This window comes from Pseudomonas sp. BT-42-2 (assembly GCF_025847435.2).
Classification (GTDB): domain Bacteria; phylum Pseudomonadota; class Gammaproteobacteria; order Pseudomonadales; family Pseudomonadaceae; genus Aquipseudomonas; species Aquipseudomonas urmiensis.
Genome location: NZ_JAOYTM010000011.1, coordinates 226315 through 283400 on the forward strand (window position 1 = coordinate 226315; position 57086 = coordinate 283400).

The 57086-nt window shown below is 63.2% G+C and carries 47 protein-coding genes and 4 pseudogenes (2 of these 51 only partly in view); 22 read left to right on the forward strand and 29 right to left on the reverse strand.

The genetic code is table 11. The features are described from left to right. The 6 genes from purH to OIU19_RS14410 all read right to left on the reverse strand — a co-directional run. On the reverse strand, window positions 1-1115 hold the 5' portion of the coding sequence (gene purH, locus OIU19_RS14385; protein WP_264235556.1) for a bifunctional phosphoribosylaminoimidazolecarboxamide formyltransferase/IMP cyclohydrolase. 493 nt of this gene lie to the left of the window's left edge; the window shows 1115 of its 1608 coding nt (coding positions 1-1115); its start codon is at window positions 1113-1115; its stop codon lies off the left edge, out of view. Window positions 1116-1194: 79 nt separating this feature from the next. Continuing rightward, complete coding sequence (fis, locus tag OIU19_RS14390; RefSeq protein ID WP_101316071.1) at window positions 1195-1515, reverse strand: DNA-binding transcriptional regulator Fis; 321 nt, start codon at window positions 1513-1515, stop codon at window positions 1195-1197. After that, window positions 1512-2525 (reverse strand): tRNA dihydrouridine synthase DusB, encoded by a 1014-nt coding sequence (gene dusB / locus OIU19_RS14395; protein WP_264235557.1) that lies wholly within the window; start codon window positions 2523-2525, stop codon window positions 1512-1514. The genes fis and dusB overlap by 4 nt, the downstream gene beginning before the upstream one ends. Window positions 2526-2700: 175 nt before the next feature. Next, window positions 2701-4050 (reverse strand): DUF3426 domain-containing protein, encoded by a 1350-nt coding sequence (locus OIU19_RS14400; RefSeq protein ID WP_264235558.1) that lies wholly within the window; start codon window positions 4048-4050, stop codon window positions 2701-2703. Between the two features lie 27 nt (window positions 4051-4077). Then, the gene (prmA, locus tag OIU19_RS14405; RefSeq protein WP_264235559.1) at window positions 4078-4971 is read right to left on the reverse strand and encodes a 50S ribosomal protein L11 methyltransferase; all 894 of its coding nucleotides are present in this window, start codon (window positions 4969-4971) and stop codon (window positions 4078-4080) included. A 191-nt stretch (window positions 4972-5162) separates the two neighbouring features. Further along, window positions 5163-5561, reverse strand: coding sequence for a ketosteroid isomerase-related protein (locus tag OIU19_RS14410; RefSeq protein ID WP_264235560.1), 399 nt, complete (start codon window positions 5559-5561; stop codon window positions 5163-5165). A gap of 115 nt (window positions 5562-5676) precedes the next feature. On the opposite strand from OIU19_RS14410, the gene OIU19_RS14415 reads away from it, so the two are divergent. Further along, a complete protein-coding gene (locus OIU19_RS14415) occupies window positions 5677-6267 on the forward strand; it encodes a GNAT family N-acetyltransferase (protein ID WP_264235561.1) in 591 nt (196 codons plus the stop codon). Between the two features lie 284 nt (window positions 6268-6551). On the opposite strand, the gene accC is transcribed toward OIU19_RS14415, so the two are convergent. From accC to OIU19_RS14445, 6 genes and pseudogenes are all read right to left on the reverse strand, one after another. Continuing rightward, window positions 6552-7907, reverse strand: a complete 1356-nt coding sequence (gene accC, locus OIU19_RS14420; protein ID WP_186555534.1) for an acetyl-CoA carboxylase biotin carboxylase subunit — start codon at window positions 7905-7907, stop codon at window positions 6552-6554. 17 nt (window positions 7908-7924) lie between these two features. Next, window positions 7925-8386 (reverse strand): acetyl-CoA carboxylase biotin carboxyl carrier protein, encoded by a 462-nt coding sequence (gene accB, locus OIU19_RS14425; protein WP_186555533.1) that lies wholly within the window; start codon window positions 8384-8386, stop codon window positions 7925-7927. 100 nt (window positions 8387-8486) lie between these two features. Then, window positions 8487-8939, reverse strand: coding sequence for a type II 3-dehydroquinate dehydratase (gene aroQ, locus OIU19_RS14430; protein ID WP_011535870.1), 453 nt, complete (start codon window positions 8937-8939; stop codon window positions 8487-8489). A gap of 178 nt (window positions 8940-9117) precedes the next feature. Further along, the gene (locus tag OIU19_RS14435) at window positions 9118-10893 is read right to left on the reverse strand and encodes a protein-disulfide reductase DsbD (protein WP_264235562.1); all 1776 of its coding nucleotides are present in this window, start codon (window positions 10891-10893) and stop codon (window positions 9118-9120) included. Between the two features lie 214 nt (window positions 10894-11107). Continuing rightward, window positions 11108-11623: pseudogene (locus OIU19_RS14440) on the reverse strand (methyl-accepting chemotaxis protein); the annotation flags it as partial. Between the two features lie 1609 nt (window positions 11624-13232). Then, window positions 13233-14849 carry a PleD family two-component system response regulator gene (locus OIU19_RS14445; RefSeq protein WP_264235564.1) on the reverse strand — a complete coding sequence of 539 codons (1617 nt, stop codon included), beginning with the start codon at window positions 14847-14849 and terminating at the stop codon, window positions 13233-13235. A 249-nt stretch (window positions 14850-15098) separates the two neighbouring features. On the opposite strand from OIU19_RS14445, the gene OIU19_RS14450 reads away from it, so the two are divergent. From OIU19_RS14450 to speA, 4 genes are all read left to right on the forward strand, one after another. Continuing rightward, window positions 15099-16166, forward strand: a complete 1068-nt coding sequence (locus tag OIU19_RS14450) for a DUF2333 family protein (protein ID WP_186555529.1) — start codon at window positions 15099-15101, stop codon at window positions 16164-16166. 2 nt (window positions 16167-16168) lie between these two features. After that, window positions 16169-16705: an NUDIX hydrolase gene (locus OIU19_RS14455; protein ID WP_264235565.1), complete on the forward strand. Its 537-nt coding sequence runs from the start codon at window positions 16169-16171 to the stop codon at window positions 16703-16705. Window positions 16706-16895: 190 nt separating this feature from the next. Beyond that, window positions 16896-17267: a translation initiation factor Sui1 gene (locus tag OIU19_RS14460; protein WP_186555527.1), complete on the forward strand. Its 372-nt coding sequence runs from the start codon at window positions 16896-16898 to the stop codon at window positions 17265-17267. 152 nt (window positions 17268-17419) lie between these two features. Beyond that, window positions 17420-19333: an arginine decarboxylase gene (speA, locus tag OIU19_RS14465; protein WP_264235567.1), complete on the forward strand. Its 1914-nt coding sequence runs from the start codon at window positions 17420-17422 to the stop codon at window positions 19331-19333. A 21-nt stretch (window positions 19334-19354) separates the two neighbouring features. On the opposite strand, the gene OIU19_RS14470 is transcribed toward speA, so the two are convergent. Beyond that, window positions 19355-20692, reverse strand: coding sequence for an MATE family efflux transporter (locus tag OIU19_RS14470; protein WP_264235569.1), 1338 nt, complete (start codon window positions 20690-20692; stop codon window positions 19355-19357). Between the two features lie 194 nt (window positions 20693-20886). Between OIU19_RS14470 and OIU19_RS14475 the strand changes: the two genes are divergently transcribed. After that, on the forward strand, window positions 20887-25788 hold the full coding sequence (locus OIU19_RS14475) for an alpha-2-macroglobulin (RefSeq protein ID WP_264235571.1): 4902 nt from the start codon (window positions 20887-20889) through the stop codon (window positions 25786-25788). Window positions 25789-25907: 119 nt separating this feature from the next. Here OIU19_RS14475 and OIU19_RS14480 read toward each other — a convergent pair whose 3' ends face one another. Next, window positions 25908-26201: a hypothetical protein gene (locus OIU19_RS14480; protein ID WP_186555523.1), complete on the reverse strand. Its 294-nt coding sequence runs from the start codon at window positions 26199-26201 to the stop codon at window positions 25908-25910. A gap of 59 nt (window positions 26202-26260) precedes the next feature. Between OIU19_RS14480 and pbpC the strand changes: the two genes are divergently transcribed. From pbpC to OIU19_RS14500, 4 genes and pseudogenes are all read left to right on the forward strand, one after another. After that, window positions 26261-28615 (forward strand): peptidoglycan glycosyltransferase PbpC, encoded by a 2355-nt coding sequence (gene pbpC / locus OIU19_RS14485; RefSeq protein ID WP_264235572.1) that lies wholly within the window; start codon window positions 26261-26263, stop codon window positions 28613-28615. A 112-nt stretch (window positions 28616-28727) separates the two neighbouring features. After that, window positions 28728-30398, forward strand: coding sequence for a ShlB/FhaC/HecB family hemolysin secretion/activation protein (locus tag OIU19_RS14490; protein WP_264235573.1), 1671 nt, complete (start codon window positions 28728-28730; stop codon window positions 30396-30398). A gap of 42 nt (window positions 30399-30440) precedes the next feature. Continuing rightward, window positions 30441-30662: pseudogene (locus tag OIU19_RS14495) on the forward strand (helix-turn-helix domain-containing protein); the annotation flags it as partial. Continuing rightward, window positions 30662-31236, forward strand: a pseudogene (locus OIU19_RS14500) (PIN domain-containing protein). The pseudogenes OIU19_RS14495 and OIU19_RS14500, both read left to right, overlap by 1 nt. Before the next feature lie 10 nt (window positions 31237-31246). Here OIU19_RS14500 and OIU19_RS14505 read toward each other — a convergent pair. Both OIU19_RS14505 and OIU19_RS14510 read right to left on the reverse strand, forming a co-directional pair. Beyond that, window positions 31247-31657, reverse strand: coding sequence for a response regulator (locus OIU19_RS14505; protein WP_186555520.1), 411 nt, complete (start codon window positions 31655-31657; stop codon window positions 31247-31249). A 51-nt stretch (window positions 31658-31708) separates the two neighbouring features. After that, a complete protein-coding gene (locus OIU19_RS14510; RefSeq protein ID WP_264235575.1) occupies window positions 31709-31891 on the reverse strand; it encodes a Flp family type IVb pilin in 183 nt (60 codons plus the stop codon). A 285-nt stretch (window positions 31892-32176) separates the two neighbouring features. Between OIU19_RS14510 and cpaB the strand changes: the two genes are divergently transcribed. The 8 genes from cpaB to OIU19_RS14550 all read left to right on the forward strand — a co-directional run bounded on the left by cpaB (window position 32177) and on the right by OIU19_RS14550 (window position 39611). Continuing rightward, complete coding sequence (cpaB, locus tag OIU19_RS14515; protein ID WP_264235576.1) at window positions 32177-33109, forward strand: Flp pilus assembly protein CpaB; 933 nt, start codon at window positions 32177-32179, stop codon at window positions 33107-33109. Window positions 33110-33127: 18 nt separating this feature from the next. Next, window positions 33128-34372: a type II and III secretion system protein family protein gene (locus OIU19_RS14520; protein ID WP_264235577.1), complete on the forward strand. Its 1245-nt coding sequence runs from the start codon at window positions 33128-33130 to the stop codon at window positions 34370-34372. Next, window positions 34369-35559 (forward strand): pilus assembly protein, encoded by a 1191-nt coding sequence (locus tag OIU19_RS14525; RefSeq protein ID WP_264235578.1) that lies wholly within the window; start codon window positions 34369-34371, stop codon window positions 35557-35559. Before OIU19_RS14520 ends, OIU19_RS14525 begins: the two co-directional genes overlap by 4 nt. Beyond that, window positions 35556-36812, forward strand: coding sequence for a CpaF family protein (locus OIU19_RS14530; protein ID WP_264235579.1), 1257 nt, complete (start codon window positions 35556-35558; stop codon window positions 36810-36812). Before OIU19_RS14525 ends, OIU19_RS14530 begins: the two co-directional genes overlap by 4 nt. Then, window positions 36809-37690, forward strand: coding sequence for a type II secretion system F family protein (locus OIU19_RS14535; RefSeq protein WP_264235580.1), 882 nt, complete (start codon window positions 36809-36811; stop codon window positions 37688-37690). The genes OIU19_RS14530 and OIU19_RS14535 overlap by 4 nt, the downstream gene beginning before the upstream one ends. Window positions 37691-37692: 2 nt before the next feature. Continuing rightward, the gene (locus tag OIU19_RS14540) at window positions 37693-38577 is read left to right on the forward strand and encodes a type II secretion system F family protein (RefSeq protein ID WP_264235581.1); all 885 of its coding nucleotides are present in this window, start codon (window positions 37693-37695) and stop codon (window positions 38575-38577) included. Between the two features lie 13 nt (window positions 38578-38590). Then, the gene (locus tag OIU19_RS14545) at window positions 38591-39268 is read left to right on the forward strand and encodes a tetratricopeptide repeat protein (RefSeq protein ID WP_264235582.1); all 678 of its coding nucleotides are present in this window, start codon (window positions 38591-38593) and stop codon (window positions 39266-39268) included. Between the two features lie 88 nt (window positions 39269-39356). Next, window positions 39357-39611, forward strand: coding sequence for a DUF3613 domain-containing protein (locus tag OIU19_RS14550; RefSeq protein ID WP_186555511.1), 255 nt, complete (start codon window positions 39357-39359; stop codon window positions 39609-39611). 51 nt (window positions 39612-39662) lie between these two features. Here the strand turns inward: OIU19_RS14550 and OIU19_RS14555 are convergent, their stop codons facing one another. Together OIU19_RS14555 and OIU19_RS14560 are read right to left on the reverse strand one after the other, a co-directional pair. Further along, window positions 39663-40445, reverse strand: coding sequence for a response regulator transcription factor (locus OIU19_RS14555; RefSeq protein WP_189661855.1), 783 nt, complete (start codon window positions 40443-40445; stop codon window positions 39663-39665). A gap of 112 nt (window positions 40446-40557) precedes the next feature. Beyond that, window positions 40558-41028, reverse strand: a complete 471-nt coding sequence (locus tag OIU19_RS14560) for a prepilin peptidase (protein WP_186555509.1) — start codon at window positions 41026-41028, stop codon at window positions 40558-40560. Window positions 41029-41103: 75 nt separating this feature from the next. On the opposite strand from OIU19_RS14560, the gene OIU19_RS14565 reads away from it, so the two are divergent. Then, entirely contained in the window at window positions 41104-41541 is a 438-nt protein-coding gene (locus OIU19_RS14565) for a TadE/TadG family type IV pilus assembly protein (protein ID WP_186555508.1), read from the forward strand. Beyond that, a complete protein-coding gene (locus OIU19_RS14570) occupies window positions 41538-44162 on the forward strand; it encodes a PAS domain-containing sensor histidine kinase (RefSeq protein ID WP_264235583.1) in 2625 nt (874 codons plus the stop codon). The genes OIU19_RS14565 and OIU19_RS14570 overlap by 4 nt, the downstream gene beginning before the upstream one ends. Here OIU19_RS14570 and OIU19_RS14575 read toward each other — a convergent pair. The 7 genes from OIU19_RS14575 to OIU19_RS14605 all read right to left on the reverse strand — a co-directional run bounded on the left by OIU19_RS14575 (window position 44159) and on the right by OIU19_RS14605 (window position 50545). Beyond that, window positions 44159-45889 (reverse strand): pilus assembly protein TadG-related protein, encoded by a 1731-nt coding sequence (locus OIU19_RS14575; protein ID WP_264235584.1) that lies wholly within the window; start codon window positions 45887-45889, stop codon window positions 44159-44161. The two genes, OIU19_RS14570 and OIU19_RS14575, sit on opposite strands and share 4 nt — an antisense overlap. Before the next feature lie 88 nt (window positions 45890-45977). Further along, the gene (locus tag OIU19_RS14580; RefSeq protein WP_264235585.1) at window positions 45978-46538 is read right to left on the reverse strand and encodes a DUF4136 domain-containing protein; all 561 of its coding nucleotides are present in this window, start codon (window positions 46536-46538) and stop codon (window positions 45978-45980) included. 19 nt (window positions 46539-46557) lie between these two features. After that, window positions 46558-47190 carry a DUF4136 domain-containing protein gene (locus tag OIU19_RS14585; protein WP_264235586.1) on the reverse strand — a complete coding sequence of 211 codons (633 nt, stop codon included), beginning with the start codon at window positions 47188-47190 and terminating at the stop codon, window positions 46558-46560. Between the two features lie 22 nt (window positions 47191-47212). Continuing rightward, complete coding sequence (locus tag OIU19_RS14590) at window positions 47213-47962, reverse strand: methyltransferase (protein ID WP_264235587.1); 750 nt, start codon at window positions 47960-47962, stop codon at window positions 47213-47215. After that, window positions 47959-48264 (reverse strand): MazG-like family protein, encoded by a 306-nt coding sequence (locus OIU19_RS14595; RefSeq protein WP_186555503.1) that lies wholly within the window; start codon window positions 48262-48264, stop codon window positions 47959-47961. Before OIU19_RS14595 ends, OIU19_RS14590 begins: the two co-directional genes overlap by 4 nt. A gap of 74 nt (window positions 48265-48338) precedes the next feature. Continuing rightward, window positions 48339-49190: a MaoC/PaaZ C-terminal domain-containing protein gene (locus OIU19_RS14600; protein ID WP_264235589.1), complete on the reverse strand. Its 852-nt coding sequence runs from the start codon at window positions 49188-49190 to the stop codon at window positions 48339-48341. Window positions 49191-49192: 2 nt separating this feature from the next. Beyond that, complete coding sequence (locus OIU19_RS14605; protein WP_264235590.1) at window positions 49193-50545, reverse strand: 3-oxoacyl-ACP reductase; 1353 nt, start codon at window positions 50543-50545, stop codon at window positions 49193-49195. 118 nt (window positions 50546-50663) lie between these two features. On the opposite strand from OIU19_RS14605, the gene OIU19_RS14610 reads away from it, so the two are divergent. Together OIU19_RS14610 and OIU19_RS14615 are read left to right on the forward strand one after the other, a co-directional pair. After that, window positions 50664-51941, forward strand: coding sequence for an acetyl-CoA C-acetyltransferase (locus OIU19_RS14610; protein ID WP_264235591.1), 1278 nt, complete (start codon window positions 50664-50666; stop codon window positions 51939-51941). An 88-nt stretch (window positions 51942-52029) separates the two neighbouring features. Continuing rightward, the gene (locus tag OIU19_RS14615; RefSeq protein ID WP_264235592.1) at window positions 52030-52818 is read left to right on the forward strand and encodes a helix-turn-helix transcriptional regulator; all 789 of its coding nucleotides are present in this window, start codon (window positions 52030-52032) and stop codon (window positions 52816-52818) included. Window positions 52819-52821: 3 nt separating this feature from the next. On the opposite strand, the gene OIU19_RS14620 is transcribed toward OIU19_RS14615, so the two are convergent. From OIU19_RS14620 to OIU19_RS14635, 4 genes and pseudogenes are all read right to left on the reverse strand, one after another. Further along, window positions 52822-53589 carry a methyl-accepting chemotaxis protein gene (locus OIU19_RS14620; protein WP_372353319.1) on the reverse strand — a complete coding sequence of 256 codons (768 nt, stop codon included), beginning with the start codon at window positions 53587-53589 and terminating at the stop codon, window positions 52822-52824. Window positions 53590-53679: 90 nt separating this feature from the next. After that, window positions 53680-54768 (reverse strand): annotated as a pseudogene (locus tag OIU19_RS14625) (sensor histidine kinase); the annotation flags it as partial. 200 nt (window positions 54769-54968) lie between these two features. Beyond that, window positions 54969-55373 carry a Cu(I)-responsive transcriptional regulator gene (gene cueR / locus OIU19_RS14630; protein WP_186555497.1) on the reverse strand — a complete coding sequence of 135 codons (405 nt, stop codon included), beginning with the start codon at window positions 55371-55373 and terminating at the stop codon, window positions 54969-54971. Next, window positions 55370-57086, reverse strand: the 3' portion of a protein-coding gene (locus tag OIU19_RS14635) for a heavy metal translocating P-type ATPase (RefSeq protein WP_264235597.1). 683 nt of this gene lie beyond the right edge of the window; 1717 of the gene's 2400 nt are visible here — the last part of the coding sequence; its start codon lies beyond the right edge, outside the window; the stop codon is at window positions 55370-55372. Before OIU19_RS14635 ends, cueR begins: the two co-directional genes overlap by 4 nt.

Below are 57086 nucleotides of genomic sequence, written 5' to 3' on the forward strand. Positions count from 1 at the left end.
CACTCGAGCAGACGCACGTTCTGCTTGGCCGCGACCACGTCACGGGCAGCTTGGGAGATTTTCGGCGCGATGATCACTTCGACGAACTGGCGCTCGACGATGGCTTTGGCGGTCTCGCCATCCAGCTCGCGGTTGAAGGCGATGATGCCGCCGAAAGCCGACTCGGTGTCGGTGGCGTAGGCCAGCTCGTAGGCCTGGCGGATGCCGCCTTCGTTTTCCGGGACCACGGCAACGCCGCACGGGTTGGCGTGCTTGACGATCACACAGGCCGGCTTGACGAAGCTCTTCACGCATTCCAGCGCGGCATCGGTGTCGGCGACGTTGTTGAACGACAGCTCTTTGCCCTGCAACTGAACGGCAGTCGAGATGCTCGCCTCGCCCTTGTTCGCTTCAACGTAGAACGCCGCGCTCTGGTGCGGGTTCTCGCCATAGCGCATTTCCTGGGCTTTGACGAACTGGCTGTTGAAGGTGCGCGGGAAGGCGCTGCGCTCTTGCGTCGACAGGGTGTCTTTGGCCTGGTCGATGGTGCCCATGTAGTTGGCGATCATGCCGTCGTAGGCGGCAGTGTGCTCGAACGCCTTGAGCATCAGGTCGAAGCGCTGGGCGTAGGTCAGGCCACCGGCCTTGAGGCTTTCGAGTACTTGGCTGTAGTCGCTGGCGTTGACCACGATGGCCACGTCTTTGTGGTTCTTGGCCGCCGAGCGGACCATGGTCGGGCCGCCGATGTCGATGTTCTCGATCGCGGTCGGCAGGTCGCAGCCTGGCTTGGCGATGGTGGCTTCGAACGGGTACAGGTTGACCGCAACCAGGTCGATCGGCTTGATGCCGTGCTCGCTCATGATGGCGTCGTCCGTGCCGCGACGGCCGAGGATGCCGCCGTGGATTTTCGGGTGCAGGGTCTTGACCCGGCCGTCCATCATTTCGGCGAAGCCGGTGTAGTCGGCCACTTCCACCGCGTCGACGCCGTTGTCCTTGAGCAGCTTGTAGGTGCCACCGGTGGACAGGATCTCGACACCGAGCTGTTGCAGCTCACGAGCGAATTCGAGGATACCGGTCTTGTCGGAGACGCTGATCAGGGCGCGGCGGATCGGCAGGCGGGTAGTCTGGTCGGTCATTTCGGATTCCATAACGCGGTGGAGTCAGCAAAAAAGGCGCCTCCTTCGGGAGCCGCCTTTTCTGATTGGGATTCTGGCTTTACAACAAGTCGTACTGCTTGAGCTTCTTGCGCAGGGTGCCTCGGTTGAGTCCGAGCATCTCGCTGGCCTTGGTCTGGTTACCCTTGACGTAGTTCATCACACTTTCGAGCAGCGGCGCCTCGACCTCCGAGAGCACCAGGTTGTACACGTCCGTGACGGAAGCGCCTTCGAGGTGGGCGAAGTAGTTATGCAGCGCCTTCTCGACGCTGTCGCGAAGGGTCTGGCCCTCTTCGCTTGGCGTATTGAGGTGCTGTTTGAGGTTGGCGTTGTCGCTCACGGGCGTTGTTCCACTCACTAAAGTCTCGGTCATCATCGTCATGCGGCCACCCCTTGTTCGTCCTTTGTTTCAAGGCTCTGTCGACATTCACGAAAGAACTCGCGAACGTTGGCGCACTGCGCTTGTGTCTCTTCCAAAGCGTTGAACCGGGAGCGAAACTCCTTGCCGCCGGGTCGTGTTGCCAGGTACCAGCCAACGTGCTTGCGGGCGATACGTACGCCCATCACATCGCCATAGAAGGCATGCAACGCGGCCAGGTGCTCCAGCAGAATGCGTTCCACCTCGTCCAGCTCGGGAGCTGGCAGGTGTTGGCCGGTCCGCAGGTAATGCTCGATCTCGCGGAAGATCCACGGCCGCCCTTGGGCGGCACGGCCGATCAGCAGGCCGTCGGCACCGGTGGCGTCGAGCACCATTCGGGCCTTTTCTGGCGAGGTTACATCGCCGTTGGCAAACACCGGGATCGACACCGCCTGCTTGATCGCAGCGATGGTGTCGTACTCGGCTTCGCCGGTGTACAGGTCGGCGCGTGTGCGGCCATGCACCGCAAGCGCCTGGATGCCAGCCTGCTCGGCGATCTTCGCCACGTTCAGGCCGTTCTTGTTCGCCCGGTCCCAGCCGGTACGAATCTTCAGCGTCACCGGGACCTCCACTGCGCCGACCACGGCATGGAGGATCTCGCTGACCAAGGCTTCATCTCTCAATAAAGCAGAGCCTGCGGCCTTGTTGCAGACTTTTTTTGCCGGGCAGCCCATGTTGATATCGATGATCTGGGCGCCCGCCTCGACATTGGCCAGGGCCGCCGCTGCCATCATCTGCGCATCACCGCCGGCGATCTGTACCGAGCGTGGCTCGGGATCGCCTTCATGGATGCGGCGCAGACGCGACTTGCGGCTGTCCCACAGGCTCATGTCGCTGCTGACCATTTCCGAGACCACCATGCCTGCGCCGAGGCGTTGGCAAAGCGTGCGGAAAGGTTGGTCCGTAACCCCGGCCATGGGCGCAAGGATCAGGTTGTTTCGCAGTGTATAAGGGCCGATGCGTACCGCCGACATAGGTGTTCCCTGTTGTGGGGCCGAATCATTGGAGTTCGAAAAAGGGTTGGCATAATACCCGCTCTCGATGACCGGATAAAGATGAATCTGGATAAAATCTGAACAGCTGCGGCCTTATGCCCCTGGGTTTGGGACAGCCCTCCGGCGCCGGTAAACCGGCGACCGGGTGGGGTGGTTATTCCGGAGAGCGGAAGCTGAGGCTGTAGTTCACCGCCTTCGGGCCTGGGTCGAGGATATCCAGGGCGATGTGGATGGGCGTCTGGCTGGGCATTTCGCCGCGACCGGCCAATTCGCCGGAAAGGTATTCGCTGGGTTTGAAGCGACGGCTGGCAATCAATTGACCGTTGAGGTCGGCGAAGCGCAGCTCCAGCAGCGGGAAGGGCTGGGAGAATGGCGCGCGGTTGTAAATGATTGCATCGACGATCAGGGCACCTTTGAAGTCCGGGTGGCTGCGTACTACCAGGTTACTGCTCTTGATCCGGGCGATATCGACCCGGGTGGGTACTTGGCAGCCGACCAGCGGACACAGCTGCTGGAACCACGGGCGGTACTGATCCTGACGGGCCATCTCGTCGAAATGAAACCACACATACTGGAACGCCAGCAGCCCGGCAGCGAGCAAGGTCAGGGTGCCCCACAGCAGGCGCTTGGCCCAATTGGCCTGGGGTTTTTGCCAGTCCAGTTGCAAGGGGTCGTCGACCACATCGATCAATGGCTCTTTGCGCCGCGTGGCGCGGGCACTGAGGCCGGGTTCGATGCGTTCGTTGCGGGCGGGGTCGAGGTCGTCGTCGGCATGGGCCGAGAGGTGCTCGCTGCGCATTTCGTCGTCGAGCGCGGATATGCCTTTTTCCGTCAGCTCGTCGTCATCGCGCGCGGCCAGCCGGTCGTGCTGATGCAGTTCAGGCTCGGGCTGGTCCAGGGCAATGGTCGGTTGCTGGCGAACCGGTTCGTCGTCGGCTTGCAGGTCCAGGCTTAGCGTTGGCTCGGTGCGCTCGCCGGGGGCCGGTTCCAGGTCCAGTGGTTGTGCCTCGATCAACGGCGGCTGTGGCTCGAGCAGCGCCGGGAGCTCTTGCGCGGGCTCGTCGGTGGCATTGCCGAACGGCTGGTCGTGGTGGTCGTCCAGGCTGTGATCGTCACGCCGGGCTTGCAACGCATCGTTGCGGCCTTCGGCCTGGCTTTCTACCGGCTGGTCACGGCGCTCCAGATGAGCCAGCGCCTGGTCCAGGTCGAGATCATCCAGGGCTTGCGAGGTGGCCGCCCAGTTGTCGGGGGGTGGCGCTTGGACCGGCGCTGGTGCTGGCGCTGGTGCTGGCGCTGCGACAGCTTCAGGGATCGGCGCGACGGCCGTCGCCGGAGCGGGCTGGGCAGTGCCGGCGCGGTTCTGCTCAAGCAACTGCTTGGCGGCGTTGAACACCTGTAGGCACTGGCCGCAACGAACCACCCCACGGGCCACGCTCAACTGATGATGAGTGACGCGAAAGCTGGTCTGGCAATGCGGGCACTGGGTGACGAAACTGTCGGTCATGCGGCAATCCGGGGGTTGTGCAAGGAATTATTCTAGGCCGGCCGAGCGACGGCGACCACTGATGCGTACCCAACCGTCGCGTTCAGCGATCGGATCCAGGTCGAAGTCCTTGGCGTAGGCTGCGGCGACTTCCTCACCTTGTTCGGCGAGGATCCCCGACAGCGCCAGCAGGCCACCGGGGCGAACCAGTCCGGACAATTGCGGGGCCAGCGAAACCAATGGGCCTGCGAGAATATTGGCGACCAGCACGTCGGCCTGCATGGCCGGCATGTGTTCCGGCAGGTACAGCGGGAAGCGCTCTGCGCCTATGCCGTTGCGCCCGGCGTTGTCGCGCGAGGCTTCCAGCGCCTGTACGTCGATGTCGGTGCCGACCGCTTCGCGGGCGCCGAGCAGCAGCGCGGCGATGGCCAGAATGCCCGAGCCGCAACCGAAGTCCAGCACTTGGCTGTCCTGGAGCTGTTGGCCATCGAGCCATTCCAGGCACAGCGCGGTGGTCGGGTGGGTGCCGGTACCGAAGGCCAGGCCCGGATCGAGCAGCAGGTTCACCGCATCTTTTTCCGGCGCTTCATGCCAGCTCGGCACGATCCACAGACGACGGCCAAAGCGCATCGGCTGGAAATTGTCCATCCAGCTGCGTTCCCAGTCCTGATCCTCGATCACCTCGGCGTGGTGCTCGGGCAGTTCGGCGTTGGTCAGCAGGCGCAGGTGGGCGAATACCTGCTCAGGCTCGGCATCGGCTTCGAACAAGGCCAAAAGGTGGGTGTGCGACCACAGCGGGGTGGTGTTGAGGTCCGGCTCGAAGATCGGCTGGTCCTCGGCGTCCATGAAAGTCACCGAGACAGCACCCACTTCCAGCAGGGCATCTTCGTAGGTTTCGGCTTGTTCTGGGCTGATGGCCAGGCGTACTTGCAGCCAGGGCATGGCGGGTACCTTTGATGAATCGAGTTGGGGGCAGCACTGGGCTGCGCGAAGGGGTGCAGTTTACTTGAGTGCGTGGGGTTTGTGCGATTTGCTGGTAGTGGCAGAGTGGATGATGGCGCACCAGGCAGATGCCGATTTGGCTCTGGCGCGCCTTGAATCAACAGCACGCGGGCTACAGCGCGGGCCAGGCCTCACACCACTTGCTCAAGCCAATCATTGAGGTTGGAGTAATGACTTACCCGGGCAATCTTGCCGCAATGAATATAGAAGAACGCCCCAGCCGATAGCACGTACGTCTGCCCTTTGGCTGAGGGCAACCCAGGGGCATCGGCAAGATAGGTCCCATGCACGGTAAATTCGGCCGCTGCGCGAGTGCCCTCGGCATTTTCCATGACCACCAGATCGGCCAAGCGCTCGTTATAGCAGTGGTTGAAGTTGTCCATGAACGCGGCAAACGCTCGCTTGCCCATCTGCCGCTCGCCTTGGTTGATGTCATGGATCACATCTTCGCTGAGCAGGGCGAGCAAGGCTGGTAGGTCCTTGGCGTTGAGGGCGCGGTAGTAGGCGTTGACCAGTTCAGTAGCGGTCATGGCAATGTTCCTGTCGTGTTCGGGAAAGGAGGGGGCATGCAAGCGATGATAGGGTCTTGACTCAGGCCCGGCTTAGCCGAGTACGTCATCCACATCGACAAAACGACCGCCCCGCATGGAAATCCGCCTGCTGCACGGCGCCGCGATTGCGCCTTACATCGATGACCTCGCTCGCCTGCGCCTGACGGTGTTTCGCGAATTTCCCTACCTCTATGATGGCTCCCTGGAGTCTGAGGCCGACTACCTGGCCAATTACGCGCGCTCTGGGCGTAGTCTGGTGGTCCTGGCACTGGACGATGGCAAGCTGGTCGGTGCCTCGCTTGGTCTACCGCTGGTCGATGGATCGAGCCAGTTGCAGCAGCCGTTCCTGGCTCAGGGGCGAGATCCGGCGGGCGTTTATTACTTTGCTGAGTCGGTGTTGCTGCCCGCCTATCGAGGCCGGGGCCTGGGGGTGCGCTTTTTCATCGAGCGCGAGTCTTATGCGCACAAGCTGGCTGAATTCGACTATTGCACGTTCTGCACGGTGGAGCGCCCGAATGGTCATCCACTAAGGCCGACGGACTACAAGCCACTGCACGGGTTCTGGCGCAACCGGGGGTTTCTCCACGAGCCATCCTTGCGCAGCTCACACGCCTGGCGCGATCTGGATGAGCAGGCGGAATCGGCCAAGATCATGTCGTTCTGGCTCAAGCCGCTGCCGCTATGAGCGTCAGACGTCCTGAAGGCTGTGTAGAGAGGCTACTAATTCGAGGAAATGCGCCGTGCAACCACGGCGAATAATGCTGTTCACTTAAGATTTTGGGGCCGCTTTGCGCCCCTTCGCGGCGGCTCGGCGCCCCGACAAGCCCGCTCCCACAGGTACGGCGCCGACCGTCAGAGCGGCGCCGTACCTGTGGGAGCGGGCTTGCCCGCGAAGGGGCGCCGCGAAGGGGCGCAAAGCGGCCCCAAAGCAGGCGACAAGAGCCTTAAGTGGACAGCATTAGCTCAAGATCAATCCTGGTTAGCCAGTTTGTGCTCGAGGTAATGGATGTTGACGCCACCTTTGCAGAAACCTTCATCACGCACCAGGTCGCGGTGCAGAGGGATGTTGGTCTTGATGCCGTCGACGACGATCTCGTCCAGGGCATTGCGCATGCGCGCCATGGCCTCGTCGCGATCCTTGCCGTAGGTGATCAGCTTGCCGATCAGCGAGTCATAGTTCGGCGGAACCGAATAGCCGCTGTACAGGTGCGAATCGACCCGCACGCCATTGCCACCTGGGGCATGGAAGTGCTTGACGGTACCTGGGCTTGGGATGAACTTCTTCGGGTCTTCGGCGTTGATCCGGCACTCCAGCGAGTGACCGCGGATCACCACGTCTTCCTGGGTGAACGACAGCTTGTTGCCAGCGGCGATGCTGAGCATCTCCTTGACGATGTCGATACCGGTGACCATCTCCGAAACCGGGTGCTCCACCTGAACACGGGTGTTCATCTCGATGAAGTAGAAACGACCGTTCTCGTAGAGGAACTCGAAGGTGCCAGCGCCACGGTAGCCGATCTCGATGCAGGCATCGACGCAACGCTTGAAGACTTCCTGGCGGGCCTGCTCATCGATGCCTGGGGCCGGAGCCTCTTCCAGCACCTTCTGGTGACGGCGCTGCAGGGAGCAGTCGCGATCGCCCAGGTGGATGGCATTGCCTTGGCCGTCGGACAGCACCTGAACTTCCACGTGACGTGGGTTGGTCAGGAACTTCTCCAGGTAGACCATCGGGTTGCCGAAGGCTGCACCGGCTTCGGTACGGGTCAGTTTGGCCGAGGAGATCAGATCCTCTTCCTTGTGCACCACGCGCATACCGCGACCACCGCCGCCGCCGGCGGCCTTGATGATCACCGGATAACCGACTTCGCGGGCGATCGCCAGGGCGGTTTCTTCGTCTTCCGGCAGTGGGCCGTCAGAACCCGGTACGGTTGGCACGCCGGTCTTGATCATCGCGTCCTTGGCCGAAACCTTGTCGCCCATCAGGCGAATGGTGTCGGCTTTCGGGCCAATGAAGGCGAAACCGGATTTCTCCACTTGCTCGGCGAAGTCGGCGTTTTCCGCGAGGAAGCCATAGCCAGGGTGGATTGCGGTAGCGCCTGTCACTTCGGCGGCAGCGATGATCGCCGGGATGTGCAGGTAGGAATCTTTGGACGAAGCAGGACCAATGCAGACCGACTCGTCTGCCAGGCCCAGGTGCATCAGTTCGCGGTCAGCCGTGGAGTGCACGGCGACGGTCTTGATGCCCAGCTCTTTGCAGGCACGCAGGATCCGCAGGGCAATTTCCCCACGGTTGGCGATCAGGACTTTTTCCAGCTTCCCAGACATCGTTGGCTCTCCGCGAATCAAACGATGGTGAACAGCGGCTGGTCGAACTCAACCGGCTGACCGTCTTCTACCAGGATGGCGTCGATGACACCGCCGATTTCGGCTTCGATGTGGTTCATCATCTTCATCGCTTCGACGATGCACAGGGTGTCGCCCTTCTTGATGCTCTGACCGACTTCAGCGAAGTTCGGCGAGGTCGGCGAAGGCTTGCGGTAGAAGGTACCTACCATCGGCGAACGGACCACGGTGCCTTTCAGTGCAGGTGCGGCGGCAGCGGCTTCAGCCACTGGCGCGGCTGCAACTGGAGCGGCGGCGACGGGCGCTGCGTGCATCGGTTGTGGAGCGAAGTACTGCTGGGCAGCTGGGGTCTTGCTGTGACGGCTGATGCGAACGGACTCTTCGCCTTCCTTGATCTCCAGTTCGTCGATGCCGGACTCTTCCAGCAGTTCGATCAGTTTTTTGACTTTACGGATATCCATTAATCAGCAACTCCCAAGGTTCGGTCGGGGACGTAATTTGAAAACGTGTCGAAAACGTTTCTCTATGACCTCGGCCCAAAAGGGCCAAGGCCTTGTGTCATCAGGGCTGTGCGTTGGCAGCCAAGTGTTCCAGCGCAGACTCCAGGGCCAACCGGTAACCGGTGGCGCCCAAGCCGCAGATCACCCCTACAGCAACATCGGAAAAGTAGGAGTGATGACGGAACGGTTCACGCTTGTGCACGTTGGACAGGTGCACTTCGATGAATGGGATGCTCACTGCCAGCAATGCGTCACGTAATGCGACGCTGGTGTGGGTGAAAGCAGCCGGATTGATCAGGATGAAGTCGACGCCTTCGTTACGCGCGGCGTGGATACGGTCGATCAGTTCGTATTCGGCATTGCTCTGCAGGTACTGCAGATGGTGGCCTGCGGCGCGGGCACGCTGCTCCAGGTCCTGGTTGATCTGGGCGAGGGTGGCGGCACCATAGTGACCTGGCTCGCGGGTACCGAGCAGGTTGAGGTTGGGGCCATGCAGCACCAGTAGGGTTGCCATCTGCGGGTTCCTTGGTCTTGTAGGGCAATTCGACATGCGCGGCGACTATGCCGCAAAGCGACCACGAGTGTCCAGTTCCCTGCAATAGCCAGCACGATGTCCGAGATTCGCGCAAAGTATGTGACCAAATAATTAATTTTGGTCACCTATGCAGAGAAAAGTCCCAGTCAGCGGGAAGTTATAGACCGAGTTTGCCGCGCACGCGCGTGAGAATGTCTGCAAATTCGCCGGCGTTTATTTCGCCAATGACCCGATCGCTGGTCATTTCGCTGCCGTTCGCGGCAAAGAACAGCAGTGCTGGCGGGCCGAACAGCTGGTAACGGTCGAGCAGACTGCGCTGCTCGGCGTTGCTTTCGGTGATATCGAAACGCAGCAATTTGAAGGTGCCCAGCTGAGCTTGCACCTGGGGTGCGCTGAGCACTTCGTGCTCGATCACCTTGCAGCTGATGCACCAGTCGGCGTACCAGTCGAGCAGCACCGGCTGGCCTGCGGCCTTGGCCTGAGCCAAGGCCGCATCCAGCGCTGCGGGGGTGGTGATGGTCTGCCAGGCATCGGTCTTGCTCACCGATGTGCCTGCGCTTGTCGCCACCGCGCCTTGCGGCAGTGGCCGCAGCGGATCGCCCTGGCCGCTCATGGCGCCGTACCAGCAGGCCAGCGCATACACCAGCAGGCCCAGGCCCAGCAGTTGCGCCAGACGTTCCCGGGGCGTTTTGATGACAAACTCCAATGCGCCAAGGAACAGCGCCACGCCTGCCGCCAGCAGACCAATCAGCAGCAGCGTCACAGGGCCTGGCAAGACTCGGCTGAGCAGACCGATCGCCAGGCCCAGCAGCAGTACGCCGATCGCGTTCTTGACGGTATTGAGCCAAGCACCGCTCTTGGGCAGCCAGGCTGCACCGCCGGTCGCCACCAGCAACAGTGGCGCACCCATGCCCAGGCCCAGGGCGAACAGCTTCAAGGCACCGCCCAGCGCATCGCCACTGGCGCTGATATACAGCAGGGCGCCGGCCAGCGGCGCCGAGACGCAAGGCGAAACCAGCAGGCTGGAGAGTACCCCGAGCACCGCCGCGCCCACCAGCGAGCCACCTTTGGTGCGGTTGGCGACGCTGTCCAGGCGATTGCTCAAGGCTTGCGGCAGCTTCAGCTCGAATAAGCCGAACATGGCCAGGGCGAAGATCACGAAGAACAGCGCAAACGGCACCAGTACCCAGGCCGATTGCAGGCGCGCCTGCAGGTTCAGGCTGGCACCGAAGACGCCCATCAGTGCACCGAGCACGGCGAAGCAGGCGGCCATCGGCAGCACATAGGCCAGCGACAGGCTCAGGCCACGCCATCCGCCCACCTGACCGCGCAGGACCACCCCAGAGAGGATTGGCAGCATCGGCAATACGCAGGGGGTGAAGGTCAGGCCGACCCCGGCGAGGAAGAACAGCAACAGCGATTTCCAATTCCAGCCTGCTTCAGCTGAGTCAGGTGCTACGCCACCTTCGCCAGTGATTGGCAGTCGCGCGGTTTCCGGCGGATAGCACAAACCCTTGTCGGCGCAGCCCTGGTAGCCCACCAGTAAGGTGAAGGAACGTTGATCGGCGGCTGGGCGTGGGAGGGTGATGTCGAGGACACCGTGATACACCTCGACATCGCCGAAGAACTCGTCGTGCTTGGCCTCGCCAGGCGGGATCTGCGCTGCGCCCAGGGCGATGTCGGCCGGCTCGCTGCGGAACTGGAAGCGGTGGCGATAGAGGTAGTAGCCGTCGCTGGCAACGAAACGCAGCTTGATGGTGTGCGCGTCGCTACTGACCAGGCTGAGCTTGAAGGCCTCGTGCACCGGCAGGAAGTCGGCGCTGTTGCTCAGCGAAGACGCGCCGAGGGTGGCGCTGGGGCGGTTATCGAGCAGGCCGCTGGCGAAGGCGGGGCTGGCCAGCAGCAGGAACAGCAGGAAAAACAGGCGGCGCATGGCGGACTCGCGAGGTGGAACGTGGGGGCATGATAGCGGAGTTGCTCTTGATTGGGGCTGTACCAGGCTGTGGCGCGACACATGGCCGCTGGGGTTGTGCTGCCTGGACCATCGCTATCGCGGGGCAAGCCCGCTCCCACGTGTAACCCCTTGCAAGGCGCTCGGCGTGGGAGCGGGCTTGCCCCGCGATAGCGTCGGTACGGGCGACGCCCCCTCAGAGCCTGAACGCTCGCACCGCGCTATTGAGCTGCCCACCCAGCTTGAGCAGTTGCTCACCCTGCTCGCGGCCTTCGCCAATGCGCTGCAGATTGTCTTCGCCCAGCTCATGGATTCGCTCACTGTGATCCCGGATTTCGCTCACCGCCCCTGTCTGCTGGGCGGTGACATCGGCAATTCGCACGGCGGTATCGGAGATGGTTCGAATCGCACTGACAATCTCATCCAAGGCGCCGTCGGCGGCCTGCGCCTGGCTGGCGGTCGCCTCGGCATGCTCAAGCTGGATGCGCATACCATTGACCGATTCGCGCGCAGCCTGTTGCAGCCGGTCGATCAGCGCCTGGATCTCACCGGTAGCGCCGGTGGTGCGCTGGGCCAGCGAGCGCACCTCGTCGGCCACCACGGCAAAGCCGCGGCCCATCTCACCCGCACGAGCGGCTTCGATGGCGGCGTTGAGGGCGAGCAGATTGGTTTGTTCGGCAATCGAGCGAATCACTGTCAGGACGCCGCCGATGGTCGCCGACTCTTCGGCCAGTTGCTCGATCATCTGCGCATTGCCCTGCACTTCATCGACCAAGGCACGTAACCCGGAAAGGCTTTGGCCAATCACCGCCTGGCCATGCTCGACGGCGCGCCCGGCATCGTGGCTGGCATCGGCGGCGGAGCTGGCGTCCCCCGCCACCTGTTGAATGGTCGCTTCCAGCTCGCCCAGGGCATCGCGGATCTGCGCAGTGTCGCCGGCCTGGCGCTCGGCGCCATCGTGCAGGGCGCTGCTCATGCTGGCCAGGGCATGGCTGCTGCCGGCCACTTGTTCGGCGTTGGCGCGCAGGGTGCCGACCAGCTCGACCAGGTACAGGCGCAGGCGGTTGAGCGACTCCTGGATATCGTGCAGTTCACGGTTGGTCTTACCCAATGCAATGGCTTGGCCGAAGTCGCCCTCGGCCCAGCGTGACAGCGCTGGCGCCAGGTGGGTCAGGGTGCGGGTGAGGCGGCGCTGGAGGGTGTCGATGAGCAGCGCGATCAGCAGGATCAGGCCGATCATCAGGCCTTGGATGATGCGCACCTCGCTGGCGATCTGGCCATGTTGCGCACGTACCTGCGGCTCTAGGGCCGCGATGGCCTGTTGCACAGCATCCAGGCGTTCGCCGGTGCTGGTGGCCAAGGCTGCGCGGCGCTGGATCTGTGCGCGGGTGCGTTGCAGTTCGCCAGGATAACGACTGAGCAGGCTCTGTAGCTCGCGCTTGAGGCCTACGGCAACGTCTTCCTGTTGCTCGCTGGCCCGGGTTTGCAGGCCCATCAGCGCGGCGAAGTCGTCGGCGTTGGACTCGGCAGCGCGGGTCACGCCGAGCAGCGGTAGGGCGTCGATCGCCTCGGCCTGGGTGCGGATCAGCTGCAGTTCACGCTCGACTTCGTCGGCCAGCTCTGCTCGGCCGCTGCTGACCAGTTTGTCGCGTGCCAGTGACAAGCGCCCCAGGTGCACGGCGGCGTCCAGCACGGGAGCAAGATAGCGGGGAGCATCGCTGCTGCCGCTGTCACGGGCGTAGCTCGCCAGTTGTTCGAGGTTGGCCCCCAGCTCACGTTCGGCTTGCAGCAGCAGGGCTTGCGGATCGCCTGCAAGCTTGCCGGCGGCAAGCAGCTCGTTAGTGGTGAAGGCCTGCAAGTTATCCAGGCTCGGCCGCAGTTGTTCTGCCAGTGGTTGCGGCCATTGAGCTAGCGCCTGGTGTAATTGTTGGTTGGCTTCGGTGGCGGCTGCGTGGCGCAGGGCGTCGCCACTGGCCAGATACGCCTGGATGTTGCGTGCGGCTTGGTTCTGGAACTGCTGCGACAGGCCCAGGTAGCGCTCCATCAATTGATAGGGACGCTCGAGAGCGCGTTGCGACCACCACAAGGTTGCGCCCAGGGCAATGCACACGGTTACCAGCAAGAGGGTATTGAAATTGGTCAGCCACTTCAGGCGCATGGCGCGAACTTCCGGCGGGAGTGGAGAGGTAGGTGCCTGAAGTTATTGCGATTTTGTGACGCGGTGATGACGGCGGAGGGGTGGCGCCATAAAAAAGTGGCTATGTGCCTTTATCTGGGCGCTGAACGGTTTGTTGGGGCGCCGGGGCGCTAAGGCGATGGCGCTACGGCTCCACTCGCACCACACAGTTACGGCCCGCATGTTTGGCTCGGTACAGCGCCTCGTCTGCGGCACTGGCCATGGTCAGCGCATCATGCTGTTCATCCAGTTGCACCACCCCAGCGCTGAATGTGCAATGCAGGTCCTGCGGCTGGGCTGGATAGAGAATCTCGGAGAACCGCCGACGAATTTCGTCGAGCACCTTATGCGCTGCCGCCAGGTGGGTATTGGGCATGACAATGGCGAACTCTTCACCGCCATAGCGGCCGATATAGTCGGTCTTGCGCAACCGTTGCTTAAGAAACAACGCCAGGCTCTTGATCACCCGATCGCCCATGGGATGGCCGTGGCGGTCGTTGATCTTCTTGAAGTGGTCGATATCGAGCATGGCAAAGCTCAGCGGTAGTTCTTCGCGGCGGGCGCGAAAACTGCAGTCCTCCAGCAGTTGGAGAATATGAGTGTGGTTGTACAACCCAGTCAGGCTGTCACGAACCATCCGCGCCTTGAGATGGCGCGCACGGGCGGCGCGGTTGCGCACGGTGGTGATCAGGTGGCGCGAGCGGATCGGCTTGGTCAGGAAGTCATCGCCGCCTTCGCTCATGGCATCGAGCTGCTTGTCCAGGTCATCCTCGGCCGACAGGTAGATGATCGGCACACTGACATAGCGGTCGTTGTGGCGTATCACTTTAGCCAGCTCAGTGCCGGTGCAGTCGGGCATGTACATATCGAGGATGATCAGGTCGGGCTGAAAATCGGCAAGCTCGGCCATGGTGCGGATCGGTTCGGTGAGCGTACGGGTGATCATTCCGGCGCCGTTGAGCAGGCGTTCGGTGTGCATGGCCTGGGCGCGCGAATCGTCGATGATCAGCACCCGAAACGGGTCGTACTGGGCGGCGCTGGTCAGCAGTTCGACTTTCTCCAGCAGGCTGGAGGCTTCCAGGGTGCCGGTGAGAAACTCCTGGCCACCGGCGCGCACCGCGGCCAGGCGGGTAGGGGTGTCGGTTTCGTGCAGGCTGAAGAACAGCAGCGGGATGTGCTGCTCCAGGCCCTGCTGGGCCTTGGCCGCTAGCTGCAAGCCGCAACCTGGGCCGCTGAAGTCGACGTCCATCACGATTGCCGCAGGCAGCCGTTCATTCATCGACGAGCAGAACGCCTCGGCGCTGAACAAGGCCTGCACGCCCAGGCCAAAGAATTCCAGCTGCTGGGCCAGGCGCTCGGCGCGATCGTGATCTTGCAGCAGGATATATACCGGCTTGCGCAGGGGGGGCAGCGGCACGTTATCGAGCTGATCACCTTTGCGCAGGCCGGTGCGCGACAGGCGCTGCATCAAGCGGTTGAGCTCAGCGATCGACTCGGAGTTGAGTCGCGCACTGTTGGCTTCGATGGCGCGCAAGGTCTGCCCGATCGCCACCGACAGGCTGCCATGCTCGGGCTGTTCGAAGCGCTCGGCGTACCGTTGCAGGCGCAGGTTGGCCTCACTCAGCTCGCCCAGGTCGCTCGCTGACCACTCGCCACGTTGCAGGCGCTGCCAGATCTCGAGGATCTGTCGGGCCTGGTGGATGACCCGCTGGGCGAAGTGCTGCTTGAGGCGCTCGTGGCTGGGCTCTGCTGGCTGGGTCATGTCCTGACTACTTATAGATTGGGAATATGCAGGTGCGATGATGGCTCTATGCTAGCACCGCTTTTCCGACAAGCGAGTGCTTCGTGTCAACAAAGCGTTCAAGTCTGCTTATTCAGTTGCTGACCGATTGGTCGCTTATGCGTAAGGCGGTGTCTGCTTTATAGTGCTGCGACGCGGGCTTGCCGTGGCACCCTGGGGCAGACCTGAGGTCCAAGCCCTCAACCGTCGTGACAAATTAAGGACAAAGCCATGCTGGACTGGAAAAACCGCGAGGCCAAAGCTGAGCCCCGCGAGCGGGCCGACACCCGTGGCGCCGCTACTCGTAGCTACCTTGGTGGCCTTTGGAGCCGTGCCCTGGGCACCCTGATCGGGCTGTACCTGCTGGTATGCATCGGCCTGGGTTGGTACTGGAGCCAGGAGCCGGAGTTGTTCCCGGTGCAGCAAAATGCCCAGGCTGCCTCCGAGCGCACTGGCCACAAGATGGTCGTCGGCTACACCACCATCGAAACCCTCAAGACTGTCGCCGGCACGCTGCTCGACAAGCCCGGTGGCTACATTTCCAACGATCGCTTCCCACCAGGCTTGTGGATGGACAACATGCCGAGCTGGGAATATGGCGTGCTGGTCCAGGTGCGTGACCTGTCGCGTGCGCTGCGCAAGGACTTCGCCCGTTCGCAGTCGCAGTCCACCGAGGATGCTGACCTGGCCAAGGCCGAGCCGCGCTTCAACTTCGACAACAAGAGCTGGATCCTGCCGTCGAGCGAATCGGAGTTCGAAGAAGGCATCAAGTCGCTGAACCGCTATCAGGCGCGCCTGGCCGCTGGTGACCAGGGCGCGATCTTCTACACCCGTGCCGACAACCTGAACAACTGGCTGGGCGACGTCGCCACGCGTCTGGGCTCGCTGTCCCAGCGCCTGTCGGCCAGTGTTGGCCGGGTCAAGCTCAACAGCACCCTGAAGACTGAAACGGTGGTTGCCGGCCAAGCGCCGCAGCTCGATGAGGAGCTGGTCGAGACGCCGTGGCTGCAAATCGACAACGTGTTCTACGAAGCCCGTGGCCAGGCCTGGGCGCTGTCGCACCTGCTGCGTGCGATCGAGGTCGACTTTGCCGACGTGCTGGCGAAGAAGAACGCCACGGTCAGCGTGCGCCAGATCATTCGTGAGCTGGAAGCCTCGCAGGAAGCGCTGTGGAGCCCGATGGTGCTCAATGGCAGCGGCTTTGGCATGTGGGCCAACCACTCGTTGGTGATGGCCAACTATATTTCCCGCGCCAACGCCGCTGTGATCGACCTGCGCCAGCTGCTGTCGCAAGGCTGAGTATGCCCATCACCCCAGCCGAGGCCGCCCACCGCGCGGCCTCCGACCTTGAGCAGATTGCCTGGGTCGATGCCGCCGACCAACTGCTCGGGGCACTGCCCCGGGCCGAGTTGCGCGAGCGTGGCTTGATCGGTCGTGGCACCTTCATTCTGCTGTTCAACAGTGCCGGCGAGCTGTGCATCAACCGCCGTTCGTTGAGTAAAGCCGTGTACCCGGGGTATTGGGACGTAGCGGCAGGTGGCATGGTCGCGGCCGATGAGAGCTATGCCGAGTCGGCGGCCAGGGAGCTTGAAGAAGAGCTTGGCGTTTGCGGCGTCGAGTTGCGGTTTCACGAGAAGTTCTTCTTTGACCAGCCGGGTAACCGGCTCTGGTGTGCGGTGTTCTCGGCGGTCTGGGATGGCCCGCTGCGGCTGCAACCTGAAGAAGTCATCGAGGCCCGCTTTGCCAGCCTCGAACAGGTCGAGCTCGATCAGCAGCAGCTGGCGTATTGCCCGGATTCTCTGGCCGCGTTGCAGCGCTACCGGCAGCGCTTGGCCTGACGTCGCGAATGCTTCGTAAAATGGCGCATTCCAGTACTTAGCAACCGGCGCATTTATCGTTACACTGCGCGCCCTTTTCGGGCTGTCGCAAGATCTGCGTCAGTAGCGCCGCCCCTGCCAGAGTGGGGCTTCGCGGTCGGTTCCAGGCAATGGCGTCGACCAGTTTTTGTCCTCAGCAAGAGGAACAAAAGTGGCCAAGAAAGCTTCTTCCTTCTCCGCCCTTGGCGGTCTCGTGTATTCCACCGATGCCGGTCGGCATTGCCCAGCGTGCGGCAAGCCGGCGGATGCCTGCATCTGCAAGCAGCACGTCATCCCCGAAGGTGACGGGATCGCCCGCGTGCGCCGCGAAAGCAAAGGCCGCGGCGGCAAGACCGTGACTACGGTCAGCGGCGTACCGCTGGCCCTCGAACAGCTCAAGGAGCTGGCCACCAACCTCAAGCGTCGCTGTGGCACGGGCGGAGCGCTGAAGGATGGGGTCATCGAGATTCAGGGCGACCACGTCGAGCTGCTGCTCGGCGAGCTGACCAAGCTGGGCTTCAAGGCGAAAAAATCCGGCGGTTGATCCGCCTGGACGCATTTTCCCCAGGGCTTTCTAAACTCGTTTCCGTAGTCAGGGTCTATCCCTGGACATGGACGAACCGTCATTTTCAGTTTCTACACTGCCAGCGCCCTTTCGGTAGGGCAGTGTCTTCGACTTTTCTACAGGGGACTTGAATGTCCGTACGACGCACACGCAAAGACGATGGTAGCCAGTGGACCGTGGCCGATAGCCGCAGTGTTTATGGCATCCGCCATTGGGGCGCAGGGTATTTCGCCATCAATGAAGCCGGGCGCGTCGAAGTGCGCCCCAATGGCCCCAACAGCGCGCCGATCGACCTGTTCGAGCAGGTCGACGAGTTGCGCCAGAGCGGCCTGTCGCTGCCGCTGCTGGTGCGCTTCCCCGACATTTTGCAGGACCGCGTGCGCCAGCTGACCGGCGCCTTCGACGCCAACATCGCGCGCCTGGAGTACCAGAGCCAGTACACCGCCCTGTACCCGATCAAGGTCAACCAGCAAGAAGCGGTGGTGGAAAACATCATCGCCACCCAGAACGTCTCGATTGGCCTGGAAGCCGGCTCCAAGCCCGAGCTGCTGGCCGTGCTGGCGCTGGCGCCCAAAGGCGGCACCATTGTTTGCAACGGTTACAAGGACCGCGAGTTCATTCGCCTGGCGCTGATGGGCCAGAAGCTTGGCCACAACGTGTTCATCGTCATCGAGAAAGAATCCGAAGTCGCCCTGGTGATCGAGGAAGCCGCTGATCTGAAGGTCAAGCCGCAGGTCGGCCTGCGCGTGCGCCTGTCGTCGCTGGCGTCGAGCAAGTGGGCCGATACCGGTGGCGAGAAGTCCAAGTTCGGTCTGTCTGCGGCCCAGCTGATCTCGGTGGTCGAGCGCTTCCGTGGCGCCGGCCTGGACCAGGGCATTCGCCTGCTGCACTTCCACATGGGCTCGCAGATCGCCAACCTGGCGGACTACCAGCACGGCTTCAAGGAAGCTATCCGCTACTACGGCGAGCTGCGCGCCTTGGGCCTGCCGGTCGATCACATCGACGTCGGTGGCGGCCTGGGGGTCGACTACGACGGCACTCACTCGCGCAACGCCAGCTCGATCAACTACGACATCGACGATTACGCCGCAGTCGTGGTGGGCATGCTCAAGGAGTTCTGCGATGCCCAAGGCCTGCCGCACCCGCACATCTTCTCGGAAAGCGGCCGCGCCCTGACTGCGCACCACGCGATGCTGGTGGTGCAGGTCACCGACGTCGAGAAGCACAACGACGAAGTGCCGACCATCGAGAACAAGGAAAGCCTGCCGGAGACCGTGCAGTGGTTGGTCGACCTGCTCGGCCCGACCGATATCGAGATGGTGACCGAGACCTACTGGCGCGCTACCCACTACATGGGTGACGTGGCCGCCCAGTATGCCGACGGCAAGATCAGCCTGGCCGAGAAAGCCCTGGCCGAGCAGTGCTACTTCGCTGTATGCCGCCGCCTGCACAACTCGCTCAAGGCTCGCCAGCGTTCGCATCGCCAAGTGCTCGATGAGCTCAACGACAAGCTGGCCGACAAGTACATCTGCAACTTCTCGGTGTTCCAGAGCCTGCCGGACACCTGGGCGATTGGCCAGGTGCTGCCGATTCTGCCGCTGCATCGCCTCAACGAAGAGCCGCTGCGCCGCGCCGTGCTGCAGGATCTGACCTGCGACTCGGATGGCAAGATCAACCAGTACGTCGATGAGCAGAGCATCGAGACCAGCCTGCCGGTGCATGGCATCAACGAAGGTGAAGACTACCTGTTGGGGATCTTCCTGGTCGGTGCCTACCAGGAGATCCTGGGCGACATGCATAACCTGTTTGGTGACACCGATTCGGTGAACATCTACCAGAATGCCGATGGCAGCGTGTACCACGCCGGGATCGAGACCCATGACACCATCGAAGACATGCTGCGCTACGTGCACTTGTCGCCGGAGGAGTTGATGACGCATTACCGTGACAAGGTGGCCAGCGCCAAGATCACTGCGCGTGAGCGTACCCAGTATCTGGATGCGTTGCGCCTTGGCTTGACCCGCTCTTCCTACCTGTCGTCGTAAGCTTCAATGGCTTGGGTGCTCTCAGGGCACCCACTGCCCCTGCCGCTCCAACCGCCACCCCAACCACCCCAGCGTCACCGCCCGCAACCCCATGAAGGCGAGAAACGCCAACCACAATCCATGGTTGCCGAACCCGCTCGCCATCCACGCCAATGGGCAAGCCAGCACTACGCTGAGCAGCATGGCATTGCGCATTTCTTGCGCCCTGGTCGCGCCAATGAACAAGCCATCGAGCAAATAACTCCACACCGCCACCAGCGGCAGCAACGCCAGATAGGGCAAGAACGGATACGCCGCCGCACGTACGCTCTGGATATCTGTCTGCAAGTCGATGAACAGATGCCCGCCCAGCAGGAACAACAGCGCAAAGCCGATACTCACGATCAACGACCAGCCGCCCGCCACTACCAGCGAGCGGCGCAGGGTCTGGCGATCACGCGCGCCGATGGCGTGGCCGCATAACGCCTCGACCGCATGGGCCAGGCCATCCAGGGCATAAGCCGTCAGCATCAGCCCATTGAGCAGCAAGGCATTGGCCGCCACTGTCGCCTCGCCCAAGCGCGCGCCTTGTACCGTCAGCAGCAGGAACACCAGTTGCAAGGCCAGGCTGCGCAAAAAGATATCGCGGTTGACCGCCAGCAACGGCCGCCAGGCCTGCCAACGCTTCAACGCCGCCCAGGCGATCTGCCCAGGGTAGGCACGCAACGCCGGGCGGGTAAGGGCCAGGCCCAGCAGCGCAGCACTCCACTCAGCGATCACCGAGGCCCGCGCCGAACCGACCACGCCCCAGTCCAGGCCAAGGACGAACCACAGGTTCAGGGCAATGTTCAGCAGGTTGGTGGTGAGCAGGATGGCCAGCGGCGCGCGGGCGTTCTGGGTACCGAGGAACCAACCGACCAGGGCGTAGCTGGCCAAGGCTGCCGGCAAACCCAGCAAGCGTGTGTGGAAAAAATCTTCGGTGGATTGATGCAGCGCCGTGCTCGGCTGCATGGCGTGCAACGCCAATTGGTTGAAGGGCAGGGCGAGCAGGCCGATGACGATGGCAAAGCCCAGTGCCAGCAGCAGCCCTTGCACCAGCACCTGGCGCAACGCTGCACCGTCGGCGCGCCCCGCAGCCTGGGCGGCGAAGCCCGTGGAGCCCATGCGCAGGAAGCCCATCAGCCCGACCATGAAGGTGAACAGGGTGGCGCCCACCGCCACTGCGCCGAGCTGGTGAGCATGCGGCAGATGGCCGATGACGGTGCTGTCGACCAGCGCGACCAGGGGCACCGAAATGTTGGACAGGATCATAGGCGCGGCCAGGCCCCAGACCTTGCGGTGGCTCGGGCGATCATGCCAGTCGGCGATAAGAGAAAACATGCGAAGTCCTGGAAGTGGAGCTGCCTGTAAGACTGTTTCGGGTAAGGGGTGGATTTGCCCGACGGCATTGTAGCGGCCAGGCAACCAAACTGCGCGAACGCGGTCTCACTTGCCGCTCCATACCGGGTACGGCGCTCGCGGTTGCGCTATAGTTGGTGCCCTTACGAACACGCTGCCGAAGAGTCCCCTCTCTCATGCTCAACAAAGGATTGTTGCTGGCCTGCGCGCTGGCCCTGCTCAGTGCCTGTGATTCCTCCTCCAAGGACACCCCTGCACCCGCGGAAAAACCGCCGGCCACTGCGCCTGCCGAAGCTAAACCGGCCAAGCGCGAAGACCCCGCCGTTCTCGCCAAACGCTATGCCGGTCGCGAGCTGACTGTACTGGATGTCTCGGAAACCCAGGTCGACGGTGCCAGTGCGTTGTCGATCAGCTTTTCCGCTCCGCTGGATGCCAGCCAGGACTTCGCCGCCAAGGTGCACCTGGTCGATACCGTCAAAGGCAAGGTCGATGGCGCCTGGGAGCTCTCGGACAACCAAATGGAGCTGCGCCTGCGCCACCTTGAGCCGCAGCGCAAGCTGGTCCTGACCGTCGACAAGGGCCTGCTGGCGGTCAATGGCAACGCGCTGGCCAGCGAATCGGTCAGCCGCCTGGAAACCCGCGACATGCAGCCGACCATCGGCTTCGCCAGCCGTGGCTCGTTGCTGCCCACCCGCTTGGCCGAAGGCCTGCCGGTGATCGCCCTGAACGTCGACAAGGTCGATGTCGAGTTCTTCCGCATCAAGCCGGAAATGCTCTCGACCTTCCTGGTCAACTGGGGCCGTAACAGCAGCTTGTACTACTACCAGTCCAAGGAAACGTTGCAGATGGCCGAGCTGGTGTACAGCGGCCGCTTCGACCTCAACCCTGCGCGCAACACCCGTGAAACCGTGTTGCTGCCCATCGCCGGGATCAAGCCACTGCAAGACCCAGGCGTGTACCTGGCGGTGATGCGTGCCTCCGGCACCTACGACTACTCGCAGCCGGCGACCCTGTTCACCCTCAGTGACATTGGCGTCTCCGCGCACCGTTACCGTGACCGTCTGGACGTGTTCGCCCAGGCCCTGGAAGGCGGCAAGGCGCTCAACGCAGTCAACCTCGAACTGCACGATGACAAGGGCAAGTTGCTGGCCCAGGCCAAGACCGACAGCGACGGCCATGCGCAACTGCCGATCACGGCCAAGGCCGACACCTTGATCGCCACCCAAGGTGTCCACACCACCTTGCTGCGTCTGAACACTGCTGCCCTGGACCTGGCTGAATTCGATATCACCGGCCCGCAAGCCAATCCGCTGCAATTCTTCATCTTTGGCCCGCGCGATTTGTATCGCCCGGGTGAAACCGTATTGCTCAATGGCCTGTTGCGCGATCAGGACGGCAAGCCCATCAAGGCCCAGCCGGTGAGCGTGGAAGTGCGCCGACCGGATGAGCAGGTCAGCCGCAAATTCGTCTGGGAGGCCGATGCCAATGGCCTTTATCAATATCAGCTGCAATTGGCCACTGAGGCGCCTACCGGTCGCTGGCAACTGCTGCTGGACGTGGGCGGTGGTCGCAAGCAGGTGTACGAGTTTCTCGTCGAGGATTTTTTGCCCGAGCGTCTGGCGCTGGAACTCAAGGGCAGCAGCACGCCGCTGAGCCCTGAGCAAACCGCACACATTCAGGTCAACGGCCGCTACCTCTATGGCGCGCCTGCTGCCGGCAACCGCCTGAGCGGCCAGGCCTATGTGCGTCCGCTGCGTGAGGCAGTGCCGGCGTTGCCGGGTTATCAGTTCGGTTCGGTCACCGAGACCGAGCTCAATCAGGATCTGGAACTGGACGAAGTCACCCTCGACCAGGCCGGCAAGGCAACAGTGGACATCGAGAGCCGCTGGGCCGAGGCTCGTTCGCCCCTGCAACTGACTGTGCAGGCCAGCCTGCAAGAGTCGGGTGGTCGGCCGATTACCCGCCGCCTCGAACAACCGATCTGGCCGGCCGAGCGCCTGCCGGGCCTGCGCGGGCTGTTCGAGGGGGAAGAAACCGACAGCGACGGCCCAGTCGAATTCGAAGTGCTGGTGGCCGACCGCAACGGTAAAAAGCTCGCAGTCGATAACCTCAAGGTGCGCCTGATCCGCGAGCGTCGTGACTACTACTGGAACTACTCGGACAGCGACGGCTGGAGCTACAACTACAACGAGAAGTTCCTGACCCAGAGCGAGGAGACCGTCAGCGTCAAGGCCGGCTCCACGGCCAAGCTCAACTTCCTGGTCGAGTGGGGCCCATACCGGGTCGAGGTGGAAGATCCGCAGACTGGCCTGGTGTCCAGCGCACGCTTCTGGGCTGGCTACCGTGCCCAGGACAACGCCGACGGCGGCGCGGTACGTCCCGACCAGGTCAAGCTGGCGCTGGACAAGAAGTCCTACGCCGATGGCGGCACTGCCCAGGTCACCGTCACCCCACCGGCCGCCGGCAGTGGTTACCTGATGGTCGAATCCAGCGACGGTCCGCTGTGGTGGCAAGAGATCGATGTGCCTGCCGAGGGCAAGACCTTCGACGTCAAGCTCGATAGCAAGTGGGCGCGCCACGACCTGTATATCAGCGCCCTGGTGATCCGCCCCGGTGAGCGCAAGGCCAATGCCACGCCCAAGCGCGCGGTTGGCGTACTGCACCTGCCGCTCGATCGCGCCGAGCGCAAGCTGGCGGTGACCTTGCAAGCGCCAGAGAAAATGCGTCCCAAGCAGCCGCTGACGGTCAAGTTCAAAGCCGTCAATGCCGATGGCAGCGTTCCCAAGCAGGTGCATGTGCTGCTGTCTGCGGTGGATGTCGGCATCCTCAATATCACCGACTTCAAGACCCCAGACCCCTTCGCCAGCCTGTTCGGCCGCAAGGCCTATGGTGCTGACCAACTGGACATCTACGGCCAGCTGATCGAAGCCGGCCAAGGCCGTCTGGCGAGTTTGGCGTTCGGTGGCGATGCGGGCATGGCCAAGGGCGGCAAGCGCCCCAATACCACGGTGACCATCGTCGCTCAGCAGAGCCTGCCAGTGACCCTGAACGACAAGGGTGAAGGCGAGGCCACTGTCGACATCCCCGATTTCAACGGTGAGCTGCGGCTGATGGCCCAGGCCTGGAGCGACGAGCACTTTGGCATGGCCGAAGGCAAGACAGTGGTCGCCGCGCCGCTGATCGCCGAGTTGTCGGCGCCACGCTTCCTGGCCGGCGGCGACCGCACCAACCTGGCGCTGGATTTGGCCAACCTGTCCGGTCGCGCCCAGCAACTGACTGTGCAACTGAGCACCGAAGGTCAGCTCGGCCTGGTTTCCGCCAATCAGCAAAACATCACCTTGGCCGAGGGCCAGCGCAGCACCTTGATGATTCCGGTTCAAGCCCAGGGTGGCCTTGGCCAGGGCAAGGTCCATGTGCAGGTCAACGGCTTGCAACTGCCAGGCGAGCCTGCCATGGCCTTCGAGCGTGAATGGACCTTGGGCATTCGCCCGGCCTACCCGGCAATGCTCAAGCACTACCGGGTGGCACTCAAGGATCAACCCTGGAGCCTGCCCGAGAGCGATCTGGCCGAGTTCGAACCAGCGGGCCTGGAAGCCAGCCTCGCCCTGTCGAGCCGCCCGCCATTGAACCTCGCCGAGCAGATCCGTGCGCTTGAGGCGTATCCCTATGGCTGCCTGGAGCAGACCACCAGCGGCCTGTATCCGTCGCTCTACGCCGACGCCGAAAGCCTCAAGCGCCTGGGCATCAAGGGCGAGCCGGCCGATGTGCGCAAACGCAAGATCGAGATGGGTATCGAGCACCTTTTGGGCATGCAGCGCTACAACGGCAGCTTCGGCCTGTGGAGTTCGGACAGCGAGGAAGAGTACTGGCTGACCGCCTATGTCACCGACTTCCTGCTGCGCGCTCGCGAACAAGGTTATGGCGTGCCGGCCGAAGCGCTGAAGAAAGCCAACGAGCGCCTGCTGCGTTATCTGCAAGAGCGCAACTTGATCGAAGTGAACTACAGCCAGAACGCCGAGCACACCCGCTTTGCGGTACAGGCCTACGCCGCGCTGGTGCTGGCCCGCAGTCAGCAGGCGCCACTGGGTGCCTTGCGCAGCCTGTTCGAGCGCCGCAGTGACGCCCGCTCAGGTCTGCCCCTGGTGCAACTGGCGGTGGCGCTGGACAAGATGGGCGACAAGCCGCGTTCGCAGCAAGCCTTGCAGGCCGGCCTGGGCATTGGTCGCAGCGACGGCTGGATGGCCGACTATGGCAGTGCGGTGCGCGATCAGGCGCTGATCCTGGCGTTGTTGCAGGAGAACAACCTGGCCAGTAACCAGGTCGACCAGCGTCTGTTCGCCTTGTCCGATGAGTTGGCGGCCAATCGCTGGCTGTCGACTCAAGAGCGCAACGCGCTGTACCTGGCTGGCCGTGGTCTGCTGGGTAAACCCGAAGGCAAATGGCAGGCGCGTCTGGACAGTGCCGGTGAGATTCGTGAGCTGGACAACGCAGAATCTGGCATGAAGCTCGAAGGCCCTCTGCTGGCATCGCCACTGACGGTGCAGAACCAGGGCAGCGAGACCCTCTACCAGCAACTGACCCTGTCCGGTTATCCGCGCCAGGCGCCTGCGCCAAGTGGCAACGGCATGGAGATTCGTCGCGAGTACCTGGGCATGAACGGCCAGTACCTCGACCTGCGTAATCTGCGCAGCGGTGATCTGGTCCTGGTGCATCTGGCACTCAAGGCGCACAGCCAGGTGCCGGATGCGCTGGTCGTCGATCTGCTGCCTGCGGGGTTGGAGCTTGAGAACCAGAACCTGGCCCAGAGCGCGGCCAGCCTGGAAAACGCCAGCAGCGCGGTAAAGCAGTGGCGCGAGTCGATGCAGAACGCCAACGTGGTGCATCAGGAATACCGTGATGACCGCTACGTAGCGGCGCTCAAGCTCGATAGCTACGGCACCACGCACCTGTTGTACCTGGCGCGTGCGGTAACCCCGGGCACCTATCGAGTGCCGCCACCGCAGGTCGAGTCGATGTACCGGCCGAACGTGCAGGCGGTGGGCGAAAGCCAGGGTGAGTTGGTGGTCAAGGCGCGCTAGGGGCCGCTGGCCTCATCGCGGGGCAAGCCCGCTCCTTCAGGGTTGCGCAGGCCCATGTAGGAGCGGGCTTGCCCCGCGATGAGGCGCCAATCGTCCAAACAAATGCCTCTGATCCTGGATCAATGAATGATCCAGCTCAGCACCCACAACCCCAGCACCAACCAGATGATCCCAAGGATGATCGAAGCGCGCATGAACGCGCGGATCGCCGAGTACAGCAGCAACAGGCCCACGATCAGGGCCAGGATGCTGACCAACGAGGTGTCCATGCCCAAGGTGCGCGCCAGACCATCGATAAAGTTGCCGCCGGCGTTGGCCAGCAGGTTGAACAGCCCGCTCAATGCGTCGACGATAAAGCGGATCAACGCGCCCAATGCCTGGCCCAGCCAATCGAAAAAACCTTCTACATGCATAATCGCTTCCTGATGATCAATCCAAGGCTTTGGCCATCACCTGGCCAGGTCGGTTCCCGATGCCAAGCTTAGTACGCCCACATAGCCGTGCGGGACGGCTACTGCGCGGCATTGTCGTGGGCTGCCTGCTGGCGATGGGCCTGCTGTGGTTGGCCGATCGTATCTGGCCATTGCCGATGCCCGCCGATGACCTGGCGCGGGTGGTCCTGGCCGAAGATGGCACGCCGCTTTGGCGTTTTGCCGATGCCGAAGGCGTCTGGCGTTATCCCATCAGCCCCGATGAGGTGTCGCCGCTGTATTTGCAGGCGCTGCTGACCTACGAAGACCGCTGGTTCTACCGCCACCCCGGGGTCAACCCGCTGGCGCTGGTGCGCGCGGCCTGGCTTAACCTCAGCGGTGGCCGGGTGGTGTCCGGGGGCAGCACCTTGTCGATGCAGGTGGCGCGTTTGCTCGACCCGCACGAGCGCACCTTGCTGGGCAAGTCGCGCCAGTTGTGGCGAACGTTGCAGTTGGAGTGGCACCTGTCCAAGCGCGAGATCCTCCAGCTGTATCTCAATCGAGCACCGTTTGGCGGCACCCTGCAAGGCGTGGCGGCGGCCAGTTGGGCGTATCTGGGCAAATCACCCAAACACCTCACGCCCGCGGAGGCGGCCATGCTCGCGGTATTGCCGCAGGCGCCCAGCCGGTTACGCCCAGACCGCCATCCGCAACGGGCCCAGGCGGCTCGCGACAAAGTCCTGCAGCGCTTGGCCGAGTATCAGGTGTGGCCCGCGCAACAGGTCGATGAGGCACGCGAGGAGCCCTTGCTGCTGGCGCCGCGCCAGGAACCGGCGCTGGCTCCGCTGCTGGCGCGAAGGCTCAATAGCGCCAACAGCCCACCGCTGATTCGCACCACCGTCGATGCCTCGTTGCAGCGGCGCCTGGAAGATTTGCTGCTGGGCTGGCGCGCACGGCTGCCCGAGCGCACTTCAGCGGCGATCCTGGTGGTCGATTCGCAGACCATGGCAGTGCGCGCCTACCTGGGTTCAATCGACCTCGCCGACGAGCGCCGCTTCGGCCATGTCGATATGGTTCACGCGCTGCGCTCGCCCGGCTCGACGCTCAAGCCGTTCCTTTACGGCATGGCCTTGGATGACGGCCTGATCCATTCCGAATCGCTGTTGCAGGACGTACCGCGCCGCTATGGCGACTACCGTCCGGGCAACTTCTCCATGGGCTTCAGCGGGCCGGTCTCGGCCAGCTCAGCCTTGGCCCTGTCGCTCAACCTGCCGGCGGTGCAATTGCTGGAGGCCTACGGCCCTAAGCGGTTCGCTGCGCAACTGCGCATGGGCGGCATGCCGCAGATACTGCCGCCATTGGCCGAACCGAACCTGTCGCTGATTCTGGGCGGTGCCGGCAGCCGTCTGGAAGACCTGGTCGGCGGCTATGCGGCCCTGGCCCGCGCCGGGAACAGTGCGCGTATTCGGCTGCAACCGCAGGATCCTCTGCTGGAGCGCCGATTGCTCTCACCTGGGGCGGCGTGGATTATCCGGCGTATTCTCAGCGGCCAGGCGCGCCCGGACCGCGACCCGCACGCAGAACTGGTACAGCGCCCGCAGCTGGCCTGGAAGACCGGCACCAGCTACGGCTTTCGTGATGCCTGGGCGGTAGGGGTAGGACCACGATATTTGATCGGGGTGTGGATTGGCCGCCCCGATGGCACTCCGGTGCCTGGCCAGTTCGGCCTGGCCTCGGCGGCGCCGTTGATGCTGCAAGTGCATGACCTGTTGAGCAATCGCGACGCCCAGCGAGGTATCAGTGCGCCAGTCGAGCAGGTGCCAGCGTCGGTGGGCGTTGCCGCGATCTGCTGGCCATTGGGCCAGCCGATGAATCGGCAAGACCCCAATTGCCGGCGCCAACGCTTTGCCTGGACCCTCGACAACACCACCCCGCCGACCTTGCAGGCGGCTGACCAGCCATTGGGCCTGAGCCTGCGCGAAACCGTCTGGGTCAATGACCAAGGCTTGCGTGTGGATGCCAGCTGCGCCGGAGCCAAGGCGCAAGACATCGCCCTCTGGCCGGCCCCATTGGAACCTTGGCTGGCCCGGGTCGAGCGGCGTGCAGCGCGTCTGCCGCGAGTCGACCCGGCCTGCCCGCCGCAGGTGCCGGCCAGCGCGCCACCGCTGTCGATCGTCGGCGTTCGCCCCGGTGATAACCTGCGTCGCCCGGCGACCAGCAGCGAGCCTTTGCAGCTGCATGTTTCGGCGTTAGGCGGCGCTGGCCAGCGCTGGTGGTTCGTCAATGGCCAGCCGCTGGGTGAAACCCGCGGCCAGGAGAGCATGCTGGTGCGTTTCGAACAGGCCGGGCGCATCGAACTCAGCGCCTTGGACGAGAGCGGCGAGACGGCGCGTGTAGAGTTCCAGGTCAGCGAATGATTCAACGGCGCCAGGCGCGCACAAGGTTCGACGTTTACTAGGCCAGCGCCTAGGCTTTGCACGTGACGGGCGGCAATTGCGGCCCTTATCCACGGGATCATGGAGTGTCCGAATGCGCCCTCTGGTCGTGTCCCTGCTGATGCTGTCCTGGGCGGGGCTGGCCGGGGCCCAGCCTTTGCCCAGCTTTCTCAACGGTAACGACATCGAGCGACGCCTACCCAGCGCGAATTTGCCGGTCGACGCCTATCGCCCGTACATCCCGGTAATGCACGTTGCGCCGGTAGCTGCCGGTCAGCCACAGGCACTGCCCCTGAGCAGCCGGTTCGAGTTGCGCAAAGTCCGCTTCGAGGGCGGTACGGTGTTCCCCTTGAGTGATCTGCGCGAGCATTACCGGCCATTGATCGGCCGCATGGTTACCTTGAGCGAACTGGTCGCGTTCACCCAGCGCTTGACCCAGCGCTATCAGCAGGATGGCTACCTGCTCTCATACGCCTACTTGCCACCCCAGGACTTTGCCGATGGCCGGGTGCGCGTGGTGCTGGTGGAAGGTTATATCCGTGATTACCAGATTGAGGGCGACATCGGTCCGGCTGCCACCTACCTGGACACCCTGATGGGCAAGCTCAAAGCTGAGCGGCCGCTGACCCGGACCACCTTCGAGCGCTATACCAGCCTGATCAATCGCATCCCGGGTGTGAGCTTTGCCGCGCATTTAGCTGCGCCAGCGAGCGCTGATGGCGCTGCGCGGCTGGTCGCCCAGGCCTCGCGCAAACCGCTCAGCACTGCCGTGCAGGTCGGCGAGGGCAGTCGCGATGATCTACAAGCGCTGATCGCACTGACCAGCAATGGGCAAACCCGTTTCGCCGAACAGCTCTCAGCCAGCGTACTGGTGCCACCTGGAGAGGATGACAGTCGTTATGGCCGGCTGGATTATGGTCAGTACCTGGATGGCGAGGGCAGCCGCCTGCTGCTTTCGGCTGCGCGCTACCGCAGCGAGCCTAGTACGCGGGTACGCCTGGACAATGGCATCGATCTGAGCCAGCAGCACGAGACGGATCGCTATTCGGTCGGAATTAGCCAGACCCTGATCGCCTCGCCCAGGCAATGGCTGGACGTGGTGGGACGCTTCTATGTGGTCAAGGACCGGATCGACTACCAGCGGGCTGGCTCTGGGCTGAAGTCAGATAGCCAGACCCACCTGCGTGCGCTGTCCTTCGAGGGCGACTGGCGCCAGGCCGACCCTGGCCGCCTGCGGATTGTCAGCGCCGGCGTGTACCAGGGGTTGGACTATTTCGGGGCGCGGACCAATGCCGACTACGACCTGGATTTTCTCCGTCTGCGCCTGTCTGCGCTGCAGAGCGATCAGTGGTTCGACAACTGGCAAGGCGTGGCTTCGGCGGCGTTGTCCTGGAGCGGTGACAGCCTGCCTGAGAGCGAGCGCGTGGTGTTTGGTGGGCAGAGCTTCGGCCGTGGTTATCCCAGTGACCAAGCCTGGGGCGACAAAGGCTGGGGCGTGGCCTATGAGCTGAACTACAGTTTCAAGCGAGAAGGCCATTGGGTGAACGTGCTGCAACCCTACGTCGTGTTGGACGCCGCCCGCACCTGGTTCAACGAGGTTGATATACGTGAGGCACGCCTGTCATCGGCAGCGCTCGGCGTGAGGCTGGGTGATGCGCGGTACTACAACGTTGCCCTGGAAGTCGCCAAGCCGCTATCAAACATCGCCCTGGACAGCCTCGATCGGCGGCCGCGGATGACCTTGAGTTTCAGTTGGCAGTTGTGAGTTTCAGAGAAACGCCTGACGCACTCTGTCGAACGTCGTCTGGCCGAACTGACTACTCAGGAAGCCGCAGACTTACTGAGTGTTTCACGGCCTCATCTGGTCAAGCTGCTGGAGGAGGGGGCACTGCCTCACCATAAGGCTGGCCGCCATCGAAGAGTGTTTTTTTCCGACCTTATGGCCTACAAGCAACAGCGTGATGACGCCAGCCACAAGGCCTTGAATGAGTTGGCGAGCCTGTCTGAAGAGCTTGGGTTGGGCTATTGATGGGCACATCGCCTTTCACAGTTATTTACGATGCTTGTGTGCTTTACCAGCCCCGCTTCGCGATCTGCTGCTGAGGCTGGCTGGAAAAGAGCTTTTCAGAGCGCGATGGTCGCAGCAAATCGACGAAGAGTGGAAGCGTAACCTTCTACGCAATAGGGAGGACCTGAGCAGGGAACAACTCGATCGGGTATCTAGGCTAATGGAGGCCGCGATTCCCGATGCTTTAGTTAAAGGCCATGAACAACTCCTCGACTCGATCGAGCTGCCAGATCCGGATGATGCTCATGTTCTGGCTGCCGCCATCAGAAGCAGCGCGGAAATCATCGTCACGTTTAATTTGAAGGATTTTCCGTCCTCGACGCTCGATGCGTTCGATGTGCAAGCGCAGCATCCTGATGAGTTCATCATGGATCTTTGGGACCTGGAACAAGCTGCGGTACTCGCTGCGGTAGCTGAAATGCGCCAAGCCCTGGTGCGCTTGCCCTATACCGCTTACGCCCTGATCGAGTGTTTACTCAAACAGGGGTTGCCCCAAACGGCGGGCATGTTGCGTGGCTACGCCATGCTCATCTGAGCGATGTACGTTACTGGCGAACCACCTGCATCCTCGGTGTGGGGAACAGGTTCTCCAGCGTCTCCAGCAGGCGGGCGTGGAAGATCGGCTTGCGAAACAGATCCAGTACCTGCAAGCGCAGCAGGTCGCTGACATCTTCCAGATCGGCATGTCCGGACATGACGATCACCGGCAGGTGTTGGCGGGAGGTGTGGTCGCGCAGGCGCTTGATCAGGCCGATGCCGCTTTCTTCGGGCATACGCAGGTCGGTGATGACCAAGGCGACGTCAGGGTAGCGCGTGAGTTGCTGCAGTGCGGCTTTGACGGAGGTGGCGGTGTGGCACTTGAAACCTTCGTTTTCCAATAATTCGGCAAGTTCGAGCAGTGCCTCTTCCTCGTCGTCGACTAGAAGAATCTGTTGACGCAAGGAAGAGGTTGGCATCGTCGGCTCCTGACGGGTAGGTAGCGCAGGGCATGCGGGTGCGGCTTGCGATCAAGGCGTGATGGCGGTCTGGATGGTAGTCATCATGGCTTTGACTTGTGCGGAGATCGGATCGACGAAGGCCGCCAGCGCTACGGCAACCATTGCCGCAATGACTGCGTACTCGATACCGGAGGCTCCGTCCTTGCGTTGCAGGAAGTTCTGGCAGTGGATGAGGATCTTGAGCAGCAACATGGCACATCTCCTTGCGCGGGCGGCGCCGGTTTGTGGGGCGTAAAGCGGTGATGCCCCTTTGCTATCACAGAATCGTCAAGCTACGCCGGAGTGCAAATGTAAGAAGGCATTAATTACAAAGTATTAGATTGGTTCAGCGATGCTAAGCATCTGTTTTGTCTCAGCGTCAAATTCCAGGCTGGAAAACTTAGTCTCGCTCATGGCGATTTAGCCGCTCTGAACTACCGTGCAATAGCGAAATAGTTACTTTTTGCCATCATGGGTTTCAGGTGCGGGAGAGCGGTAATGAGCAGTCGCTTGACCATGATCCTTGCCGGGCTGTTTCTGGGTGCGGCAGTGCTTGCAGGGTATTGGGGGTTGGTGCTGAGTCGACCGCCCGCGCCTGTCGCTGCGCCGCCGATTGACGAGGTGACGGCTCAGCCGGTAACCGCTCCGGCACCGATTCAGGTGGAGGAACCGCGCCGTTCGCCCATTGTCGTGTTGCGCCACGATGTGGCCGCCAATACGCCTTTGAGCGAAGACGATGTGCTGATCGAGCGCTTGCAGGTGGTGCCTCAGGGCGCCTTTCAGCACATCGAGCAAGTGCTTGGCCGGCGCAGTGAGCGCGCCTTGGCTCAAGGGGCCTGGCTCGACGAGCACAGCTTTCAGTCAGGTGGCCCGCTGGCGCGGATGATCCGCAGCCATGAGCGGGCGGTGGCTGTCGCAGTCGATGATGTTGTTGGCGCGGCAGGGCAGGTGCGCCCTGGCGACTATGTGGATGTGCTGCTGTTCTTGCGTGAAGAAAACCACAACCCGCAGTCCTCCGCCCAGGTCATCTTGCCTGCGCTGCGGGTATTGAGCGTCGGTGAGCAGACGGGCTTGGCCAATGACGGCCGCCCGGCGCAAACCGCCGAAGAGCAGCAGGGGCGGCATGACCCGATCGGCACCGGCAATCGCACCGTGGCCTTGGCTGTGCCTGAAGCCTTCGCCAGCCGCCTGATGCTGGCAGCCCAGGCCGGCACCCTGCGCTTGGCCGTGCGTAGCGCCGATGAGCAGTTGCTGGCGGGCTATTGGGCCAATCCACAGGCCAAGCCCCAGGTCGAAACTGCCAGTCGCGATCTGTTTCGCTTTAGCCAATTGTCCCAAGTGCCTATCGCTAACGTCGCGCCTGCGGCTGGCAACCCAGGTATGCAGATCATTCGCGGCGCCCAGAGCAACGATTCAGCCAAGACACCCTGAACCAGCAAGGATGCAGCCATGCGTAGTTCCGCGCGGATATTCACCCCGTTGTGCCTGGCCCTGTCGCTGATAACGAGCTTGCCCATGGCACAGGCGGCGGACAAGGGCTGTGCGGCGTTTGCCGACTTGCCCTCGGTGATCGAGATGGACCAGGGCCTGCAACAAGAGCTACGCCTGCCGGTGACTATCAGCCGGGTGGCGGTGGGCGAGCCGAAGGTCGCCGATGTCCAGGCAAGTGGCGAGCGTGGCGTGCTGCTTACTGCAGTGGGGCCGGGGAGCACCACCTTGATGCTGTGGACCGCCTGCACCCCTTCGCCGCATCGGGCGATGCTGTTCGTCAAGGGCAGGGCCAGTGCCGACATGGCCGAAGACGCGCTGCTGCCTTCGCAGGATGAGCAACTGCCGACCCAGGTGCAGGCCGATATCCGTTTCGTCGAGGTGCGCCGGAGCAAATACAAGGAAGCCGGCGCACGGTTGTTCTTCAAGGGCTCGAACAACAGTCTGATCGGCTCGCCCAATACCGTGCCAAATACCGCTGTCACCCCTGGCAACGTGCCTATCGCGCGTCCTGCCATACCGCTTGATGACAGTGTGTTCAATATCGTCTGGGGCGGCGGCAGCAGCCGCTTCCTGGCTGCGATTAACGCGCTGGAAAATAGCGGCTTTGCCTACACCCTGGCGCGCCCGAGCCTGACCGTGCTCAGCGGCCTTACCGCGAGCTTCCTGGCCGGTGGCGAGATTCCTATCCCGGTGCCCAGTGCTGGCAGTGACAACGTCTCGATCGAGTACAAAGAGTTCGGCGTACGCCTGGCCCTGACCCCGACGGTGATCAGTCGCGACCGCATTACTCTCAAGGTGGCGCCGGAAGTCAGTGAGCTGGACTACAACAATGCGGTGACCATCGCCGGTACCCAGGTGCCTGGCTTGAGCGTGCGCCGCACGGATACCAGCATCTCCCTGGCCGACGGCGAGAGCTTCATCATCAGCGGTTTGATCAGCAGCAACACCCGCTCTTCGGTAGACCGTCTGCCCGGGCTGGGCAGCTTGCCGATATTGGGCGCGTTCTTTCGTCAATCGGCCTTGGTCCGCGATGAGACCGAGCTGCTGATGATCGTGACTCCGCACTTGGTCCAGCCATTGGCTGCCAATGCCCGCCTGCCCGAGCTGCCGGGTGAGCACCTGCGCACCTACGACCCCAGCTGGGGCCAGCTGTTCTTCCTGGAAAACGGCAATTTCGATGGCCGCAGTGGGTTATCACGATGAACGAAAGCCTCAACCAGACGTACCTGGCGATCACCCGCAATGAGCAAGACCTCAACTGGTTGCAGGGCGCTTTGACCCAGCAGGGCCAGGTGATCGGCGCCAGTGGTGGCAGCCTCGACGAGTTGCTGGCGCTGGTCGACGTGACCTTCAGCAACCTGGTGTTCATTGGCTTGGACCGCGAGCAGTTGGTCACGCAGTGCGCCTTGATCGAGGGCGTTTTGGAGGCCAAGCCGATGCTGGCGATCGTCGCCCTCGGCGATGGCATGGACAACCAGTTGGTGCTGCATGCCATGCGCGCTGGCGCCCGCGACTTCGTTGCATACGGCTCGCGGGCCAGCGAGGTGGCTGGCCTGGTCCGGCGCCTGGGCAAGCGCTTGCCAGCGGTGACCAGCAACCCCAGCCTGGGTGGCCTGACCGTGCTCTACGGCGCCCAGCGCGGTGCCGACGGTGCGCTGCTGACCACTCATCTGGCGCGGGTGGTGCAGGACAGCGGCCAACAGACCCTGCTGCTCGACCTCGGTTTGCCGCGTGGCGACAGTCTGGCCTTGCTGGGCTTGGAAGCGTCGTTCTTCTTCGGCGACGCCTTGCGCCATTTGCGTCGGCTGGACGCCACGTTGATCGACAGCGCCTTCACCCGCGACAAGAGCGGCCTGCGCATTCTGGCCTATGCCGAGGCCGACGAGCCGCTGCGCAAGACCAGTGCCGCCGAGCTGTACATGCTGCTCAGCGCGCTGCGCCAGCACTTCCAGCACATTGTCCTCAACCTCACCGGGCAGACCGACAGTGAAGCGTTGCGCACTATCGTCAGCCATTGCGACAAGCTGATTCTCTACACCGATCAGAACATCCTCGATTGCCGGCGCAACCTGGAAGTGCTCGATCAATGGCGCGACCGCGGGATCAAGCTGGAGCACGCCAGCTTGCTGGTTGACCGCTACCTCAAGCATGTCGCGCCGGACGCCGAGGCCTTGGCCAAACGTTATGGGTTGCCGTTGCTCAAAGTCATGCCGTACAGCCCTGAGGTGCGTCTGAATGCCAAGAACCAAGGCTTGAGCCTGTTCGAACTGGCCCCGCGCGAAAGCCTGACACAAGCCTTGCAGGGCCTGGGCGAGCGCCTGGCGCAGCGTTCGCAAAGCCTTGAAACGCCCACCCTGACCTGGCTGCGACGCCTGTGGGGGAGCAAATGAGCGGCGACGAACCCTTTGGCGGTCAACGCCATGCTGCGGCTGAGCCGCAAGCGCTCAAGCGCGCCTTGCACCGCCACGTCATCGACAGTATCGAGGACAGCGGGCGCAACTTGCTCGAAGGTGCCCGGCCAGCCCTGACGCAGTTCGTCTTCGAGCAGGTTGGCGACTATGTGGCGCGTATGCGCCTGGCCCTGTCGCGCTACGAAATGGAGCGCATGGCCGAGGAGCTGGTCGACGAACTGACCGGCTATGGCCCACTTGAGGTGCTGCTACGTGATCCCAGCGTTACCGAAATTCTGGTCAACGGCCCGCACCGGGTGTTCGTCGAACGCGCCGGTTTATTGCAGCTGACGGACCTGCGCTTTATCGACGCGCACCATGTCGAGCGGGTCATGCAACGCATCCTGGCGCCCTTGGGGCGGCGCCTGGATGAGTCTTCGCCAATGGTCGATGCGCGCCTGCCCGATGGCAGCCGGGTCAATGCCATCATCCCACCGGTGGCCTTGGATGGGCCGTGCCTGTCGATCCGAAAATTTCGCCGCGACATGCTCAAGAGCGCCGACCTGCTCGCGACCCGGGCGATCGATCAGGCCATCTTCGACTTTCTTGAACGCGCGGTGGGGCGTCGCTGCAATATTCTGGTCAGTGGCGGCACCGGGACCGGCAAGACCACCTTGCTCAATATCCTCAGTCTGATGATTGCCCCGCAGGAGCGCCTGGTGACCATCGAAGACGTCGCTGAACTGCAGCTCAATCACCCCCATGTGGTACGCCTGGAGACGCGCCCGCCGAACGTCGAGGGGCATGGTGAGATCAAGGCCAGCGAGCTGATTCGCAACGCCTTGCGGATGCGCCCGGATCGCATCCTGCTGGGTGAGATCCGCGGCGCCGAAGTGCTCGATGTGCTCACGGCGATGAACACCGGTCATGATGGCTCGATGAGCACCGTGCATGCCAACACCGCCCAGGACGCCTTGTTGCGCCTGGAAACCCTGGTCGGCCTGAGCGGCCGGCAGATTGCCGAGAAGACCTTGCGCCAGATGATCTGCGCGGCGCTCGATGTGGTGATTCAGCTGACGCGGCTGGCCGATGGCCGTCGCTGCGTCAGCGAAGTGCTCGAAGTGGTGGGGGTGCGCGACGATGTGTACGTGACCAACACGCTGTTTCGTCTCGACCGCCGCGGCGGCACCAGCTTTCTACGCGAAGCACCGAACCCGGCTGGCGCCAAGTTGCGCAACGAAGGTGTGCTGTGACTGGCGCCCTGCTGCTGGCGCTGTCGCCGCTGTTGCTCGGCGTCGCCCTGCTGCTGTTTCGCCTGGCCCTGTACAAGCGCGGCGAGGAGCGCATTCTGCAGCGCCTGGGCCGCGCCTATCGCTCGGTGCGCAGCGGCAAGGCGCGGCGTGACTGGTTCGACCCGCTGCTGCAACGGGCGGGCGTGGATACTGCCGCGTTCAATCCCAGGCCATGGCTGCTGGCGTGGGGCGGATTGGTCATGGCTGGCTTGCTGGTCTCTGGCTGGACGGTCGGCTTGATGGTGCTGTTGAGTGGGCCTGCGCTGGGCTACTTGTACCTGGGCTGGCGTTATCGGCTGCGCGTGCGCCAGATCATCCAGCAACTGCCGGGCCTGTTGGACTACAGCGTGCGTAGCTTGAAGGCTGGGCGGACGTTGAACGATTCGGTGCTGGGCGCAATTGATGGCACTCGCGAACCACTGCGCTCGGCCATGGAGCGGGTGCGGCGCAATGTCCGCCTGGGGGTAGCGCTGGAGGTAGCGGTCAGCGAGCTGGCCGAACTCTATGATCAGGACGAAATGCGCCTGTTCGCCCTTGGTCTGCGGATCAACCAGCAGTATGGCGGCAATGCCAGCGAGTTGATGGAGAACCTCATCAAGCTGATCCGTGAGCGCGAACAAGGCACGCGCCAGCTCAAGGCGTTGACCGGTGAAACGCGGGTCACCGCATGGATTCTCGGGGCGCTGCCGTTGAGCATGGTCGGCTACTTCCTGCTCGGTAACCCCGGCTACTTGCTGGGTATGTGGCGCGATAGCCAGGGGCAGATGCTGTTGTTACTGGCCTTTGCCTTCCAGGCACTAGGTTGCCTGGTGCTATGGCGCATGATGAGGAGCCTGTGAGCATGGCCTGGCTGATCTGCGCGGTGTTCCTGCTGGCTGGATTCGCCTTGCTCGGCATGCAGGCCTTGAAGCAGTTGCGCGGACGTTTGCTGATCGCGCGGCGCTTGCAAGGTCAGCTGGCACGCGAGGAGCGGTTGGGCGACTGGCTGCACTGGCTAGGCAGCAGCAACCTGGGGCGGCGCTTGCAGCGGCTCGATGGCGAAACTCAGGCGCTGCTCGATCGTGTGGGTTGGCGCCGCAGTCGCCAGCGAGCGCTGTTTGCCGCTGCCCAGTTGGGGCTGCCGCTCCTTGCAGTGGGCCTGACGCTGCTGTTGCAACACGGATTGATGGGCTGGACTGGCCATTGGTTGGTGCTGCCGTTGTGTGCCTTGGGGGTCGGCTATCTACTGCCCAAGCGCCTGCTGGCGTTGGCGGCTGCGCGTCGTCAACAGCGCATCGCCCAGGAAGTGAGCTTGCTGATTCCCTTGTTGCGCATCCTGTTTGAAACCGGCCTGGCCGTCGAGCAAGCCCTGCGGGTGCTGAGCCACGAAGGGCGTACCTTGGTGCCGGAAATCAGCGAAGAGCTGCGCCTGGTCCTGCAACGGGTGGACTCCGGCCTGGCCCTGGCACCTGAGCTGGAAAAGACCGCGAAACTGCTGGCGGTCGATGAGCTGATCGACACCTGCGTGATCCTGCGCCAGTTACTGGTGCAGGGCAGTGGGGCGATGAAGTCGCTGCAAGCCTTGAAGACCTTGCTCGATGACCGCCGGATGACGCGTTTGCAGGAGCGGGTGTCGAAGATGTCGGCGAAGATGTCGGCGGTGATGATGATATTTCTGTTTCCGGCCCTGCTGATTGTCTTGGCCGGGCCTGGCTTGACCGCGTTGGCGCGGGCTTTGGGATCGTGAGGGGAGGGTGGGGATGAGAACAATACTGATAGCCCTGGGGCTGTTGCTGCTTAGCGGTTGCGCCGGGCACTCGCCGGAGGGCCTGGCGCAAGTGTTCGCTGGCAACACATGCGGCAAGCCCGACGCTGACCAGCAGTTGGCCCTGAACCTGGCGGATGAAATGCTCAACGACGGCCGCCCGCATGCCAGCCTTGCGCATTTGCAACAGTTGCCAGATGAACTCGATCAGGTGCGCCTGCGCAAAGCCAAGGTCCTGCGTCTGCTCGGGCGTAGCGAGGCCGAGCCGCTGTACCGCAGCCTGCTCGGCGGCTGCCTGGCCTCTGAAGGCGAGCACGGCCTTGGCCAGCTGGCATCGGCCCGCGGAGACGACGCTCAAGCCCTGCGCAATTTACAGCGGGCTGTGCGCCTGGCGCCGACCGATGAAAAGGTGCGTAACGATTTGGGCGTGGTGCTGATGAACCTTGGCGATCATGAGCAGGCGCGCTTTGAGTTTCTGACGGCGATCGAGCTCAAGGATGACAACCCACTGCCGGCGGTCAACCTGGTGGCCTTGTCGTTACTGCAGGACAACTGGCAGCAGGCGGCAGATCTGGTGGCCCGCCTGCGGCTCAAGCCTGCGCAGTTTGCCGAGGCCCAGGCGCGCGCCAAGCAGTTGAAATCGACCGGGCGGGGTGTTCTGCCGGTCAGTTGAAGGGCCGGCCAGCGAACCCTGTAGGCGCTGGCTTGGCTGCGATGGGCCGCAAAGCGGCCCCAATCCACGCAACAGGAGGCACTTTCCGATGCTTAGATCCTTAATTCTCCTGGCCTGCATTCCCCTGGCAGCAGTGGCCGAAGAGCCGCCACGCCAACCGCCAGCGCAAACCGCCACCGAAGCCCTGTTGCGCGTGCAATCGAGCAATCAGCAAGCCTCGACCAAGCTCCAGCGGCAAACCGCCAGCGAGCGCGACCAATCGATGTACCGCTGGCTGGAAACCTACAAGTACCCGATCCCCGACCATTTCCGCTGGGTGAAGATCAGCACCGAGAACAACTAGAGCACCGTTTCAACGCAGTATGGGCGAGTGCGGAAGCAGTTCGTACAGGGCCTAGTGAGTAGTGAAACGCTGGTGCAGGGGTGATGAGCGTGGCGTCAGGGCCAGCGCCAACTGGGTGCGGTTGTGCATGTGGGTCAGGCGCAGCACCTGCGACACATACAGCTTCACAGTGTTCTCGGTGATGCCCAGCTCACAGGCGATCTGGTAATTGGTCTTGCCCTTGCTGACCAGCTTGGCCACTTCCAGCTGACGTGGCGAGAGTTTCTCGAACACTGCCGGCAGTTCACCCTCTGGCTCTTCGGCATCGGTGGCGCGTCGGTGCACACCTTGGCCGCGGGCCTTTTCCAGATCCTGGTAAAGGTCGTCGATGGAGTCCGCCAGATATTGCAGGCGCTGGTTCAGGCTGCCCAGCTCGCGGAAATTGCGCCGCCGCTCCAGCAGCGCCTGCTCCTGACGACGTACGCCTTCGAGCAGTTCGTTGAGGTCCATGGGCTTTTGATAGTAATCGGCAAACCCCTCGCGCAGGGCACGGATCACATCCTGTTTGTCGGCGCGGCCCGTGAGCATGATCGCTTCGAACATGCGCTGGCGGCCAGCAATCTCTTTCAGCGCCCGGACCAGTTCGATGCCATCGCGCCCGGGCATGTGCAAATCGCAAAGCACCAGGCCGATTGCGTCTTCGGCTTGGTAGCGTTCGATCGCTTCGCCAGTCGAGTGGGCGGCAACGCACACATAGCCTTGGCTTTCGAGAAATTCACATAACTCTTCGACAATTACCGCCTGGTCATCGACAACCAGAATCTTCACCTCACTCACGGTCTTGTTCACGATCAACTCCCTGTTCGATTCGCCCCGCTCCCGTGCCAGACGCACTGACGCTTAAGAAAGTAGTCGCACTTTGCGGTTATGTACAAGGGCTGTACAAGTTATCCGACCGCATGGTCACTCATTGGATCCATACCGCGGTCAATAAAAAGCCCACCAGTACATAGGGAGCGAAGGGCTGTTTGTCGCCGACCTGTTCGGCCAGGACTTGTAGGCGTTTCTTGACCTTGGGGTTGAGCAAGGTCCATAGCCGGCGTCGGCTGAGCATCCACAGCAACACGGCAATGCCGGCACCGATGAAGGTGCCGAGCACGTATTGATGACTGGTCGCCAGCGCCAGCGCGCCCAACAACTTGACGTCGCCCGCACCAAAGCGCCCAAGCATGTAGCCAGGCAGGGTGAGCAGCATGACGATGGCCAGCGCCCAGCCCGCATCACTGGGCTCGGCGCCGATCCAGCTGTGGCCGGTCGCGAATAGCCAGGCCAGGGCGCAAGCGGCAGCACCCAGCGTCAGGGTGTTGGAAATCTGCCGTTCACGGACATCTTGTTCAGTACACAAGGCAAGCCACATCAAGAGAACAATGCTGTGCATTGGCAAATTGCCATCCCTATTCGTTGAACGGTTCTATGCTGTCAGTCAGGTTTCATAGTCAGGGTAGACGCGATCATGCAAGCAGGCCTGGCAGGACGGCAAAAAGGCGCAGCAGCCATCGAATTTGTCGCGGTATTCATGGTGTTTTTTGCGGTGTTCTATGGTCTGGTCAGCTATGCGCTGCCGATGCTCATGTTGCAGTCGTTCAACCAGGCCAGCAGTGAGGCGGTGCGCCGCTGCGTGGCGCTCGATCCGGCTACGGCCAACTTTCAGGCGCAGGCGCAGACCCTCGCGCGCCAGGTGGTGGCTCAGCAACTGGCGTGGATGCCCAAGTCGTTGGCCTTCCAGGCCAACGATACCCAGGTCAGCCTGGTCGATGACTTACTGACCGTGACGATCACCTACCCCAAGCAACGCCTGACCGCCGTGGTCCCGGTGTTGGTGCTGCCGGTAATCGGTGAGGTACCGCGCTTGCCTGCGCAGTTGAAGGCGCAAGCGAGTTTGCAACTGTGAGTGGCCTGTTCGATCGTTGGCGCACAGCGCCTCTGCCTGTCACCGAAGCTGCGCCGCCGGTGGCCATCGGACTACAGGTCTGGCTGGACGATCAGGCGCGGGTATTACGTCTGTCCGGCCCGCTGCGCAGCGCACTGGCTTTGCCTAGCCACAGCGGTGCGCGGGTCCATGATTATCTTGAGCGCCACAGCTGGCTGGTGCTCGAAGGTGAGCCTGCCGATTGGCAGGGTTTGGCCTTGGACCTGGATTTTCATACCGTGCTTGGCCATGTCTTGCATACCCGCGGCTGGTTGCTACGCCAGGGCGAGGGCTGGATGCTGCAACTGTTCGACATCGGCGATCTGCTGCATGAGCGTGACAGTGGCCGCCACGAGCATGCCGAACATCAGTTGGCGGTTCAGATCGGTGATGCCCTGCGCGAAGCCGGCGAGGCGCATCTGGTGCAGGCAGCGACCGAACAGTTGCAACGGCTAGCCGAGCACTGGCAAGCGGCGTCGTTGCGATTGATGCTGCATGAGGGCGGACAATGGCGCAGTTACGCCAGCAGTGATGACTGGCCTTGGCCCGAGCAGCAGCGGCTGCAGTCCTGGTTGGAGCAGTTACCGCCGCACGCGCTGCTCGACACGCGTGCTTACCCTGATTGGCTGACACGCAGCGCCGGTGCCACGCTTTGCCTGTTGCCTTACCGGCAGGGCGCGCAGGTGCAGGCCTGGTTGCTCTGCGCTGGCGCCAAGCAAAGGTTGCAGCTGGAGTCGGCGGAGCCGTTGATGCAGGCGCTAGCCCAGCCATTGGTCAGCCGTTTGCATCAGGCCCAGGCGCAGCGCCTGGCGTGTCATCTGGATCAATTGCAGGCTCAGCTGGGTGCCGGTTGGTGGCAATGGCCACGACAAGAGCCGCTGCAGTTGGACCCCAGTCTAGCCGCCAGCCTTGGCCTGCCGCGCGCGCTCAGCCAGGTGCAATGGCTGGCACTTGTGCACCCCGCTGATCGAGAGCCCGCGCAGTTGGCCCTGGAACAGGCCTGGGCAGGGCGCGAGCTGAACCTCAGTCTGCGCCTGGTGCACGCGGAGGTAGCGCGCTGGGTGCATTGGGCAGGGCAACTGCACGCCGGCCAGTTACGCGGATTTCTACTCGATATCAGTGCGCTCAAGGAGCAAGAGCAGCAGGCCGGCGCTGCGCGTGAGCGGCTGGAGAACCTGATCGCCAGCTCTCCGGCGGTGATCTACGTTCAGCGCTGCGTCGCGGGGGCCTTGCTGGGCGAGTTCTACAGCGCCAGCCTTACGCCCCTGCTGGGGTGGGCCAACGACAGTGAGCAGGCGCGCCAGCCAGGGCTGGCGGTGCATCCCGATGATCACGGCCTGTGGTTGCAGCGCACCCGCAGTCTGCTACGCGACGGCCAGGTACGCTGTCGCCTGCGTCTGCGTGACAGCCTTGGTGGCTATCACTGGATCCTCGATGAAGCGCGCCTGCTGCGTGACGACCTTGGCCAACCGCGGGAGGTGGTCGGGCTGTGGCTGGACGTCAGTGAGGCGACCGAAGCGGCTGAACGGGTCCGTCAGAGCGAGGAGCGCTACCGGGTGCTGGTGGAAGATTCACCGGCGATGATCTGCCGCTACCGTCCAGATTTGAGCCTGGTTTTCGGCAACCGGCCCTTGGCCGATTACCTGCACTGTAGCCCAGAGCAGCTGGTCGGCATGAACTTGGGTCAGTGGATGTCCCAGGGCCAGCGCGATGACTTTCTCCAGCGCTTGCAGGCGCTGACGCCGCAGCAGCCGATGAGCAGCGCGGAAATCTGTTTGCAGTTGCCTGGGCGTGAGCATGCCTGGTGGATCTGGGCCGACCGCGGTCTGTTCGACGAACAGGGCCGGTTACTGGAAGTCCAGGCGGTTGGCCGGGACAACACCGAGGTGCGGCGCAGTCAGCGGCAATTGTTGCAGGGGGCCAAGATGGCCACCTTGGGCGAGTTGGCCACAGGCTTGCTGCACGAAATCAATCAGCCGCTCAATGTCATGCGCATGGCAACCGCCAATGCGCTCAAGCGTCTGCAAAATGGCGATGCAGACCCGGCCTACCTGGAGCAGAAGCTGCAGCGTATCGAGGCGCAGATCGAGCGTACGGCGCGCCTGGTGGACCACATGCGGGTATTTGGCCGGCGCTCGGAGGTCGAAGGCACGCGCTTTGCCGCCTGGTCGGCGGTGCAGGGGGCGGTGGCACTGCTCGAGGAGGGACTGCAAGGCAAGGGCGTGACCCTGCAGGTTGAGCAGCCCAGCGATCAGCCGCAGGTGATGGGCCATGCGGATCAGTTGGAGCAAGTGCTGATCAACCTGATGGTCAACGCCCGTGACGCGCTGCTCGATAAGCGCGGCGGCCAAGGCACGCTCTGCATTCACCAAACCCTCACTGCCGGGCAGGTATTGCTGTGGGTGCAAGACAACGGCGGTGGTATCGACCCACTGCTACTGGAGCGGATCTTCGAGCCGTTCTTCACCACCAAGGCAGCCGGTGTCGGCACCGGGCTTGGCTTGTCGGTAAGCCATGGCATCGTCGCAGCCATGGGCGGTAGCTTGAGCGTCGACAACCGCAATGGCGGTGCCTGTTTCTGCATCAGCTTGCCGTGTGCCTAGATCAGCAGCTCTGGCCGGCCGCTCTGGCAGCTGAGGTGGGCGTCGATGGTGACTGCGTTGAGATCTATGCCCAGCAGTGCCAGCAGGTTGTTGACCAGCGGATCGAGCAACGACCCCAGCAGCCCGCCGATCAGCCCGGTGATGATATTCAGTAAGGCGCTCACCAGCGGTATCTGTGGTGAAAGCTCCAGCCCACCGAGCGTCGCGCCCAGGCTGGCAACGATGTTCTTGGTGTCCATGGTGCGGCTTGCCGGGGGTGACTGGTCGATATTCGGCGGCTTGAGGTAGTCGTAGGTTTCCGCCTGGGAAAACACCGGCGAGTTGGCGCCCAAGCCGACATCGAGGCCCAGCAGCGGTACACGCAGCAGCACCAACGGGCTGGCGCTCACCGGCTGGTTGGAAAAGAACTTGCTGTTGTCGATGGTGCCGATCATCACCTTGGCGGCAGCGCCGTCGTTCTTCACGCGCAGGCGTTTGCTCGAGGCGCTGCTGCAGTCGTAGCCGCGTACATGGCTACTGGCGCTGGCCACTTCCAAGCCCACGTCCAGGCTGGGGCTGGGCACCAGCTGGATGATGCCCAGGTTCAGCCCGCCTAGCAGCGGGCCGAGATTGACCTGGATGAGAATCCGGGTCTGCGCGGTGCGCACATAGATCTGCCCGGCTGCCATCGGGTTGGCCTGCGCCAGCGAAGGGTCGCCCAGGGCGGAGAACTGCGGCGGCTCGATGATTTTCAAGCGCGTGGTGATGTTCGCCAGCCCCAGCACACTGACCGGCAGCGTGGTTTCTACGGCGTGCTTGCTGTTGGCCAGCTGGATGGTGCCCTGGACCAGTTGCAGCACCTGCAAGGTTGCATCCAGCCCTGCATGGGTGCCGCCGTTCTGGATGTTGAGCAGTTCGCCCAAGACGATCCCGCCCGCATCCTTGCCTGCGACGGCCAGGTCGACCAGGCCGCTGACATTCACCAGCGGATTGTCCTGCGCGGCCACTTCGGCCATGACGTCGAGTACATCGCCTACTTTCAAGGTTTTGTGCAGCAGCTCGGTGTAGTTGCCGGCGGCCACTTTCGCCTCGATGGCGAGCGCGTCGAGAAAACGCAGCAGATTGAGATCCGCGTCGAGCAAGCCCTGCCATTGCGCCACGCCCAGGTTGATCTGTGTCCCCAACAGGGCGCCGAGCAGCGTGTTCAGTTGATCGCTCTTGGCCGTGTTGATGGTCAGCAGGCTGCTGCGAATCGACAGTCTCGCCAAGGCCGGGCCTGTGCGCCCCGCTGTTGCCTGGGCTTGCAGGCGGGTTTTGCTCTGCAGGCCGTTGCCGTCGGCCAGGGCCCAGACCCCTGCGGCAATGCTGGTCGCCACCTGGTGCGTAGCGGTGACGCGGATGGCCTGGGTCTGCTGCGGATCAACGGTGAATGCCCGGATACCGTTAGCCGCCGCTTTGACACTGCCGCATTCGACCAAGAGGGTTCTATCCGGCGAATCAGCATGGCCGTTGCGCAGCGCCGCGCGACGGGCCAGGGCATTGGCATCAGCGACCCCGGCAACACAGCTGCCCCCGCCATTGAGCGCTTCCAGGGCGGCCATGTCAGCGATGCGCTGGAGCTTGCGCTGTTCCAGGTAGAGCCGGCCGCTATCGACCACCAGCAGCATGAACAACAGCGCCATACCCAGGGTAATGGCGGCCATCAGGCCAATCGCGCCGCGTTGGCGGACAACGGAACGAACAACCACGGGCACTCCTTTGCCGGCCATGGCCATACAGCGTGGCGGCGGTCAAAGGAGTGTAGTAAAGGTGATGGCAAGTTGCCTTGATTGCGCTTCAGTGCGGTGGGTACTGGCTCAGCACCTGGGCGACGGTTTTCTGGATGGCCGCATTACGCTCCTGTGGGCTGGGCGGGTAGTTGTTCATGATCTGCTCGGCACTGCCGCGCCAGACCAGTTTGCCGTCGCGGCTATCGAACAGGTCGACCTGGATGGTGGCCACCTTGTAGTCGACGCTGCGGGTTTCGTTGTACATCGGCCCACCCCAGTAGCCGCCCCAGTAACCTCCCCAGCCGCCGCCGTAGTTGGTGGTGATCTGCTGCTGGCGTTGCTCGACGATCAGGTAGGCGCGCACGTTGACATCGGCCTGGGCATTGCCTTGTACCGGGCGTAGGCCGCGCTGGTCGAGTTGGTCGGCCACGGCTTGGCGAATGCGTTGCTCGGTGAGGTCGCTCTTGATCCGTGGGTCGTCCGGGCGGTACTGCAATCCAGGTTCCTGCCAGGCCCAGCTGCGATAACCGGCGAAATCGCGACTGGCGTCGAAATCCTGCTGAACGTTGTTGCTTGAGCAGGCGGCAAGCAGCAGCGCGAATGACAGCACAACGAGACGGCGCAACATGATGGTTCTCCGTTAAGCGTTAACTGGGAGGGTAGCCGCTGAGGGCCTTGTGCACCGACTCGCGCAGGGCGCTCTCGCGATCGCGGGGTGAGTCCTTGTCGCTGCCGCTTTCGGCACTGGCACTCCACACCGGTTGGCCGTTGCGCGCATCGAACAGGTCGATACGCACGACCATCACCTCGACTTCATAGGTGCGCACGATCGGCACGCTGCCATAGGCGCCATAACCATTGCGGTAGCCGCCGTAACCGACGCTGCCGTAGGGGTAGGGGCCATAGTAGGGGTCGTAGTCATAATCGCGCACTTGGCGCAGGCGCCGCTCCAAGCGCAGGTCTGCGCTTACCAGCAGGTCTGCGTCGTTATTGCGCGCTGGGCGAAGCCCGTGCTGGTCGAGCGCGCCGCTTATCGCGTCGGCCAACTGCGCCGGATCTGCATTGGCGCTGCCGCTGGGCAACTGGCCGTTGCGCCAGCTCCAGCTGCGATAGCGGCCGTAGTCGCGCGGCGGCGCTGGGTAAGCGCTGCTGTCGAAGGTGTTGGCAGCCTGGGCCGGTGCAGGCGGGATCGGGCGGCCGCTGGCGACATAAGGGTTGCTGCCCTGGCAGCCAGCCAGGGCAAGGGGTAGCAGGGCCAGGCACAGCAGACGATACGGCATGTAGTCCTCCCGGCGGGCGGGGTCAACGTGGTCGGCAGATCCAATGCAGGTAGCGGCCCAGCCCGGCGAAGCTTGGATGACGGCGGTGGGCCAGTTCCATTTCCAACAGGTCGAGCAGCTCGGCCTTGGCCTGGAACTCCTTGGGCATGTAATCGTGGAACACCCTCACCCCACTTTCGCTTTCGACCGTCCACATGGGTTCAAGTTGCGCCTTGAGTTCACGCGGATCAAGCGGTTTTTGCGGGGTCAGGCTCTGCTTCTCACCCGCCAGGTGATTGCTGCGCAACTTGCGGAAATGGCCCTTGAGCAGATTGCGATACACCAGCGCATCGCGGTTGTAGAACGCCAGTGACAGCCAGCCGCCTGACGCGGTCAACTGATGCAGGACCGGCAGGATGCTCTCGGGCTCGGCGAGCCACTCCAGTACGGCGTGGCACAGCACCAGGTCGTAGGGCTCGGTCAGTTGGCCGAGCAAATCCTGCCAGGGCGCTTGAATGAAGGTCGCTTGCTGGCCGGCTTCGGCAAACCGCGCTCGGGCACCGTCGAGCATGGGCGCGGCCGGCTCGGCGAGGGTCAGGTGATGGCCGCGCTGGGCCAGCCACAAGGCCATGTGGCCAAGGCCCGCGCCGATATCGAGAATGCGCAGTGGACGATCCGGCAAGGTTTCAGCGAGGTCTGCCTGGAGCACCGCGAGGCGAATCGCGCCTTTGGCGCCGCCGTAGATTTTCTCGGCGAAGCGGGTCGCCAGTTGATCGAAGTGACGGTCGTTCATACGGCGAAACGCCTTTCGCTGTCGGCCAGCTTGGCGCGTACCACCTGCTCCATGTCAAGGCCCAGCTCACTGCACAGCAGCAACAGGTAAAGGACGATGTCGCCGACTTCCTGGCCGGCATGGGCGAGTTGTTCCGGCGGCAGCTGGCGCGACTGGTCCTCGCTCAGCCATTGGAAGATCTCCACCAGCTCGGCCATTTCCACGCTGGCCGCCATGGCCAGGTTCTTCGGGCTGTGAAAACCCCGCCAATCGTTATTGTCGCGGATCTGGTGCAGGCGTTCTGTCAGTTCTTGCAAGTTCATCGGGGCTCTCCTCATGGCGCATAGCTTCGGACGAGCCCCGGCGTAAAGCAAGTGAACTACAAGCGCAGCAACACTCAGAGCGAACGCCAGTGGCCGATCATGTGCAGCAACTCGCCATGCCCGTCCAGGCGCAGCTCGCCTTCAGGTCCGGCAGGGCTGGCGCTGAGGATCACTTCCGACGGTAAGCGCACCGGTTTGCGGAAGTCGACGGCGAACTCAAACCCTGCACGCGGCAGATGCCCACCCAAGGCGGCCAGGCTCATGGCCTTGCTCCACATGCCATGGGCAATCGCTTTGGGAAAACCAAACAGCCGTGCGCTGGGTGCGCTGAGGTGAATCGGGTTGTAGTCGCCACAGACCTTGGCGTAGCGCCGGCCAATGTCGCTGTCGGCGTACCAGCGAGTGGCTTCGGCCAAGTTGCCGGGCTCGACCTCGACGTCTGCGCTGGCCCCGCCGTCCAGCTTCAAACCTCGCACCAGCATGCGGCTGGTCTCGCGCCAGAGCAGGCCGAGGCCGTCTTCCGCTTCGGTGATCAGGTCGAAGGTGCCGCCTTTGGCATGCGCTTGCAGGTTGTCGGCATATACCGCAAAGCGCAGCCCATCGATGCCGCCCAGCGGGCGCAGGACCTGAATGCTGTTGTGCAGGTGAACCAGGCCGAGGAGCGGGAAGGGGAAGTCACGGCCGGTGAGCAACTGCAGTTGCAGGGTGAATGCCATGACATGGGGATAAGTGCCGGGCAGGCGGCCGTCGTCGGCGAAATGACAAAGCCGTCGATACGCCGCCACATGCTCGGGATTGACGCGCAGGAAGCAGCGCAGGCCTTGCTCGGGGAGGCTGGCGCCGCTGATCTTGCGCTTGCTGGCGGCGCGCAGGTAGAGGCTGGCGCTAGAGTCGGGGCTGTGCAGGTCGTGCCATTGGCGTGTCATGGTCAGGCTCCCATCAAGGCCTGGCCACACACCCGCAGGACCTGGCCATTGACGGCACCGGAGCCGGGTTGGCTGAGCCAGGCGATTGCCTCGGCGACATCCTGGGGGCGACCTCCCTGGCCCAGCGAGCTCAGACGCCTGCCAGCCTCGCGCAAGCCCATGGGCATGGCGGCGGTCATGTGCGTCTCGATAAAACCTGGGGCCACGGCGTTGATGCTGGCGCCGCGCTCAGCCAGCTTTGGCGCCCACGCCTGGGCGAGGCCGATCAGGCCGGCCTTGCTAGCCGCATAGTTGGCCTGGCCACGATTGCCGGCGATGCCGCTGACCGAAGCCAGCAGGGTGATGCGAGCCTGCTCGCCCAGAGTACCTGCGTCAAACAGTGCCTGAGTCAGAACCTGCGGCGCCTTGAGATTGACTGCCATGACTGCGTCCCAGTATTCGGGCGTCATGTTGGCCAGGGTTTTGTCGCGGGTGATGCCGGCGTTGTGCACAACGATGTCGATGCCGTCGGGCAGGGCTTTGATCAATTGTGCAGCGGCATCATTGGCGCAGATATCCAGCGCCAGTGCCCGGCCGCCCAAGCGGGCGGCGAGGCCATCAAGGTCCTTCTGCGCCTGGGGAACGTCGAGCAGCACCACATCGGCGCCATCTCGGGCCAGGGTTTCGGCGATAGAGGCGCCGATGCCGCGAGCGGCACCGGTCACCAGCGCCCGCCGTCCCGCCAGTGGTCGGGTCCAGTCCTGGACCTGGCTGGCGCAGGCTTCCAAGCGCAGCACCTGGCCGGAAACAAACGCGCTTTTAGGCGAAAGGAAGAAACGCAGGGCGCCTTCGAGTTGATCCTCAGCCTGCGGGCTGACATACAACAGCTGCGCGGTGGCGCCATTGCGCAGCTCTTTGCCCAATGAGCGGCTGAAACCTTCCAACGCGCGTTGGGCGACGCTGGCCAGCGGGTCATCGATGCGCTCGGGGGCGCGACCAAGAATCACCACGTGGGCGCAGGGGGCCAGGCTGCGCAGCAGCGGCTGGAAAAATTCTCGCAACTGGCTGAGCTGGTCGCTGTCGGACAAGTGACTGGCATCGAACACCACCGCCTTGAGCTTCGGTCCAAGCCCTGCGACCCAGGCCGGTGCTTGCAAGTCGTTGCCGGCAAAGCTGTAGAGCTCATCGGTCAGGCGCGGCGCAATGGCTTCAAGCTGGTTCGCCAAAGGCCCGCCGCCCAGCACCAGGGCGCCCTCTACCGGGCGCAGCCGGCCTGCCTGCCAGCGCTCCAGCGGTGCCGGGTGCGGCAGGCCCAGAGCGTCGACCAGGCGGCGGCCGAGGTTGGAGTTGGCAAAGCCGAGATAGCGATCACTCATGTGCGGGTCTCCCTGAAGGCAAGCATGCAAGTGTGGACCAAGTTTATGTAACGGTCGTTCGAATGCTTTAAAAAGACCTAGGCTGTACGGATCAAATTGTTTCAGGAGGAACCTACACATGCGTTCACCTCGCCGGGTCGCGATCCTGGGTGGCAACCGAATTCCCTTCGCCCGTTCCAACGGCGCCTATGCCAACGCCAGTAACCAGGCGATGCTGACTGCCGCCCTCGAAGGCCTGATCGAGCGCTACCGCCTGCATGGCCTGCGTTTGGGCGAAGTGGTCGCAGGCGCTGTGCTCAAAGCCTCGCGTGACATGAACCTGTCCCGCGAGTGCGTGCTAGGCTCGCGCTTGTCCGCGCAAACCCCTGCCTATGACATCCAGCAGGCCTGTGGCACCGGTCTGGAGGCCGCCTTGCTGGTGGCTAACAAGATCGCCCTGGGGCAGATCGACAGCGGCATCGCAGGCGGCGTGGACACCACCTCCGATGCGCCAATCGGGGTTAACGAAGGCTTGCGGCGTATCTTGCTGCAGGCCAACCGCGGCAAGAGCCTGGGCGAGCGGCTCAAACCGTTTTTAAAGTTGCGACCAGGACACCTGAAACCTGAATTGCCGCGCAACGGCGAGCCGCGTACCGGGCTGTCGATGGGCGAGCATTGCGAGCGTATGGCGCAGACCTGGCAGATCGAGCGGGCGGCGCAGGATGAGTTGGCTTTGCTCAGCCACCAGAACCTGGCCGCGTCCTTTGCCGAGGGCTGGCACGATGACCTGCTCACCCCCTACTCGGGCCTGAGCCGGGATAACAACCTGCGCACGGATCTCACGCTGGAACAGTTGGCCAAGCTCAAGCCGTCGTTCGATCGCAGCGGTCTGGGCACGCTGACGCCAGGCAACTCGACGCCGCTGACAGATGGTGCTTCGCTGGTATTGCTCGGTAGCGAGCAGTGGGCCGAGCAGCAGGGGTTGTCGGTGCTGGCCTATCTGGTCGATGGCGAGACCGCGGCCGTGGATTTCGTCAAAGGCCAGGAGGGGCTGCTGATGGCCCCAGCGTATGCGGTGCCACGCCTGCTGGCGCGCAATGGCCTGAGCCTGCAGGACTTTGACTATTACGAAATCCATGAGGCATTTGCCGCGCAGGTGCTGTGTACCCTCAAGGCTTGGGAAGATGAAGCGTTCTGCCGCACGCGGCTGGGGCTGGCTGCGCCGCTGGGCTCGATCGACCGCAGCAAACTCAATGTGAAGGGCAGTTCGCTGGCAGCCGGGCATCCGTTTGCCGCTACTGGCGGGCGGGTATTGGCCAATATGGCCAAGCTGCTGGCTAGCGCGGGCAAGGGGCGCGGGCTGATTTCAATTTGTGCGGCGGGTGGGCAAGGGGTTACGGCGATCGTGGAGCGCTGAGAGGCGGCGGCTTGCCCCGCGATGAGGCCGGGACTGACACCCTGGCAAACCTGATACGCTTGTCTGATCACAACTACAAGATCAGGTCATGCCGAGCATCGGACAACTTTCTGCGCCCCGTCCCATTCCGAATCTGGAGCAGTTACCCAGGCCAGTCTATGCCCGCGCCGAAAGCCTCGGCGCAGGCTCCTGGACCACCCGCCATCGCCACGACTGGGTGCAGTTTTCCTACGCGATCAGCGGCGTGCTCGGCATTTACACCAGCGACGGCAGCTATTTCGCGCCGCCGCAGTGGGGCGTGTGGATCCCTGCTGATACCGAGCATGACGTTGCCAGCTCGATGCAGGCGGAAATGCGCAGCCTTTACGTGCGGCGCGATGCCTGTCCATGGGCGCCAGATCATTGCCGAGTGCTTGAGGTAACCCCCCTGGCGCGTGAGCTGATCAAGCAGTTTTGCCTGTTGCCGGTGGAATACCCGGAAGGCGACAGCGCCGAGGCGCGTTTGGTGGCCGTGCTGCTTGACCAGCTGCAAGCGCTGCCGGAGGTGGGGTTTTCCTTGCCGCTGCCGCGTCATCCCGGGCTGCTGAAGCTGTGCAACGGGCTGATTGCCGCGCCCGACCTGCCGCAGACCCTGCAGCAATGGGCGCTGGAGCTGGGTTGCTCGGAAAAGACCCTGATGCGCCTGTTCCAGCGTGAAACGGGCCTGAGTTTTCGCAGCTGGCGCCAACGCATGCGCCTGCTGTCGTCGCTGGCCTTGCTGGAGTCGGGCGAGAACGTCACTGAAGCGGCGCTGGGCTGTGGTTATGACTCAACCTCAGCCTATATCGCCGCATTCAAGCAGCTCTTCGGTTTCACCCCCGGAGAGCTGCGGCTGTAGCGCCTAGGTGCGGAAACGCCGCACCAGGGTATCCAGCTCGTTGGACAGGCCGGCCAGGCTTTCGGAGTCCTGGCGCGCCGCATGGGCGAGCTCTGCCACCAGTTGCGCATCCCCGTGGATCTGGCTGATATGGCGGTTGATGTCTTCGGCGACCTGGTGTTGCTCTTCGGCGGCAGTGGCGATCTGGGTGTTCATGTCGCGGATGATGTCCACCGATTCGCGGATCTGGCCGAAGCTGTCGCGGGCCAGGCCAATGCGGCTGACCGACTGCTGCGAGACATCCAGGCTGGCGTGCATTTGCTGGGCGACTTCAGCGGTGCGGCTGGCCAGGTTGCCGAGCAGGCCGTCGATCTCGGCAGTGGAGTCAGCAGTGCGCTTGGCCAGGGCCCGGACTTCATCGGCGACCACGGCAAAACCACGGCCTTGCTCGCCGGCGCGGGCGGCTTCGATGGCCGCGTTGAGGGCGAGCAGGTTGGTCTGCTCGGCAATCGAACGGATGGTGCCGAGGATCGACTGGATGGCATTGCTGTCGCGTTCCAGTTGCTGGATCGACTGCGCCGATTGCTCGATTTCCTGGCTCAGACGGTCGACGCTTTGCACGGCGGCGTCGATCTGCTGCTGGCCTTCACGGGCTTGCTGCTGGCCGCTGTCGGCCGATTGTGCGGCCTGGCTGCACGAGCGGGCCACTTCGTTGGCGGTCGCGACCATTTCGTGGAAAGCAGTCGAGACCATATCCACCGCTTCGCGCTGACGTCCGGCGGCTTCGGACATGTCGGCCGACACCTGGGTCGAGCGGCTCGAGGTACTGAGGATCTTGCCGGCGGCCGAGCCAATATGCTGGATCAGGCTGCGGATGGCGCCGAGGAACTGGTTGAACCAGCTGGCCAGTTGCGCGGTTTCATCACGGCCGCGGATTTCCAGGCTGCGGGTCAGGTCGCCTTCGCCCTGGGCGATGTCTTCCAGGCCGCTGGTGACGCTGTTGATCGGGCGCACGATGAGTTTGGCGAATGCAGCGCCGACGATGGCGAACACCGCGGCCAGCACCAGAGCGATGATGCCGATCAGCCAGGTCAGGCGGGTGGTGGTTTGCATCACTTCGTCTTGCTGGATCAGACCGATGAAGGTCCAGCCCAGTTGCTCGTCAGGGTAGACGTTGGCCATGTAGCGCTCACCGTTGAGCGTCACTTCGACCAGGCCTTTGCCTGCCTTGGCCAAGTCGACATAGCCATCGCCAAAGCTCGCCAGCTGCTTGAAATTGTGGCTGGCGTCACGCGGGTCGACCATCACGTTGCCGCTGTTTTCCATCAGGATCAGGTAGCCGCTTTCGCCTAGCTTGATCTGCTTGACGATTTCGGTCAGGCCTTTGAGCGATACGTCGATGTTGACTACACCGCCGGGGTTACCCAATTGGTTGGCCACCGCGCGGACGGTGCTGACCAGCACGGCATCATCGCCGGCCCAGTAGTAGGGCGCGGTGCGCAGGGTCTTGTCAGGGTTGGCCATGGCGGTCTGGTACCACGGGCGGGTGCGTGGGTCGTAGTTGGCCATTTTCGGATCGCCAGGCCAGAAGGCGTAGCCGCCGTCCGCCAGGCCATAGGAGACATAGGCGTAGTCGGGGTGACTCTTGGCCAGGCGGCTGAAGAAGTCGAACAGCGTCTTGTCCTGGTCATTGGGGGCAATTTGCGCAGCGTCGGCGGCGAGGTGCTTTTTCACGTTGCCGTCTGCCGCGGCGATCAACGGCTGCGCGGCGAGATACTCGACGTTCTGGGTGATGCCCTGGAAGAAGATGTTCATCGCGTTGCTGACCTGACGAATCTCTCGGCTGCTGTTGTCGAGAAAATCGTCACGGGCTTCACCGCGCAGGTTGAGGACCACCAGGGTGGCCACGAGGACGATGGGCAAGCCGGCGATAACGGCAAAGGCCCAGGTCAGTTTTTGCTTGATGTTCATCCACGCTCCCGAAATTTTTCTTGTCGATGCATGAGGCAGGTACTAGGGCATCGGCAGGATTCGGGATTGTTGTAGAAAAAAGCCCGTATTTATTGGGCGAGGGCGGGTTTGGTGACTATTCGGTCGTGTCAGGGCTAATATGGCATACCAAAATCAGGCTGTGCGGTGCTGGGGCCGCGAAGCGACCCCTTTTGTACACGTCAGTGGCAACAGCTTTTGCCATTGGCCAGATCCTTGAGGATCGGACAGTCCGGCCGGTCGTCGCCCTGGCAGTGGGCGACCAGCTCGCTCAAGGTATCGCGCAGGCTCACCAACTCTTCGATCCGCTGGTTCAGGGCCTGGATATGCTCGGTGGCCAGCGCCTTGACGTCGGCGCTGGCACGTTGCCGGTCCTGCCACAGGGTGAGCAGTTTCGCCACCTCATCGAGCGAGAACCCCAAGTCGCGGGAGCGTTTGATGAAGGCCAGGCTGTGCAAATCTTCTTGCTGGTACAGCCGATAACCACTGTCGCTGCGCTGAGCCGGCTTGAGCAAGCCAATCGACTCGTAGTAGCGAATCATCTTGGTACTCAGCCCACTGCGGCGGGCTGCCTGGCCGATGTTCATGGTGCCTCCTGCTGGTCGTCGCTAGGTTTCCAGGTCTTCAGCCACAGGGCATTGCTCACTACGCTGACACTCGACAGCGCCATGGCCGCGCCGGCCAGTACCGGATTGAGCAGACCAAAGGCAGCCAGCGGAATGCCGATCAGGTTGTAGATGAAGGCCCAGAACAGATTCTGACGGATTTTCGCGTAGGTCTTGCGGCTGATTTCCAGCGCCGCTGGCACCAGCCGTGGGTCGCCGCGCATCAGGGTGATGCCCGCCGCCTGCATGGCCACATCGGTGCCACCGCCCATGGCAATGCCGATATCGGCGGCGGCCAGGGCCGGGGCGTCGTTGATGCCATCGCCGACCATCGCGACCACGCCGTCGCGTTTGAGCTGGCCGACCGTGGCGGCTTTGTCGGCTGGCAGCACTTCAGCGTGCACATCATCGATGCCCAGTGCCTCGGCGACCACTTTGGCACTGCCGCGGTTGTCGCCGGTCAGCAAGTGGCTGCTGATACCTTTGCCATGCAAGGCGCGAATGGCGTATTCGGCGCCGGGCTTGAGGCTGTCGCCGAAGGCGAACAGCCCCAGCACCTGGGGTTTAGGGGCCTGTTCGATGAGCCACGACAGGGTGCGGCCTTCGGCCTCCCAGGCCTGCGCCTTGCTGGCCAGGTCGCCCGCGTGCAGCCCGCTTTCATCGAGCAGACGGCGGTTACCCAGCGCCAGTTGGCGATGTTCCACATGACCGGCGATCCCACGCCCGGTCAGCGACTGGCTGTCGCTGACTTGCGGCACCATCAGGCCCTGCTCGCTGCAGGCATCGAGCACCGCCTTGGCCAGCGGATGCTCGCTGCCGCGCTGCAGGGCACCGGCCAGGCGCAGCAGGTCGGCGTTGTCACCCACCGCAGCCTGGCTATGGACGATGCGCGGGCTGCCGGAGGTGAGTGTGCCAGTCTTGTCGAACACCACCCGGTTGACGGCGTGGGCGCGTTCCAGCGCCTCGGCGTCCTTGATCAGGATGCCGTGCCGGGCCGCGACACCGGTGCCGGCCATGATCGCTGCCGGAGTGGCCAAGCCGAGTGCGCAAGGGCAAGCAATGACCAGTACGGCGACGGCGTTGATCAACGCGGTTTCGATCGGTGCGCCGGCCCACCACCAGCCGAGCAGGGTGAACAGGGCGATCACCAGTACTGCCGGGACGAACACCTGGCTGACCCGATCGACCAGCTTCTGGATCGGCGCCTTGGCCGCCTGGGCATCTTCGACCAGGCGAATGATGCGCGCCAGTACGGTTTCCGTGCCCAGGGCCAGGGTCCGCACCAACAGCCGGCCTTCGCCGTTGATGGCGCCGCCGGTGACGTGGTCGCCGGGCTGCTTGGGCACGGGCAGGCTTTCGCCGCTGATCAACGCTTCGTCGGCGTGGCTGCTGCCTTCGAGCACTTGGCCATCGACTGGGAAGCGTTCACCCGGCTTGACCAGGACTAGGTCGTCCAGGCGCAATTGGCTGATGGCCACGTCTTCCTCACGGCCATCGACCACCCTCAGCGCACGATCCGGCCGTAGCGCTTCAAGTGCACGAATGGCGCTAGCGGTCTGGCGTTTGGCGCGGCTTTCCAGGTACTTGCCGAGCAATACCAGGGCGATGACCACCGCCGAGGCTTCGAAATACAGGTGTGGCGCGACGCCCGCTTCGGCCCTGGCCCATTCATACAGGCTCAGGCCATAACCGGCA

Excerpts from the sequence above, each read along its gene's own strand:
- OIU19_RS14490 (WP_264235573.1), top strand. The coding sequence starts at position 28,728 with ATGCGCCCTCTGGTCGTGTCCCTGCTGATGCTGTCCTGGGCGGGGCTG.
- OIU19_RS14450 (WP_186555529.1), top strand. The coding sequence starts at position 15,099 with ATGCTGGACTGGAAAAACCGCGAGGCCAAAGCTGAGCCCCGCGAGCGG.
- cueR (WP_186555497.1), bottom strand. The coding sequence starts at position 55,373 with ATGAACATCGGCCAGGCAGCCCGCCGCAGTGGGCTGAGTACCAAGATG.
- OIU19_RS14600 (WP_264235589.1), bottom strand. The coding sequence starts at position 49,190 with ATGACACGCCAATGGCACGACCTGCACAGCCCCGACTCTAGCGCCAGC.
- OIU19_RS14520 (WP_264235577.1), top strand. The coding sequence starts at position 33,128 with ATGCGTAGTTCCGCGCGGATATTCACCCCGTTGTGCCTGGCCCTGTCG.
- prmA (WP_264235559.1), bottom strand. The coding sequence starts at position 4,971 with ATGCCCTGGCTGCAAGTACGCCTGGCCATCAGCCCAGAACAAGCCGAA.
- cpaB (WP_264235576.1), top strand. The coding sequence starts at position 32,177 with ATGAGCAGTCGCTTGACCATGATCCTTGCCGGGCTGTTTCTGGGTGCG.
- speA (WP_264235567.1), top strand. The coding sequence starts at position 17,420 with ATGTCCGTACGACGCACACGCAAAGACGATGGTAGCCAGTGGACCGTG.
- OIU19_RS14415 (WP_264235561.1), top strand. The coding sequence starts at position 5,677 with ATGGAAATCCGCCTGCTGCACGGCGCCGCGATTGCGCCTTACATCGAT.
- dusB (WP_264235557.1), bottom strand. The coding sequence starts at position 2,525 with ATGTCGGCGGTACGCATCGGCCCTTATACACTGCGAAACAACCTGATC.
- OIU19_RS14525 (WP_264235578.1), top strand. The coding sequence starts at position 34,369 with ATGAACGAAAGCCTCAACCAGACGTACCTGGCGATCACCCGCAATGAG.
- accC (WP_186555534.1), bottom strand. The coding sequence starts at position 7,907 with ATGTCTGGGAAGCTGGAAAAAGTCCTGATCGCCAACCGTGGGGAAATT.
- OIU19_RS14620 (WP_372353319.1), bottom strand. The coding sequence starts at position 53,589 with ATGTCCGAAGCCGCCGGACGTCAGCGCGAAGCGGTGGATATGGTCTCG.
- OIU19_RS14470 (WP_264235569.1), bottom strand. The coding sequence starts at position 20,692 with ATGTTTTCTCTTATCGCCGACTGGCATGATCGCCCGAGCCACCGCAAG.
- OIU19_RS14590 (WP_264235587.1), bottom strand. The coding sequence starts at position 47,962 with ATGAACGACCGTCACTTCGATCAACTGGCGACCCGCTTCGCCGAGAAA.
- fis (WP_101316071.1), bottom strand. The coding sequence starts at position 1,515 with ATGACGATGATGACCGAGACTTTAGTGAGTGGAACAACGCCCGTGAGC.
- OIU19_RS14435 (WP_264235562.1), bottom strand. The coding sequence starts at position 10,893 with ATGCGCCGCCTGTTTTTCCTGCTGTTCCTGCTGCTGGCCAGCCCCGCC.
- OIU19_RS14560 (WP_186555509.1), bottom strand. The coding sequence starts at position 41,028 with ATGCACAGCATTGTTCTCTTGATGTGGCTTGCCTTGTGTACTGAACAA.
- aroQ (WP_011535870.1), bottom strand. The coding sequence starts at position 8,939 with ATGGCAACCCTACTGGTGCTGCATGGCCCCAACCTCAACCTGCTCGGT.
- OIU19_RS14475 (WP_264235571.1), top strand. The coding sequence starts at position 20,887 with ATGCTCAACAAAGGATTGTTGCTGGCCTGCGCGCTGGCCCTGCTCAGT.
- OIU19_RS14595 (WP_186555503.1), bottom strand. The coding sequence starts at position 48,264 with ATGAACTTGCAAGAACTGACAGAACGCCTGCACCAGATCCGCGACAAT.
- OIU19_RS14585 (WP_264235586.1), bottom strand. The coding sequence starts at position 47,190 with ATGCCGTATCGTCTGCTGTGCCTGGCCCTGCTACCCCTTGCCCTGGCT.
- OIU19_RS14510 (WP_264235575.1), bottom strand. The coding sequence starts at position 31,891 with ATGTTGCTGCTCAAGATCCTCATCCACTGCCAGAACTTCCTGCAACGC.
- OIU19_RS14540 (WP_264235581.1), top strand. The coding sequence starts at position 37,693 with ATGGCCTGGCTGATCTGCGCGGTGTTCCTGCTGGCTGGATTCGCCTTG.
- accB (WP_186555533.1), bottom strand. The coding sequence starts at position 8,386 with ATGGATATCCGTAAAGTCAAAAAACTGATCGAACTGCTGGAAGAGTCC.
- pbpC (WP_264235572.1), top strand. The coding sequence starts at position 26,261 with ATGCCAAGCTTAGTACGCCCACATAGCCGTGCGGGACGGCTACTGCGC.
- OIU19_RS14480 (WP_186555523.1), bottom strand. The coding sequence starts at position 26,201 with ATGCATGTAGAAGGTTTTTTCGATTGGCTGGGCCAGGCATTGGGCGCG.
- OIU19_RS14580 (WP_264235585.1), bottom strand. The coding sequence starts at position 46,538 with ATGTTGCGCCGTCTCGTTGTGCTGTCATTCGCGCTGCTGCTTGCCGCC.
- OIU19_RS14610 (WP_264235591.1), top strand. The coding sequence starts at position 50,664 with ATGCGTTCACCTCGCCGGGTCGCGATCCTGGGTGGCAACCGAATTCCC.
- OIU19_RS14565 (WP_186555508.1), top strand. The coding sequence starts at position 41,104 with ATGCAAGCAGGCCTGGCAGGACGGCAAAAAGGCGCAGCAGCCATCGAA.
- OIU19_RS14445 (WP_264235564.1), bottom strand. The coding sequence starts at position 14,849 with ATGACCCAGCCAGCAGAGCCCAGCCACGAGCGCCTCAAGCAGCACTTC.
- OIU19_RS14455 (WP_264235565.1), top strand. The coding sequence starts at position 16,169 with ATGCCCATCACCCCAGCCGAGGCCGCCCACCGCGCGGCCTCCGACCTT.
- OIU19_RS14545 (WP_264235582.1), top strand. The coding sequence starts at position 38,591 with ATGAGAACAATACTGATAGCCCTGGGGCTGTTGCTGCTTAGCGGTTGC.
- OIU19_RS14615 (WP_264235592.1), top strand. The coding sequence starts at position 52,030 with ATGCCGAGCATCGGACAACTTTCTGCGCCCCGTCCCATTCCGAATCTG.
- OIU19_RS14530 (WP_264235579.1), top strand. The coding sequence starts at position 35,556 with ATGAGCGGCGACGAACCCTTTGGCGGTCAACGCCATGCTGCGGCTGAG.
- OIU19_RS14605 (WP_264235590.1), bottom strand. The coding sequence starts at position 50,545 with ATGAGTGATCGCTATCTCGGCTTTGCCAACTCCAACCTCGGCCGCCGC.
- OIU19_RS14505 (WP_186555520.1), bottom strand. The coding sequence starts at position 31,657 with ATGCCAACCTCTTCCTTGCGTCAACAGATTCTTCTAGTCGACGACGAG.
- OIU19_RS14410 (WP_264235560.1), bottom strand. The coding sequence starts at position 5,561 with ATGACCGCTACTGAACTGGTCAACGCCTACTACCGCGCCCTCAACGCC.
- OIU19_RS14550 (WP_186555511.1), top strand. The coding sequence starts at position 39,357 with ATGCTTAGATCCTTAATTCTCCTGGCCTGCATTCCCCTGGCAGCAGTG.
- OIU19_RS14400 (WP_264235558.1), bottom strand. The coding sequence starts at position 4,050 with ATGACCGACAGTTTCGTCACCCAGTGCCCGCATTGCCAGACCAGCTTT.